The organism is uncultured Halopseudomonas sp., assembly GCF_963977355.1.
Classification (GTDB): Bacteria; Pseudomonadota; Gammaproteobacteria; order Pseudomonadales; family Pseudomonadaceae; genus Halopseudomonas.
Genome location: NZ_CAXBOV010000015.1, coordinates 1 through 55,591, shown reverse-complemented (window position 1 = coordinate 55,591; position 55,591 = coordinate 1). Strand labels below are relative to the sequence as shown.

General features: G+C 56.1%; 58 protein-coding genes, 1 tRNA gene and 1 pseudogene (1 of these 60 cut by a window edge). 38 read left to right on the top strand and 22 right to left on the bottom strand.

Annotated elements, in window-relative coordinates; genetic code table 11:
• Together ntrB and AAC076_RS10060 are read left to right on the top strand one after the other, a co-directional pair.
• A protein-coding gene (gene ntrB, locus AAC076_RS10065) for a nitrate ABC transporter permease (RefSeq protein WP_339845100.1) crosses the window boundary here: on the top strand, positions 1–593 show its 3' portion. 283 nt of this gene lie to the left of the window's left edge; the window shows 593 of its 876 coding nt (coding positions 284–876); its start codon lies beyond the left edge, outside the window; it ends in the stop codon at positions 591–593.
• A 13-nt stretch (positions 594–606) separates the two neighbouring features.
• Complete coding sequence (locus tag AAC076_RS10060; protein ID WP_339845099.1) at positions 607–1,404, top strand: ABC transporter ATP-binding protein; 798 nt, start codon at positions 607–609, stop codon at positions 1,402–1,404.
• A gap of 69 nt (positions 1,405–1,473) precedes the next feature.
• On the opposite strand, the gene AAC076_RS10055 is transcribed toward AAC076_RS10060, so the two are convergent.
• Positions 1,474–2,370 carry a LysR substrate-binding domain-containing protein gene (locus AAC076_RS10055; protein ID WP_339845097.1) on the bottom strand — a complete coding sequence of 299 codons (897 nt, stop codon included), beginning with the start codon at positions 2,368–2,370 and terminating at the stop codon, positions 1,474–1,476.
• Positions 2,371–2,483: 113 nt separating this feature from the next.
• Here AAC076_RS10055 and AAC076_RS10050 point away from each other — a divergent pair, with 113 nt between their 5' ends.
• From AAC076_RS10050 to AAC076_RS10000, 11 genes are all read left to right on the top strand, one after another.
• Positions 2,484–3,596, top strand: a complete 1,113-nt coding sequence (locus tag AAC076_RS10050; RefSeq protein ID WP_339845095.1) for an S-(hydroxymethyl)glutathione dehydrogenase/class III alcohol dehydrogenase — start codon at positions 2,484–2,486, stop codon at positions 3,594–3,596.
• A gap of 30 nt (positions 3,597–3,626) precedes the next feature.
• Positions 3,627–4,475, top strand: a complete 849-nt coding sequence (gene fghA, locus AAC076_RS10045) for an S-formylglutathione hydrolase (protein ID WP_339845093.1) — start codon at positions 3,627–3,629, stop codon at positions 4,473–4,475.
• 59 nt (positions 4,476–4,534) lie between these two features.
• Positions 4,535–5,008, top strand: a complete 474-nt coding sequence (gene ispF, locus AAC076_RS10040; RefSeq protein WP_339845091.1) for a 2-C-methyl-D-erythritol 2,4-cyclodiphosphate synthase — start codon at positions 4,535–4,537, stop codon at positions 5,006–5,008.
• Positions 5,009–5,022: 14 nt separating this feature from the next.
• The gene (truD, locus tag AAC076_RS10035) at positions 5,023–6,081 is read left to right on the top strand and encodes a tRNA pseudouridine(13) synthase TruD (protein WP_339845199.1); all 1,059 of its coding nucleotides are present in this window, start codon (positions 5,023–5,025) and stop codon (positions 6,079–6,081) included.
• Positions 6,081–6,830 carry a 5'/3'-nucleotidase SurE gene (surE, locus tag AAC076_RS10030; protein ID WP_339845089.1) on the top strand — a complete coding sequence of 250 codons (750 nt, stop codon included), beginning with the start codon at positions 6,081–6,083 and terminating at the stop codon, positions 6,828–6,830. The genes truD and surE overlap by 1 nt, the downstream gene beginning before the upstream one ends.
• Positions 6,831–7,505 carry a protein-L-isoaspartate(D-aspartate) O-methyltransferase gene (locus AAC076_RS10025; RefSeq protein WP_339845087.1) on the top strand — a complete coding sequence of 225 codons (675 nt, stop codon included), beginning with the start codon at positions 6,831–6,833 and terminating at the stop codon, positions 7,503–7,505.
• Between the two features lie 53 nt (positions 7,506–7,558).
• Positions 7,559–8,440 carry a DUF368 domain-containing protein gene (locus AAC076_RS10020; RefSeq protein WP_339845196.1) on the top strand — a complete coding sequence of 294 codons (882 nt, stop codon included), beginning with the start codon at positions 7,559–7,561 and terminating at the stop codon, positions 8,438–8,440.
• Between the two features lie 94 nt (positions 8,441–8,534).
• Positions 8,535–9,305 carry a peptidoglycan DD-metalloendopeptidase family protein gene (locus tag AAC076_RS10015; RefSeq protein ID WP_339845084.1) on the top strand — a complete coding sequence of 257 codons (771 nt, stop codon included), beginning with the start codon at positions 8,535–8,537 and terminating at the stop codon, positions 9,303–9,305.
• Between the two features lie 127 nt (positions 9,306–9,432).
• Positions 9,433–10,488 carry an RNA polymerase sigma factor RpoS gene (rpoS, locus tag AAC076_RS10010; protein WP_339845193.1) on the top strand — a complete coding sequence of 352 codons (1,056 nt, stop codon included), beginning with the start codon at positions 9,433–9,435 and terminating at the stop codon, positions 10,486–10,488.
• A 172-nt stretch (positions 10,489–10,660) separates the two neighbouring features.
• Positions 10,661–11,242, top strand: a complete 582-nt coding sequence (locus tag AAC076_RS10005; protein ID WP_339845080.1) for a LemA family protein — start codon at positions 10,661–10,663, stop codon at positions 11,240–11,242.
• Positions 11,239–12,165: a GIDE domain-containing protein gene (locus tag AAC076_RS10000; RefSeq protein ID WP_339845078.1), complete on the top strand. Its 927-nt coding sequence runs from the start codon at positions 11,239–11,241 to the stop codon at positions 12,163–12,165. Before AAC076_RS10005 ends, AAC076_RS10000 begins: the two co-directional genes overlap by 4 nt.
• 8 nt (positions 12,166–12,173) lie before the next feature.
• On the opposite strand, the gene AAC076_RS09995 is transcribed toward AAC076_RS10000, so the two are convergent.
• From AAC076_RS09995 to AAC076_RS09985, 3 genes are all read right to left on the bottom strand, one after another.
• Entirely contained in the window at positions 12,174–14,240 is a 2,067-nt protein-coding gene (locus AAC076_RS09995; protein WP_339845075.1) for an EAL domain-containing protein, read from the bottom strand.
• 208 nt (positions 14,241–14,448) lie between these two features.
• Positions 14,449–15,030 carry a superoxide dismutase [Fe] gene (gene sodB / locus AAC076_RS09990; RefSeq protein WP_339845072.1) on the bottom strand — a complete coding sequence of 194 codons (582 nt, stop codon included), beginning with the start codon at positions 15,028–15,030 and terminating at the stop codon, positions 14,449–14,451.
• A 219-nt stretch (positions 15,031–15,249) separates the two neighbouring features.
• Positions 15,250–15,852, bottom strand: a complete 603-nt coding sequence (locus AAC076_RS09985) for a LysE/ArgO family amino acid transporter (RefSeq protein WP_339845069.1) — start codon at positions 15,850–15,852, stop codon at positions 15,250–15,252.
• 89 nt (positions 15,853–15,941) lie between these two features.
• Here AAC076_RS09985 and AAC076_RS09980 point away from each other — a divergent pair, with 89 nt between their 5' ends.
• Complete coding sequence (locus AAC076_RS09980) at positions 15,942–16,844, top strand: LysR family transcriptional regulator ArgP (protein WP_339845067.1); 903 nt, start codon at positions 15,942–15,944, stop codon at positions 16,842–16,844.
• Here AAC076_RS09980 and AAC076_RS09975 read toward each other — a convergent pair.
• Positions 16,815–17,873, bottom strand: coding sequence for a saccharopine dehydrogenase NADP-binding domain-containing protein (locus tag AAC076_RS09975; RefSeq protein WP_339845065.1), 1,059 nt, complete (start codon positions 17,871–17,873; stop codon positions 16,815–16,817). The two genes, AAC076_RS09980 and AAC076_RS09975, sit on opposite strands and share 30 nt — an antisense overlap.
• 135 nt (positions 17,874–18,008) lie before the next feature.
• Between AAC076_RS09975 and AAC076_RS09970 the strand changes: the two genes are divergently transcribed.
• A complete protein-coding gene (locus AAC076_RS09970; protein ID WP_339845064.1) occupies positions 18,009–19,037 on the top strand; it encodes an NAD(P)-dependent oxidoreductase in 1,029 nt (342 codons plus the stop codon).
• Here the strand turns inward: AAC076_RS09970 and AAC076_RS09965 are convergent.
• Positions 18,996–19,352, bottom strand: a complete 357-nt coding sequence (locus AAC076_RS09965; RefSeq protein WP_339845061.1) for a hypothetical protein — start codon at positions 19,350–19,352, stop codon at positions 18,996–18,998. The genes AAC076_RS09970 and AAC076_RS09965 overlap by 42 nt on opposite strands.
• A gap of 229 nt (positions 19,353–19,581) precedes the next feature.
• Between AAC076_RS09965 and AAC076_RS09960 the strand changes: the two genes are divergently transcribed.
• On the top strand, positions 19,582–20,478 hold the full coding sequence (locus AAC076_RS09960; protein ID WP_339845059.1) for an ATPase: 897 nt from the start codon (positions 19,582–19,584) through the stop codon (positions 20,476–20,478).
• Positions 20,478–20,972 (top strand): annotated as a pseudogene (locus AAC076_RS09955) (ACP phosphodiesterase); the annotation flags it as partial. The gene AAC076_RS09960 and the pseudogene AAC076_RS09955, both read left to right, overlap by 1 nt.
• Positions 20,973–20,983: 11 nt before the next feature.
• Here AAC076_RS09955 and AAC076_RS09950 read toward each other — a convergent pair.
• The gene (locus AAC076_RS09950) at positions 20,984–21,844 is read right to left on the bottom strand and encodes a lysophospholipid acyltransferase family protein (RefSeq protein ID WP_339845057.1); all 861 of its coding nucleotides are present in this window, start codon (positions 21,842–21,844) and stop codon (positions 20,984–20,986) included.
• The gene (locus AAC076_RS09945; RefSeq protein ID WP_339845055.1) at positions 21,841–22,614 is read right to left on the bottom strand and encodes a GNAT family N-acyltransferase; all 774 of its coding nucleotides are present in this window, start codon (positions 22,612–22,614) and stop codon (positions 21,841–21,843) included. Before AAC076_RS09945 ends, AAC076_RS09950 begins: the two co-directional genes overlap by 4 nt.
• 184 nt (positions 22,615–22,798) lie before the next feature.
• Between AAC076_RS09945 and AAC076_RS09940 the strand changes: the two genes are divergently transcribed.
• Together AAC076_RS09940 and AAC076_RS09935 are read left to right on the top strand one after the other, a co-directional pair.
• Positions 22,799–23,581, top strand: coding sequence for an MBL fold metallo-hydrolase (locus AAC076_RS09940; RefSeq protein ID WP_339845052.1), 783 nt, complete (start codon positions 22,799–22,801; stop codon positions 23,579–23,581).
• A gap of 13 nt (positions 23,582–23,594) precedes the next feature.
• Entirely contained in the window at positions 23,595–24,755 is a 1,161-nt protein-coding gene (locus tag AAC076_RS09935; RefSeq protein ID WP_339845050.1) for a phosphatidylserine/phosphatidylglycerophosphate/cardiolipin synthase family protein, read from the top strand.
• Positions 24,756–24,818: 63 nt separating this feature from the next.
• On the opposite strand, the gene AAC076_RS09930 is transcribed toward AAC076_RS09935, so the two are convergent.
• From AAC076_RS09930 to AAC076_RS09920, 3 genes are read right to left on the bottom strand one after another with little or no spacing between them, the layout of a single operon-like run.
• On the bottom strand, positions 24,819–25,583 hold the full coding sequence (locus tag AAC076_RS09930; RefSeq protein ID WP_339845049.1) for an enoyl-CoA hydratase: 765 nt from the start codon (positions 25,581–25,583) through the stop codon (positions 24,819–24,821).
• Positions 25,584–25,617: 34 nt separating this feature from the next.
• A complete protein-coding gene (locus tag AAC076_RS09925; protein ID WP_339845047.1) occupies positions 25,618–26,550 on the bottom strand; it encodes a 2Fe-2S iron-sulfur cluster-binding protein in 933 nt (310 codons plus the stop codon).
• Positions 26,543–27,658 carry a GGDEF domain-containing protein gene (locus tag AAC076_RS09920; RefSeq protein WP_339845045.1) on the bottom strand — a complete coding sequence of 372 codons (1,116 nt, stop codon included), beginning with the start codon at positions 27,656–27,658 and terminating at the stop codon, positions 26,543–26,545. Before AAC076_RS09920 ends, AAC076_RS09925 begins: the two co-directional genes overlap by 8 nt.
• A 301-nt stretch (positions 27,659–27,959) precedes the next feature.
• On the opposite strand from AAC076_RS09920, the gene AAC076_RS09915 reads away from it, so the two are divergent.
• Positions 27,960–29,480 carry a fumarate hydratase gene (locus tag AAC076_RS09915; protein WP_339845042.1) on the top strand — a complete coding sequence of 507 codons (1,521 nt, stop codon included), beginning with the start codon at positions 27,960–27,962 and terminating at the stop codon, positions 29,478–29,480.
• 524 nt (positions 29,481–30,004) lie between these two features.
• On the opposite strand, the gene pyk is transcribed toward AAC076_RS09915, so the two are convergent.
• The gene (gene pyk, locus AAC076_RS09910) at positions 30,005–31,456 is read right to left on the bottom strand and encodes a pyruvate kinase (RefSeq protein WP_339845041.1); all 1,452 of its coding nucleotides are present in this window, start codon (positions 31,454–31,456) and stop codon (positions 30,005–30,007) included.
• Positions 31,457–31,584: 128 nt separating this feature from the next.
• Here pyk and edd point away from each other — a divergent pair, with 128 nt between their 5' ends.
• Genes edd through AAC076_RS09895 form a run of 3 tightly spaced genes read left to right on the top strand, consistent with a single transcriptional unit; the run spans position 31,585 to position 34,790 of the window.
• The gene (gene edd / locus AAC076_RS09905) at positions 31,585–33,420 is read left to right on the top strand and encodes a phosphogluconate dehydratase (RefSeq protein ID WP_339845040.1); all 1,836 of its coding nucleotides are present in this window, start codon (positions 31,585–31,587) and stop codon (positions 33,418–33,420) included.
• Positions 33,417–34,124, top strand: a complete 708-nt coding sequence (gene pgl, locus AAC076_RS09900; RefSeq protein WP_339845038.1) for a 6-phosphogluconolactonase — start codon at positions 33,417–33,419, stop codon at positions 34,122–34,124. The genes edd and pgl overlap by 4 nt, the downstream gene beginning before the upstream one ends.
• Before the next feature lie 24 nt (positions 34,125–34,148).
• A complete protein-coding gene (locus tag AAC076_RS09895) occupies positions 34,149–34,790 on the top strand; it encodes a bifunctional 4-hydroxy-2-oxoglutarate aldolase/2-dehydro-3-deoxy-phosphogluconate aldolase (protein WP_339845037.1) in 642 nt (213 codons plus the stop codon).
• A gap of 32 nt (positions 34,791–34,822) precedes the next feature.
• On the opposite strand, the gene AAC076_RS09890 is transcribed toward AAC076_RS09895, so the two are convergent.
• A complete protein-coding gene (locus AAC076_RS09890) occupies positions 34,823–35,761 on the bottom strand; it encodes a universal stress protein (protein ID WP_339845035.1) in 939 nt (312 codons plus the stop codon).
• 223 nt (positions 35,762–35,984) lie between these two features.
• Between AAC076_RS09890 and AAC076_RS09885 the strand changes: the two genes are divergently transcribed.
• The 4 genes from AAC076_RS09885 (at position 35,985) to sbcB (ending at position 38,757) form a co-directional block, all read left to right on the top strand.
• On the top strand, positions 35,985–36,347 hold the full coding sequence (locus AAC076_RS09885) for a hypothetical protein (protein WP_339845032.1): 363 nt from the start codon (positions 35,985–35,987) through the stop codon (positions 36,345–36,347).
• 97 nt (positions 36,348–36,444) lie between these two features.
• Positions 36,445–36,870 (top strand): DUF4124 domain-containing protein, encoded by a 426-nt coding sequence (locus AAC076_RS09880; RefSeq protein ID WP_339845029.1) that lies wholly within the window; start codon positions 36,445–36,447, stop codon positions 36,868–36,870.
• Positions 36,871–36,872: 2 nt separating this feature from the next.
• Complete coding sequence (locus tag AAC076_RS09875; protein ID WP_339845026.1) at positions 36,873–37,259, top strand: PilZ domain-containing protein; 387 nt, start codon at positions 36,873–36,875, stop codon at positions 37,257–37,259.
• A 49-nt stretch (positions 37,260–37,308) separates the two neighbouring features.
• Complete coding sequence (sbcB, locus tag AAC076_RS09870; RefSeq protein ID WP_339845024.1) at positions 37,309–38,757, top strand: exodeoxyribonuclease I; 1,449 nt, start codon at positions 37,309–37,311, stop codon at positions 38,755–38,757.
• A 99-nt stretch (positions 38,758–38,856) separates the two neighbouring features.
• On the opposite strand, the gene mvaT is transcribed toward sbcB, so the two are convergent.
• A complete protein-coding gene (gene mvaT, locus AAC076_RS09865) occupies positions 38,857–39,228 on the bottom strand; it encodes a histone-like nucleoid-structuring protein MvaT (RefSeq protein ID WP_339845022.1) in 372 nt (123 codons plus the stop codon).
• A gap of 229 nt (positions 39,229–39,457) precedes the next feature.
• Here mvaT and purU point away from each other — a divergent pair, with 229 nt between their 5' ends.
• From purU to AAC076_RS09840, 5 genes are all read left to right on the top strand, one after another.
• Entirely contained in the window at positions 39,458–40,309 is an 852-nt protein-coding gene (gene purU, locus AAC076_RS09860; RefSeq protein WP_339845020.1) for a formyltetrahydrofolate deformylase, read from the top strand.
• A gap of 56 nt (positions 40,310–40,365) precedes the next feature.
• Positions 40,366–40,782: a CBS domain-containing protein gene (locus AAC076_RS09855; protein ID WP_339845018.1), complete on the top strand. Its 417-nt coding sequence runs from the start codon at positions 40,366–40,368 to the stop codon at positions 40,780–40,782.
• Positions 40,779–40,955 (top strand): hypothetical protein, encoded by a 177-nt coding sequence (locus AAC076_RS09850; RefSeq protein ID WP_339845015.1) that lies wholly within the window; start codon positions 40,779–40,781, stop codon positions 40,953–40,955. Before AAC076_RS09855 ends, AAC076_RS09850 begins: the two co-directional genes overlap by 4 nt.
• Before the next feature lie 97 nt (positions 40,956–41,052).
• Positions 41,053–42,345, top strand: coding sequence for an HD-GYP domain-containing protein (locus tag AAC076_RS09845; RefSeq protein WP_339845013.1), 1,293 nt, complete (start codon positions 41,053–41,055; stop codon positions 42,343–42,345).
• 99 nt (positions 42,346–42,444) lie between these two features.
• Positions 42,445–44,070, top strand: a complete 1,626-nt coding sequence (locus AAC076_RS09840) for a methyl-accepting chemotaxis protein (protein ID WP_339845011.1) — start codon at positions 42,445–42,447, stop codon at positions 44,068–44,070.
• Between the two features lie 66 nt (positions 44,071–44,136).
• Here AAC076_RS09840 and ahpF read toward each other — a convergent pair whose 3' ends face one another.
• Entirely contained in the window at positions 44,137–45,732 is a 1,596-nt protein-coding gene (gene ahpF, locus AAC076_RS09835; protein WP_339845010.1) for an alkyl hydroperoxide reductase subunit F, read from the bottom strand.
• 101 nt (positions 45,733–45,833) lie between these two features.
• Positions 45,834–46,397, bottom strand: coding sequence for an alkyl hydroperoxide reductase subunit C (ahpC, locus tag AAC076_RS09830; protein ID WP_339845007.1), 564 nt, complete (start codon positions 46,395–46,397; stop codon positions 45,834–45,836).
• Positions 46,398–46,716: 319 nt separating this feature from the next.
• Here ahpC and moaC point away from each other — a divergent pair, with 319 nt between their 5' ends.
• The 4 genes from moaC (at position 46,717) to moaA (ending at position 49,064) form a co-directional block, all read left to right on the top strand.
• Complete coding sequence (gene moaC / locus AAC076_RS09825) at positions 46,717–47,205, top strand: cyclic pyranopterin monophosphate synthase MoaC (protein ID WP_339845005.1); 489 nt, start codon at positions 46,717–46,719, stop codon at positions 47,203–47,205.
• Positions 47,202–47,450 carry a MoaD/ThiS family protein gene (locus AAC076_RS09820; RefSeq protein WP_339845002.1) on the top strand — a complete coding sequence of 83 codons (249 nt, stop codon included), beginning with the start codon at positions 47,202–47,204 and terminating at the stop codon, positions 47,448–47,450. Before moaC ends, AAC076_RS09820 begins: the two co-directional genes overlap by 4 nt.
• Position 47,451: 1 nt before the next feature.
• Entirely contained in the window at positions 47,452–47,901 is a 450-nt protein-coding gene (gene moaE, locus AAC076_RS09815) for a molybdopterin synthase catalytic subunit MoaE (RefSeq protein ID WP_339844999.1), read from the top strand.
• A 167-nt stretch (positions 47,902–48,068) separates the two neighbouring features.
• Positions 48,069–49,064 (top strand): GTP 3',8-cyclase MoaA, encoded by a 996-nt coding sequence (moaA, locus tag AAC076_RS09810; RefSeq protein ID WP_339844996.1) that lies wholly within the window; start codon positions 48,069–48,071, stop codon positions 49,062–49,064.
• Positions 49,065–49,121: 57 nt separating this feature from the next.
• Here moaA and AAC076_RS09805 read toward each other — a convergent pair whose 3' ends face one another.
• Positions 49,122–49,436: a cytochrome c gene (locus AAC076_RS09805; protein ID WP_339844994.1), complete on the bottom strand. Its 315-nt coding sequence runs from the start codon at positions 49,434–49,436 to the stop codon at positions 49,122–49,124.
• Positions 49,437–49,787: 351 nt separating this feature from the next.
• On the opposite strand from AAC076_RS09805, the gene hemN reads away from it, so the two are divergent.
• Both hemN and AAC076_RS09795 read left to right on the top strand, forming a co-directional pair.
• Entirely contained in the window at positions 49,788–51,170 is a 1,383-nt protein-coding gene (hemN, locus tag AAC076_RS09800) for an oxygen-independent coproporphyrinogen III oxidase (protein ID WP_339844992.1), read from the top strand.
• Positions 51,171–51,245: 75 nt separating this feature from the next.
• Positions 51,246–51,650 carry a GFA family protein gene (locus AAC076_RS09795; RefSeq protein ID WP_339844990.1) on the top strand — a complete coding sequence of 135 codons (405 nt, stop codon included), beginning with the start codon at positions 51,246–51,248 and terminating at the stop codon, positions 51,648–51,650.
• A 28-nt stretch (positions 51,651–51,678) separates the two neighbouring features.
• Here AAC076_RS09795 and AAC076_RS09790 read toward each other — a convergent pair whose 3' ends face one another.
• The 5 genes from AAC076_RS09790 to AAC076_RS09770 all read right to left on the bottom strand — a co-directional run.
• On the bottom strand, positions 51,679–52,368 hold the full coding sequence (locus AAC076_RS09790) for a hypothetical protein (RefSeq protein ID WP_339844988.1): 690 nt from the start codon (positions 52,366–52,368) through the stop codon (positions 51,679–51,681).
• Positions 52,369–52,415: 47 nt separating this feature from the next.
• Positions 52,416–53,237: a transporter substrate-binding domain-containing protein gene (locus AAC076_RS09785; protein WP_339844987.1), complete on the bottom strand. Its 822-nt coding sequence runs from the start codon at positions 53,235–53,237 to the stop codon at positions 52,416–52,418.
• Positions 53,218–54,501 (bottom strand): diguanylate cyclase, encoded by a 1,284-nt coding sequence (locus AAC076_RS09780; RefSeq protein WP_339844986.1) that lies wholly within the window; start codon positions 54,499–54,501, stop codon positions 53,218–53,220. Before AAC076_RS09780 ends, AAC076_RS09785 begins: the two co-directional genes overlap by 20 nt.
• Before the next feature lie 187 nt (positions 54,502–54,688).
• Positions 54,689–54,762: transfer RNA gene (locus AAC076_RS09775), tRNA-Gly, on the bottom strand.
• A 56-nt stretch (positions 54,763–54,818) separates the two neighbouring features.
• Positions 54,819–55,591, bottom strand: a 773-nt coding sequence (locus AAC076_RS09770; protein ID WP_339844984.1) for an LLM class flavin-dependent oxidoreductase, incomplete at its 5' end; no start/stop codon positions are given.

The following is a 55,591-nucleotide window of genomic DNA, read 5'->3' as shown; positions in this document are numbered from 1 at the left end:
GGCAGATTCTCGCCAGTCTCGAGCGGGTTGCCTATGGTTACACGCTGGCGGTGATAGCGGGCGTGGGGCTGGGTGTGCTGGTGGGTCAGTCGACCTGGGCCTTGCGCGGACTTGACCCGATATTTCAGGTGTTGCGTACGGTTCCGCCGCTGGCCTGGCTGCCCATTTCCCTGGCGGGCTTTCAGGACAGCAACCCGTCAGCGATTTTCGTGATTTTCATTACCGCGATTTGGCCGATCATCATCAATACCTCGGTGGGTATCCGTAACATACCCGAGGACTACCGCAACGTTGCCAGAGTATTGCGGCTGAACGGTGTCGAATACTTCGCCAAGATCATGTTGCCTGCTGCGGCACCCTATATCTTCTCCGGCCTGCGCATCGGTGTTGGTTTGTCCTGGCTGGCGATTGTTGCTGCCGAGATGCTGATCGGAGGGGTGGGCATTGGTTTCTTCATCTGGGATGCCTGGAACGCCTCATTGATAAGCGACATCATCCTGGCCTTGATCTATGTCGGCATAGTTGGCTTCATTCTCGACCGCTTGGTGGCCTGGGTGGGGCAGTTGGTTACCCGCGGCACGTCCGCCAGTTAAAGGAGCAGCAATCATGAGTAATGCTTATCTGACGATAGAAGGCATGTCCAAGACCTTTACCAAGGGCGCCGTATCGACCGAAGTGCTGACGGATATCAATCTGAAAGTGGATCGTGGGGAGTACATCTCTATTATCGGCCACTCCGGCTGCGGCAAATCGACAGTGTTGAATATCGTCGCCGGACTGATTGAATCCAGCGCGGGTGCGGTAATACTTGATGGCAAGGAGGTGCGCGATCCCGGACCGGACCGCAGCATGGTATTTCAGAACCATTCGCTGCTGCCCTGGCTGACGGTTTACCAGAACGTAGCTATCGCGGTGAACAAAGTGGCCAAGAACAAATCATCCAAGGAGAAGGATGAGTGGATCCGGCATAACCTGAACATGGTGCACATGAGCCATGCGCTCGATAAGCTACCAACCGAAATTTCCGGCGGTATGAAGCAACGGGTAGGCATTGCTCGGGCGTTGGCGATTGAGCCCAAGGTGCTTTTGCTGGACGAACCCTTCGGGGCTTTGGATGCACTGACCCGTGCGCACCTGCAGGATGAGGTCATGCGTATCCAGGGAGAACTGAAAAACACGGTGCTGATGATCACCCACGACGTGGATGAAGCCGTGTTGCTATCGGATCGGATTGTTATGATGACGAATGGCCCGCGGGCCACCATTGGAGAGATCCTTGAGATCGACCTGCCCAAGCCTCGTGATCGCATCGAGATGACCGACGACCCAAAGTACAACCAGTACCGACAGGCCGTGTTGCGCTTTTTATACGAGAAGCAGAGGAAGGAGGCAGACGCAGCCTAGGTTTTTCAAGCAGATCCCCTCGATAACCGACGTGACCTTCTGGCTGCGTCGGTTTTCGTTTGTTTGGCATCACACTTCCTCCCGGTATTCGGGCCGCTCTGCCAGCCCTTGCTTGAGTAGCTCTATCAATTGCCGAACCTTGGGCGAAAGATGCCTCTGCTGGGGATACAAGGCCCATACTGCAGTATGCGGAGGTTGATGCTGGTTGAGGAGCGAGCGCAATGCGCCGCTTTGCAGATGCTCGCGTACATAATAATCCGGTAGCTGACATAGACCGAAGCCCAGCAGGGCGGCGTCCAGTACTGCTTTGCCGCTATTACATTTCCAGTTTCCCTGCACCCGGATAGTCAGTTCACGCCCCTTCTGTTGAAAATCCCAGCTGTCGCTGCTGCCCACCAGGCAGTTGTGCCGGGGGAGTTCTGACAGGCTGTGGGGTGCGCCATGGTGTTCAAGATAGCCAGGGGAGGCGCATAGGTACATGCGCCTGGGGGCGATTTTTGTTGCTACCATGCTGGAGTCCGGTAGCCGACCAAGACGAATGGCGAGGTCATAGCTGCCATGCAGCAGATCCAGGGTCTGATTGGTCAAGGTGGTTTCGATCCGCAGTTGCGGGTGGCGTTGCATGAACTGGTTGACCAGCGGCATGATGAAATCTTCCCCGTAGGCAACAGCGCAGGTCATGCGTAACAGTCCCTTGGGCTCACCGCCCATGTCGCCTATGGCCTGTAGCGCTTCCTCGCGGGCATCCTGCAGACGCTGGCAATGCTGCAGAAATGTCTGGCCTGCTTCGGTAAGGCTCACCCTGCGAGTGCTGCGATAGAAAAGCCGTGTTTGTAACCGATCCTCAAGCCTCGCGATCTGCCGACTGATATGGGACGACGACATGCCCAGCTGTCTTGCTGCGCTGCTGAATTGCCCCAGCTCGGCTACGCTTACGAACTCATCCAGACCATCCCAATTGTTCATGACCCTTTGATTATCTCTATTTGGCAATAATGTTTTGTCTTGGGGCCTATTATCCACGTCTGGCGCATCTACTACACTGTTCCCATCGTAATTTCCCTCAGGAGAGAAAACCCATGATCAAATCACGAGCCGCAGTTGCCTTTGAGGCCGGTAAGCCCTTGGAGATCGTCGAAGTTGATGTGGCGCCGCCACAGAAGGGTGAGGTGCTGGTCCGTATCGTCGCCAGCGGTGTTTGCCACACCGACGCCTTTACACTCTCGGGTGAAGACCCGGAGGGCATCTTTCCGGCTATTCTGGGCCATGAGGGCGGCGGGATAGTTGAAGCGGTGGGTGAGGGTGTGACCTCGCTTGAGGTCGGCGATCATGTGATTCCGCTGTATACAGCCGAGTGCCGCGAGTGCAAATTCTGCAAATCAGGCAAGACCAATCTATGCCAGGCCGTTCGCGGTACCCAGGGCAAGGGCGTAATGCCCGATGGCACCTCACGCTTCTCCTACCAGGGCAAACCTATCTATCACTACATGGGCTGCTCGACCTTTTCCGAATACACCGTACTACCTGAGATCTCACTGGCGAAGATTCCCAAGGACGCGCCGCTGGAAAAAGTCTGCTTGCTGGGCTGTGGCGTCACCACCGGAATTGGCGCTGTACTCAATACCGCCAAGGTCGAGGAGGGCGCAACCGTGGCTATCTTCGGCCTGGGCGGCATAGGTCTGGCCGCTATCATCGGTGCGACCATGGCCAAGGCGAGCCGCATTATCGCGGTCGATATCAATCCGGCGAAGTTCGATATTGCCCGTGAGCTGGGCGCCACCGACTTCGTCAATCCAAAGGATCATGACAAGCCGATCCAGGAAGTCATCGTAGAGATGACCGATGGCGGTGTGGACTACTCCTTCGAGTGCGTTGGCAATGTACAGCTGATGCGAGCAGCACTGGAGTGCGCCCACAAAGGCTGGGGCGAATCGACGATTATCGGTGTTGCCGGGGCTGGCCAGGAAATCAGTACGCGCCCATTCCAGCTGGTGACCGGCCGGGTCTGGCGCGGAAGTGCATTCGGCGGCGTCAAGGGCCGTACCGAGCTGCCGGGCTACGTGGCCAAGTCGCAAAGTGGCGAGATTCCGCTGGATACCTTTATCACCCATACCATGGGTCTTGAGGACATCAACAAGGCGTTTGATCTGATGCATGAAGGCAAGAGCATCCGCACAGTCATCCACTTTTAAAGCAAGCGGCAAGCTCAAAGAGGTTTTTACATGTCCACTATCGAACTTATTTCAGCCAACAAGAGTTTTGGCGGCTGGCACAAGCGTTATCGTCATCGCTCTACCGCGACCTCCTGCGATATGACCTTTGCCATTTATCTGCCGCCGCAGGCCGATCAGGGGGCGCCTCTGCCGGTAGCCTACTGGCTGTCGGGGCTGACTTGTACCGACGAGAACTTCATGCAGAAGGCCGGTGCACAGCGGGTCGCGGCCGAACTGGGTATCGTCATTGTCGCTCCGGATACCAGCCCCCGCGGCGAAGGTGTGCCCGATGATCCTGATGGCGCCTACGATTTCGGCATGGGCGCCGGGTTCTATCTCAACGCCACAGAGGAGCCCTGGGCACGCAATTACCGGATGTATGACTACGTGGTGGATGAGCTGCCCAAACTGATTGAAGCGAACTTTCCGGTGTCGGAACATCGCAGCATTTTTGGTCACTCGATGGGTGGCCACGGCGCATTGATCTGTGCTCTGAAAAACCCGGGGCATTATCAGTCGGTATCGGCCCTGGCGCCGATTACCAATCCGAGTCAGGTCCCCTGGGGTCAGAAGGCGCTCGGGCGGTATCTGGGCAGCGATGCTGAGCAATGGAAAAAGTGGGATACCTGCGAGCTCATCGCTGGCGCCAAGGAGCGTTTGCCGCTGCTGGTTGATCAGGGTGAAGGTGACGAGTTTATTCAGCAGTTGAAACCCGAGGCGCTGGAAGCGGCTGCAACCGCCGTGGGGCACCCCCTGACACTTCGTCGCCAGCCGGGCTACGACCACAGCTATTACTTTATTGCCACCTTCATCGAGGATCACCTGCGCTATCACGCCGAGGCACTGGGTCGCGCCTGAGCTTCAAGCTTTGTCCGCCACCCTGTAAGATCTCCACCTTGTAAATACGGGAGATTTTCATGCGTATCGGACACGGTTATGACGTTCATCGTTTCGGCGAAGGCGATTCCATTATCCTTGGTGGAGTGCAGATTGCGCACGACAAGGGCCTGGTCGCGCATTCGGATGGCGATGTTCTGCTGCACGCGCTCACTGACGCCTTGCTTGGCGCTGCGGGCTTGGGTGATATCGGCCAGCACTTCCCGGACACCGACGAGCGGTTTCGGGGCGCAGATAGCCGCGTGTTGCTGCGCCACGCATTCGCTCTGGTGCGGGAGAAGGGCTGGCAGGTTGGAAACATGGACGCGACCATCGTCGCCCAGGCCCCCAAAATGGCACCTCACATTGCCGCAATGTGTGACGTTATCGCTGCCGACCTGCAGGTTGGCCGTGATCAGGTCAACGTCAAGGCTACTACTACCGAAAAGCTTGGCTTTGTAGGGCGCGAGGAAGGCATCGCGGTCCACGCAGTAGCCTTGCTGCTGCCCCTATGAACGACTCCCCGTCAATTGCCAGTGTCGATCTGCTGGGTCCCCTTGCATGGGGTGAGCCTTGTGGTCGAGCTGTATTGAAAGCCTCTCCTGAGGATTTTCGCGTCACTGAAGTCATGGATATCGAACTCAGCGGGGCAGGAGAGCATCTCTGGTTGCTGATCGAAAAGCGCAACCTGAATACCGAAGAAGTGGCCAGGCAGCTTGCCCGCATAGCGGGCGTCAAATTGCGCGATGTCAGCTACGCCGGAATGAAGGATCGACTGGCTGTGACCAGTCAGTGGTTCAGCCTGCAATTGCCCGGTCGCGAGGATCCCGATTTTTCCATTCTGTGGGGCGATAACCTGCGATGTCTGGAAATGCGCAGGCACAGCCGAAAGTTGCAGCGCGGTGCGCACAGCGCGAACGGTTTCGTTATACGTCTTAACCGGCTTGATGCTGATTTACCTGCGTTGGAAGAACGCCTCCAGCAGATTGCCCGACAGGGTGTTCCTAATTATTTTGGGCCCCAGCGCTTTGGGCGTGGTGGCAGTAATGTTTTTGACGCGCAAGGCTGGGCTGCTCGGGAGGCGCTACCGCCGGCTCGGGGCACACGTTCGCGATTGCTGTCCACTGCCCGCAGTCTGTTATTCAATCAACTGCTGGCCAAGCGTGTGGCTGATGGCTCCTGGAATCGCGTGTTGCCTGGTGATTGCCTGGCGTTCACCAACAGTCGCAGTCAATTTGCCGCCGAACGGCTTGAAGTCAACGATTCTCGATTGGCCGCCCTGGATCTGCATCCAACCGGGCCCCTATGGGGCGTAGGCGAGCTCTCGGTTAGCGGGCAGACCCGGGAGATGGAGCAGGAGATGGCTGCAGGCGAGAACGTTTTGACACGGTGGCTGGAAAAAGCCGGGCTCGAACAGGCACGTAGAATCTTGCGCCTCCCCATCGAGGCGTTGGCATGGCATTATCCCTCACCGGACAGCCTTGAACTTGAATTCACCTTGCCGACCGGTTGTTTTGCGACAGCGGTGTTACGTGAGCTGGTCATACTTGATGACGAGCCGGGCGGCGGACTGGAAAGCGAACTCTGATGCGAATTTTGATCACCAACGATGACGGCGTGCTGGCGCCTGGGGTAAAGGCCTTGCATGGTGCCTTGACTGATTACGCCGATTGCGTAGTTGTAGCACCCCACGAGGATCGCAGTGGCGCAAGCAGCTCGTTGAGTCTGGATCGCCCGTTGCGGCCCTTTACCCTGGAGAACGGCTTTGTCGGGCTGAACGGTACGCCCACCGACTGCGTTCATCTGGGGCTAAACGCATTTTACGAAGACAGCATCGATATGGTGGTGGCAGGTATCAATCATGGTGCCAACCTGGGCGACGATGTTCTGTATTCCGGGACGGTGGCTGCGGCACTCGAGGGTCGTTTTCTAGCGCGTACGGCCATGGCGTTTTCCCTGGTAGGTCGTCAGGGAGACAACATGAGTACGGCGGCGAGTATTGCCAGACGCATGGTAGAAACCCACGATCAACTGGATTTACCACCCCGCACCATCCTTAATGTGAATATACCCAATCTGCCTATCGATCAGATCAAGGGCATTCGTCTTACCCGTCTGGGGCATCGCCAGAGAGCTGCCAAGCCGATTCGTTGGGTCGACCCGCGCGGCAAGGAAGGTTACTGGATCTCCGTAGCCGGTGATGCCGAGGACGGCGGTGAAGGTACCGACTTCCATGCGGTCTTGCAGGGTTACGTCTCGGTGACGCCCTTACGAGTGGACAAGACCCATTTCGAGGTGTTCGATCACCTTGGACAATGGCTCAAGGGGCTTGAGTGAATGGCTGCACGTGAAGACATGAATCGTCACGGCATCGGCATGACGTCACAGCGAACCAGGGAGCGTCTGCTCGAGCGCCTTTTCGAAGAAGGTATCCGCAATCTCCATGTGCTGGAAACAATACGCCGTACGCCCCGGCATCTGTTCGTGGATGAGGCGTTATCCCATCGGGCCTACGAAGATACCGCCCTACCTATTGGTCACAATCAGACCTTGTCGCAGCCCTATATCGTAGCGCGCATGACCGAACTGCTGCTGGGTGGCGGGCCGCTGGACAAGGTGCTGGAGGTCGGCACCGGATCCGGTTATCAGACCGCCGTGTTGGCCCAGGTAGTAGAGCGTGTCTTCACCGTTGAACGAATCTACCCCTTGCAGGAAAGGGCCAAGGAAACACTCAAGGCAATTGATGTCCGCAATGTGGTTTTCCGGCATTCAGATGGTAACTGGGGCTGGCCTCAATACGGGCCATACGATGCCATTCTGGTGACCGCGGCGCCTGCTCAAGTACCGGTAGAACTATTGAACCAACTGGCTGACGGTGGTCGCATGGTGATTCCGGTAGGTCAACACGAACAATTTCTTACCCTGGTCATTCGTGACGGCGACGAATTTATCCGCCAGCAGGTTGAGCCAGTGAACTTTGTCCCTCTATTGGCAGGAGCCATACGATCTTGAGCAAGCCGGATAGCTTTCGTTCTCTGTGCATCATCTTTTTCAAAGGCCTGGCCATGGGCGCCGCCGATGTTGTGCCGGGGGTTTCCGGTGGCACCATCGCCTTTATAAGCGGGATTTACGAGCGGCTGTTGGCTGCTATTGCGGCATGCACGCCCGCCAAGCTTGTCTGGCTTTGTCAGGGCCGCTGGCGGGAGACCTGGGCTGCAATCGACGGGATATTTCTGCTTGTTCTGTTCGCTGGCATATTAACCAGTATCGCCAGTCTGGCACGTCTGATCAGTTACTTGCTGGTAGCCTGGCCACAACTGATATGGGCATTCTTCTTTGGTCTGATTCTTGTTTCCATATGGCTGGTAGGAAAACAGATCGGGCGTTGGAACGCTGCAACGTTGGCGGCATTGATTGGCGGAGCGGTGTTCGCCTATCTGATTACGGTGGCGGTTCCGCTGCAGTGGGAAGCAACTCCGTTGATGTTGTTTCTGGCTGGCTCTATTGCTATTTGCGCGATGATTCTCCCGGGTATCTCCGGTAGCTTCATCCTCTTGTTGCTCGGCTTGTATGGCGCAGTGCTCAATGCGGTGAAAGAGTTTGAAGTTGCTATGTTAGGCATCTTCATGCTCGGCTGTGTGACAGGGCTTCTGTGTTTTTCCAGGTTGCTGGGATGGCTGTTGAGTCATGTGCGGTCTGTCACGCTGGCATTTTTGACAGGACTGCTCATCGGATCGCTAAATATGGTGTGGCCATGGAAGCAGACCCTTACCTGGCGGGAAAATAGCAAGGGCGAGTCTGTCGCGCTGCAGCAGGAGAACCTGTGGCCCACGCAGTTTGAATCTATTGTCGGGGAGCCGTCTTACTGGCAAGCCGGGTTGGCGTTGATGCTGTTGGCCGTGGTATTAGTAATGACACTGGAGTGGTTGGGGCGGCAAACAGATTGATGGCCGCCACCTGATGCAGTCCGTTTTTCAAACAGGCCAGGGGCCGTATGTGTCTGACGTGAGAATTGCCGTGTCTGGAGTCAAACAACTGGGTTTGCTGCTGCTCGCGTTTATGCTCACAGCCTGTGCCGGTCCATCGGGCGTTGTGCCTATAGATGATCGTGGTCGCGGCGGTGGCAAGCAGATGCAAACGGTTACCTCCGGTACGCACCGAGTGCAGCGGGGGGAGACCCTCTACCAGATCGCCTTCCGTTATGGCTGGGATTGGAAGGAGCTGGCCAGGGCCAACAATATGCGTGAGCCCTATACTATTTATCCTGGTCAGGAAATCAGCCTGCGTCCGCAAGGCGGCCGCCGCTCAGCGGCACCCTCTGTGGCAACGCCACGCCCCAGCGCGCCGAGAATATTCACACCTCCTGCACCGAATCCGAAGCCTCCTGTGGTCCGAACAGCACCTTCCAAGCCTGTCGCCACTCCCGACCTTCCAGCTAAGGTATCCGGTTGGAGTTGGCCTGCGCAGGGGACGTTGATTTCGCGGTTTCAGTCAAACGGAAGTTTGAATAAAGGCATTGATATTGCGGGTAAACAGGGGCAGCCTGTGAAAGCGGCTGCTAATGGAGCGGTTGTTTATGCAGGTCGTGGTTTGTTGGGTTACGGGGAAATGATCATCGTCAAGCATGACGAGACCTACCTTAGCGCCTACGCCCACAACAGCCGGCTGATGGTCAAGGAAGGAGATAAGGTCCGCTCCGGTCAGACCATCGCAGAAATGGGTAGCACAGGAACTGACCGCGTTAAGTTACATTTTGAAATACGTCGTAAGGGACAACCAGTGGATCCGCTGGTTTATTTACCCAAGCTGTAACTTGAATCGGCAACTATCAGTACTGATGTTGGCTTTCTGGCAGAACCATAGACCGAATAGGTTGTCGGATGTTATGAAAAGCGCATCGGCGGTCTGGAAGCGCATACCGCACGTGATTCGAACCGAAATGGGGCATGCAAGCATGGCGTTGAATGACAAAATGGAATCCGGACAGGTCCTCGATGAGGACGTGGCAACGCTGGAAGGGAAATCTAATAGCAGCAGTGTCGACGAACCGTCAGGCGAGTCCGAGTCATCTGGCTCGGTCCCAGGCGAAAGCGCTACAGTCAGGCGCGCCCCCGTTACACCGCGTACTCATAAACGTGAAAACGCCTTTGAATTTACCAAACAGCTGGATGCGACTCAGCTGTATCTGAACGAAATTGGTTTCTCGCCGTTGCTGACCCCGGAAGAAGAAGTCCATTTTGCCCGCCTGGCGCAAAAGGGCGATCCTGCGGGTCGCAAGCGTATGATCGAGAGTAATCTGCGCCTGGTGGTGAAAATTGCTCGGCGATACGTGAATCGCGGTCTGACTCTGCTGGACCTGATCGAAGAGGGCAATCTTGGCCTGATCAGGGCTGTTGAAAAGTTCGATCCAGAGCGTGGTTTTCGTTTCTCGACCTACGCCACCTGGTGGATCAGGCAGACCATCGAGCGGGCAATCATGAATCAGACCCGCACGATCCGTCTGCCGATTCATGTTGTGAAGGAGCTGAATATCTACCTTCGGGCAGCCCGTGAACTTACTCAGAAGCTCGATCACGAGCCATCTCCGGAAGAGATTTCCCAACTGCTCGACAAGCCCGTCGAAGATGTGAAGCGCATGCTCGGACTTAATGAGCGCGTTGCCTCTATTGATATGTCCTTTGGTCCTGATTCAGACAAGACCCTGCTCGATACTCTGACCGACGATCAAGCTACCGACCCATGTGACCTCTTACAGGATGACGATCTCAATACGAGCATTGATCATTGGTTGTCCGAACTGAGCGAGAAGCAGCGTGAAGTGGTTACTCGTCGATTCGGTTTGCGTGGGCACGAGAGCAGTACGCTGGAAGAAGTGGGTCGCGAGATTGGTCTTACCCGTGAGCGAGTCAGGCAGATACAGGTGGAGGCGCTCAAGCGGTTGCGTGAAATTCTCGAGCATCACGGCCTCAGCGGTGAATCAATTTTCAGTACCTGAAATCGGTCTGACATGATGTCGACCAGAAAGCCGGGCCACAGTGTCCGGTTTTTTTTCGTCTTTGATTATTGCTCGATTGACTGTTTACGGTATTTATAATGAGCCAAGTTGGGTTATAACGAGCGCAGGTGTGCGCTATTGCTAGTTAACGCGATAACAAGGAGATGTATCCATGGATATGACCAGTCCACTTACCCTGGCGTTTCTCGCCGTTTTGATTGTGGCGTTTCTTTATGCAGCTCTGCTCTATAACCAGCTCGTGAGTATCAAGCATGCAGTCAGTAAGGCCTGGGCGAATATCGACGTGCTGATGCGTCAGCGTCACGATGAGCTACCCAAGCTGGTAGAAGCCTGCAGGCGCTATATGCAGCACGAACAAGAGACACTTGAGCAGGTAGTAAAGGCCCGGAATGCGGTTGCCGAGGCGCGTGAGCAATCGGATGTCAAAGGTGTTGGCCGGGCAGAAACGATGCTCAGAACAGGCCTGGGACAGCTGTTCGCGCTAGCCGAGAACTATCCGGACCTTAAGGCGAATGAGTCGTTCATGCATTTGCAGTCGCGGATCACTGGTCTGGAAAGTGGTATCGCCGACCGGCGCGAGCTTTACAACGAGGCGGTGAACATCAATAACGTGCGTATCGAGCAGTTCCCGGATGTGCTTGTGGCGCGGATGTTTGGTTTCCAGTCCGCCGAACTCCTTCAGTTCTCGGAAGCAGACACAGCCGACGTTGACATGCGTGCTCTGTTTTCATGATAGATGTCCATGGTTTCATGGTGCTGTCGGTGGGCTATTACGCACTGATTCTGGCGATCATGACGGGTGTTACCCTGGCAATGCTATATCGCACCTTCACTCGGTTACGGCGAGCTCGCTGGATTGAGGATACCCCGACTTCGCGAATCAGATCAGCTGCTCAGGGGCTGGTAGAGCTCAAGGGTCAATTGGACCCCGGTGGTCATACGCCTCTCATATCTCCACTGGGTGAGGTGGATTGTCTCTGGTACCGGTTTCGCGTTGAGGAATACCGGCGCAGTGGCAAAAGCAGTCAATGGCGGACCGTGGAACAGGGATGCTCCGAGCGTCCATTCGTATTGCGGGATGACACGGGTATCTGCTGGATTGCCCCCGAGGATGCGGAGGTTCATCCGAGCCGCGTTCGTCGTTGGGAAGGGCATCGCCGCTGGCCGGCAGGGCACGCATTACGCACGGGCATTCTTGCAGGGCTGATTGGCAAGCGTTATCGCTATACCGAAGAATGGCTGGAAGAGGGTCAGCTACTCTATGCCCTTGGCTGGTTTCAGAGTCACGGCGGCGGGAGGCAGGCTACCGATCGTCAAGCAGTGGCCCGTCAGGTCATAGGACAATGGAAAGCCGACTATGCGAACCTGCTTGAGCGGTTTGATCGTAACCGCGATGGCGAGCTGGATATGGACGAGTGGGAGAAAGTCAGGCACGCGGCAGATCAGGAAGTCTCAAGACGGATAGACGCCAAGGGCCTTGAGCCCCTGGTGCATCAGTTAGGCAAGGCGCCCCATCGAGGTTTGCCGTTTTTGCTCTCCGACCACCATGAAGACAAGTTGAGCGGAAAATTGCGTAAGCAATCAGCCTGGAGTCTGGCAGGACTGGTGGTAGCGGCAGGAGTAACGGGCTGGCTGTGGTTGGCGCTGGCTATCTGATATGTGCCTCAGATGATACTTGAGGTGCGCTTGCGAGCGTCGCTCACCGAATAGTTTTCCTGCCATTTACGAAACGCTGAGGCGGTCAGTGGCTTGCTGTAGTAATAGCCCTGGCCCTCATTGCAGCCAAGGGCAACGATATATGCCTCCTGTGCGGCGGACTCCACGCCTTCGGCAATAACCTGCATGTTCAGGCTTCGTCCCAGTTGGGCGATGGCCCGCACGATGGTTGCATCGTCCTCGTCTTCAAGTACGTCCAGCACGAAACTCTTGTCGATCTTGATCTTGTCCAAGGGTAGACCGCGCAAATAGCTGAGCGAGGAATATCCAGTACCAAAGTCGTCGATTGCAATCAGCACGCCAGCCTTTTTCAGGCTGTTGAGGTGACCTGCGGCCGCCGATATATCTTCCATCAGGCCCGTTTCAGTCACTTCCAGTTCAAGACTGTAGGCTGGCAGCTGGTAGCGCTGCATCATGTTGCTGACGAGCTTTGACAGTCCGCCCTGGTGCAGCTGTACGGTAGAGAGGTTCACGGCCATGCGCAGGTTGCTCAGGCCGCTATCGTGCCATTCACGCAGCTGACGGCAGGACTGATCAAGCACCCATTCGCCGATGTCGATAATGCATCCGTTCTGTTCGGCCAGGGGAATAAACAGGTCAGGTGGAACCAGTCCGCGCTCGGGATGCTGCCAGCGTATCAACGCTTCAACACCTACGACTTCGTGCGTGCTATAGCTGACCTGGGGCTGATAAACCAGATAGAACTCATTGCGATCCAATGCGCCGCGAAGATCCTTGTCCAGTTCGCGGCGCACCCGCATCTCGCTGTCGAGGCTGGCGATATAGAACTGGTAGCGATTCCGCGAGCGGGCCTTGGCCAGCATCATGGTCTGTTCTGCCTTTTGCAGCAGTTTCTCGGCGTCGTCGCCGTCGTCAGGAAAAAGCGTAATGCCAATGGTCGCGCGCAGACTGATGCTCTGCTCGCCGAGCTGCAACGGCTGCGCAAGGTCATCAAGAATGGTTTGTGCCAGTTCAGCAGCTTCATAGGGTTCATTGATCCCGGTCTGGATCAACGCGAACTGATCACCACCCAGGCGTGCCAGGCTGCCTAGTCGCCCGCTGTTGGCGCGCAGCCTGTCCGCTACGGCAACCAGCAGACTGTCACCTGATTGATAGCTGAACTGTTCGTTCACTTCCTTGAAATCGTCCAGGCCACAGCAAAGAATTGCGACGCCCCGTTGCCGGCGACCGGCATCCGCGAGAATGCGCGTCAGCTGTTCCTGCAGCATGCTTCTGTTGGGCAGACCGGTAAGCGTATCGTGTTGCGACATGTGCAGCAGATTGGCTTCGGCCTCCCTGCGCTGGTGCGTGTTTCGTTCGATGGATTCGAGCAGTTCATTGGCCTTGTAAATCCAGATGCCCAGCTCGTTTTTTTCCTGGCCCGGCAGCATTGGTATATGCATTTTTCCAGGTTGGTCAGGATTGATGTCAGCTATGTAGCCAATGATTTTCGAAAGTGGTCGGGTCAGAAGAATGTGGTAGATCAGAAAGAGCACCAGGGCCATGGCCAGGGCGCGCAGCACACCCGAAATCATGATGATCATGGAGCGATTGAGAAACTCTCTTCCGTAGGGAGCTGTGTCGATGGTCAGACGCAGGTCGCCGTAATACTCGCTATAAGGCTCACGCCCATGCAGTTCACTGCTGTAATTCTGATCGGTACCAAAGAGCCAGTCGGTCACGGGCCGGTAGGCGTAGTCGATCAGAGGACGCTCGCGGCTGGCCAGCGGAGTCTCATCGGGGTGGCCTATGGACGCAAATCGAACAGCGTCATGTTCGAACAAGCCCTCGACAACCTGCAGCGCCATCTCGCGGTCCAGGCTATATACCGCCTGGGTAGCCGGGTCACGTGACATGGCCAGAATTTGCTTGGCGGTCGAATCAATCTGGCTGCGCTCTTTAACCAGCTCGTAGAAAATCTGACCCAGACTCAATACCAGGCCGACGAGCAGCGCCCACATCAATACCAAGCGCAAAAGCTTTATCGAGAGACTGTGTCTACGCTCCAGTTTCAACGTTTTTATTCCAGACTTATTGGTCGACGGGAGAATCCAGGGATCAAAATATTCCTTGCCACTAACTTAATACCGCGCTTGAAGCTGCATTTCAAGCAAGGAGTATCCACATTGTAAGCAATTGCGTCAAAGCCTGGGCGCCATTTTTCAGGCCACAAACAAAACACCCCGCACAGGGCGGGGTGTAGGGCTGCAGCTAAGGGATGCTTCAGGCAGCGAGGTTCTTCGCTACGAAGTCCCAATTGACCAGATTCCAGAACGCTTCAAGGTACTTGGGGCGTGCGTTGCGGTAGTCAATGTAGTAGGCGTGTTCCCATACGTCACAGGTCAGCAGGGGGTGTTCGCCAGCGGTGATCGGGTTGCCTGCACCGATGGTGCTGGCCAGGCCAAGAGAGCCGTCTGGCTTTTTAACCAGCCAGGCCCAGCCGGAACCGAAGGTACCGATGGCCGTGTTGGTAAACTCTTCCTTGAACTTGTCGAAGGAACCGAATGCCTTGTTGATGGCCTCGGCGAGCTCGCCACTTGGCTCTCCACCGCCGTTGGGGCTCAGGCAGTTCCAGTAGAAAGTGTGGTTCCACACCTGTGCAGCGTTGTTGAAAACGCCGCCGGAGGAGGTCTTGACGATTTCTACCAGATCCTTGTCTGCAAACTCGGTGCCCTGGATCAGGTCATTCAGTTTGCCGACATAGGTGTTGTGATGCTTGCCATAGTGAAACTCGAGCGTCTCTGCGGAAATATGGGGTTCCAGAGCAGATTTCTCGTAGGGCAGAGCTGGTAATTCAAAAGCCATGTTTTATCTCCATTTCAGGTATCAGGGTTTGGAAAAAGATCCCCTAGAATACGAATCCAGTGTGTTGCCGACAGGCTGTCATTGCATTGCCTGCTCGGTGACGTCTCTTTTTCAGCGGACGTTGCCCGTCTGTTAATGCACGGTTAAGAAGATGATAGCACCTGAAACCAGTGCTATCTACGCATCTTCCGTGTGGGTATCGCGGTTGCGCCGCACTATTCAGGGCCTGGCGATGCCCCAGGCAACAATCAGCATCATAATGGCAACAGCGCCGTCAATGACTCGCCAGGTGATGGGTCTGGAAAGCCAAGGGGCTAGTCGTGCGCCCGCCAGTGCGAGGCTGGTGAACCAGAGCGCCGAGGCGCTCACTGCGCCTGCCGCGAAGAGCACGGGTGAGTGCTGTTGGGCGCCAATAGCCCCAATCAATACGACAGTATCCAGATATACGTGGGGGTTGAGCAGGGTGACTGCCAGGGTACTGAGCAGCACCGATTGACGGGACTGGATAGGTTGTTGATCTGCGCGCAGAACCTGCGGCGAAAAAGCGCGTCGCAATGCCAGGAGCGCATAGCCGACCAGAAAAGCCACGCCGCCCCAGCGGGCCAGTTGAATGCCTAGCGTCGAGTGCTCCAGTAAAGTGGCTAAGCCGAAAATGCCGGCAACGATCAATACTGCATCGCAGACCATGCATACCAGTGCGGCGCTGTAGTGATGTTCCCGTTTTAGGCTCTGACCAAGCACATAGGCGTTCTGGGCGCCGATCGCGATTATCAGTCCCGCGGCGACGAACAAGCCATGTAGGTATCCTTCAAGGTCAGGCATTGGTGCTCTCCACAAAAGTAAAAGCTGATTTTGCAGTCTGAATTGTGATAAGAAAAACAAATAATGCTAATCCTGCATAAGGAAAATCAATGTTTGATTACAAGTTGCTTGAGGCGCTAGCCGCGGTAGTGGAGCAGGGCGGATTCGAGCGAGCGGCACAGGTGCTTGGTTTGTCCCAGTCGGCAGTTTCCCAGCGGGTCAAGTTGCTTGAGTCCAGGGTCGGTGCGCCGGTTCTGCTACGGATATCACCCCCTCTGGCCACGCCTGCGGGGCAACGTTTGCTCAATCATGCCCAGCAAGTGAAATTGCTCGAGCGGGACCTCCATCAGGATCTGCCTATGGTGGGCGGTGAGCAGGGGCCTACGCGCCTGCGCATCGCGCTCAACGCTGACAGTCTGGCGACATGGTGGGCACCCGCGGTGGCGGATTTCTGTGCTCGTGAGCAGATGCTGGTGGATATGGTGACGGATGACCAGGAGGTCGTGCTGCGCCGCATGCGAGCTGGAGATGTCGCGGCATGCGTGTGCGCCACGTCAGAACCGGTGGCGGGTGCCAGATCTATGGCGCTGGGTAGTATGCGCTATCTCGCGGTCGCCAGCCCTGCTGTCCTGTTCAGGGAGCCTCCGGCCCCGACAGACCCCGCCGCCGTTCTTCGGAGTCTGCCTGCTGTGGTATTTGGCCCTGATGATCAGCTTCAGCATAGGTTCCTGCGCGAAGTTGGCCACATAGGCGATTTTCAACATCACCTGTGTCCCTCGTCCGAGGGCTTTGTGCGCATGCTCTGTGCAGGCATGGGCTGGGGGATGGTGCCAGCCTTGCAGATTCAGTCACAATTACGCAGCGGAGCCCTACGCGAAGTGTTGCCTGGCCGGCACGTGGACGTGCCGCTGTTCTGGCATTACTGGCGTAATGGAGGACGACTGCTAGAAGCGCTGACCCGCTGCCTGGCCATTCAGGGCCCCCTACTGCTGGCTGACGGTCATACTGCCTGAGCCCGGAAGGCGTTCGACGCAGCGCGCGCCCATCAGCCTTGACGGTGTGAAATAACCTGGCGCGTTTTCCGCCTCGAGAACGTGTTTCACTGCCATCAGAACACCGTGAACGGTAACGTCATAGCCGTTGGCGGTTTCGATCCGCGCAGTAATTTTCTTGCCAGCGCGGTTTTGCGCTTCCCCCCATACAAAGGTTCGGGCGTTTTCCCGTTGCTGCAAATCGGGACCCTTGACGCGTTTGCCCGCCATACGTTTAAGCAGTGCCTGCACAGGTGCGAGGCCAAGCAAGGGGCGCAGTTTATCGAGCTTGCGCAGCCGTGCTGCAGCGCTCGGTGCCATAGGTATAAATACTTCAATATTGTCGATGCCTGTGGTGTACCAGGCTGTTGCGATGTCACCCCAGGGAATGGTCACAGCAAACTTGCTGCCATTACCGAAATCGATTTCCCGACTCTGCCAGGCCAGGGGTACGCTGCGAATCTCGTCCTTTTCACGTATCTTGCCGCCCATCTTGAGACCTTCGACCGAGGTTTTAGCCGTGCCGGGGGAGAAACCACTGCGTGTGTCAAAGCCCAGTGCCAGTCTATCTGCGTCGGGCAGTTCGGCTTTGAGTGTGGCCGCCACGCAATCGGTTGGAATAACATCGAAACCCACGCCGGGGCATATGACAATATCCGCTGCGACTGCATCGGCATGCCTTCCCTGGGCATCGACGAATACATCGATCTCGCCGGTGATATCCAGGTAATGACAGTGGCTTGCAATACAGGCATCGATCATCGGTTGGCTGGTCGCAGAGAAGGGGCCAGCGCAGTGGGCGACGGCTCTCATGCCCTCCAGGCCTTCCTGGGCGGCTGTAGCGTTACGCAAATCAAATATGCGGTATTCGAAGCCCAGTTCCTCTGCGAGTTTACTCACTGCGGTGCGATTGCGTCCGGCCAGGATAGGGTTGAGGCCTTGTTTTTTTGCCTCACGCGCAACCAGCATGCCGGTGTAGCCGTTGGCGCCATATATCATCCATTGCTGCATTGTCGGTTCCTGTCTTGAAAGCCATGGCCCGGGTTGGGCTTCTTGCACCAAAGGGTAACGGCTGAGGTCTGCCCGCGCCAGTGGCGCACGCGGGTGTATGATACGTTGACAACAGCAAATGATAGGGATTGCATCATGCGCATTCTGATTACGGGCGCGAGTGGGTTTATTGGTGGTCGTTTTGCCGCGGATGCACTGTCACTGGGATTGGAGGTGCGCTGCACTGGACGTAACTCAGCTGCCCTGCAGTGGCTCGGCGCCCGCGGTGCCGAATGCCTGGCGGGAGACCTGCTCGATGCGGATTTTACCCAGCGGGCAAGCCGTGGTTGCGAAGCAATTATGCATTGTGCTGGCGCGGTGGGCACCTGGGGCAGTTATCAGCATTTCCATGATGCCAATGTGCGGGCTACTGAACATGTATTGGCCAGTGCAGTCAGTCAGGGCGTGCGGCGACTGGTACACCTGTCATCCCCTTCCATTTATTTTGATGGAAAAAGCCACCGGGATGTGACCGAGGATTTTCTGCCTCCGCGTTTTTTCGATCATTACGGCGCAACCAAGCACCTGGCAGACCAGAAGGTATTTGCTGCGGGTCGGGCGGGCCTGGAGGTGATCGCGCTACGTCCACGGTTTGTTATAGGTGCGGGCGACACGTCGATCTTTCCGCGACTGCTGCGAGCTCATCAGAGCGGGCGTCTACGGATCATCGGGAATGGGAACAACCATGTAGACCTGACGCCGGTCGAGAACCTCAATCTGGCCATGCACGCTGCTCTCGAGGCACCCGCGCAGGCTCTGGGGCGAGCCTACAATATTAGTAATGGCCAGCCGGTGGCCTTCTGGCCGCAGTTCAACGCATTGCTTGCGCGCCTGGGTATGCCAGAGTTGGACAGACACATCCCCTTTCCGGTTGCCTATGCCATGGCTGCGGTGGCAGAGGCCAAGGCGCGCTTGACTTCAGGTCAGCCGGAGCCTGCTATTCTGCGCCTGGGAATGGCCGTCATGGCCCGTGATTTCAACCTGGATATCAGCGCAGCTCGGACGCTGCTGGGTTATCAGCCGCGTATCTCTATAGATCAGGGCATTGAAAACTTCGCAGCCTGGTGGCAGGCAGGTATGCCGTTACTGGCGGACTACCTGCCCTCGGTAGATACGCACCGCTGACGGCGTTTGGGCCAGGTTGGCCGGCGCGGTCTCAACTGTGTTCATGCCCTGCATCAGTCGCTGCCTGGAAGCAATAGCTCCCTGCCCAAAAGCAGCTGGCTGCGGCGCTTCAGGATCGGTCCTGATCATGTCTGTCAGACGCTGGCCTAGCTCCCGAATATCGTTCTGTTGGCTTGACGTGCTGAGTCGAATCATGGATTCGGCCGCGCCTTCTTCGCTGAGCCGGATGGTTACTCCCAGTTCTTGCTTAAGGCGGCGACGCAGGATAGTCATGCATTCCAGCGTCGACCGATTGAATTGCGCTTCAGTAAACATGCTGCTCCCCCCACGGATGATCCCGGCAAATACCGGGATTCTAGCCAAGCAGGCACTAAACAAGCAGAATACGTACCAATACGACCGGTGGCCGGAATCCGCGGCCCTGCAGCCGATATAATGCGCTGAAAACAGGTCTTGAGTCTTTGCAATGCATTACTGTGGGGCATGCTGCACCGCTCTAGCGCAGGGCTTTGGCGCCGTCGATCCATTTCAAGCGAGGTGTGAGATGAAACAACGCAATCCGGATGAGGGGTTGACCAGCTTCCGGGCGACCGACGATGCGGATCTCCTGGAGACGCGGCGTGGCGAGACAATTCATACGCCGGTTCGTATGGACTCGCGTGAGTCCGGAAATGGCGCATTATGGGCTCTGTGTGGTGCCTTGACCCTGGCTTTGGTGGGATTCGGCTACTGGAGTCAGCAGCAGCAAACCCAATTACAACAGCAGTTGGTTGCCACGCAGAACAGCTTTGCCCGTATCAGCGAGGAGGCGGCCGGTCGCATTCAGGATGTGACCGGCAAGCTCAGCGCGACAGAATCGTCCCTGACGGTGGCCGAGGAGTCCCGTGAGGAGCGCCTGGCTGGAATGCAGGAGCAGTTGACCGAGCTCGCCGAGCGAGTTGCAGCGCAGGACCGCTCTATTGACGCGGCCAATGCCAGAGATGCAGACCTTGCGAACCGGCTGGAAACACAGCGTGAGAGTCAGCAGACGCTGGTTACTCAAACCGGTGAACTGGCCGAACTGGTTGGCGCTCAGGCGGACAGGATAGCAACGGCGGAGAGCCAGGCGGCCGAAAATGCCGCTCAACTGGCAGGTCTTGCGGGCCAGATAACCAGTTTGAATGCGACTCTCGCACAGTTGAAGGACCTTGAAAGTCGTTTGGCGTCTCAGTCCCAGGCTACTTCAGCACTGGCGCAGCGTGTTGATGCCTTGGCCGAGGAAGGCGCTGGAGCGAACATTGAGCGAGAACTGCTGGTGCTGCGCACTGAAATGGAAGAGAGGCAGAATTACAACCAGGAGGCGTTGCAGTCGATTGATGCCTTCCGCAGGCAAATCAATCGCTCCATCGTGACGCTCAAGGAACAGATAGCCAACCTCCAGCAACAGCTAGCCCGTTCCTGATGAATTATCTGGCCCATCTGTTTCTCGGGCCGCAGGATCCCGAACAGGCCCTGGGCAGCCTGCTTGGCGATTTTGTGCGCGGCCCGGTAGACAAACTCGAGTTGCCCGACGGGGTACGTCATGGAATATGGCTGCATCGGCGCATCGACAGCTTTACCGATGCCCATGAGGTGGTAGCCGCCAGTAGAGCCAGGGTTACCCCCGAACGCCGGCGGTACGCTGGCATCATGATCGATATGTTCTATGATCATCTGCTGGCCCGGCACTGGGATCGCTTCGCCGATCAATCAATTGGCGATTTCACCCGGCAAATGTATTCCCACCTGCTGGCCCAGCGCGACGTGATACCTGCCAATGCCTGGCCTGTCATAGAGCGTATGGCTGAGCAGGACTGGTTGAGCAGCTATGCCCGAATCGGGTCATTGCACAGGGCGCTGGACAATATTTCCCTGCGTTTGCGCAGGACCAATACGCTACCTGGATCGGCCGATGAGCTGGAGCGTGACTATGCGGGATTTGAAGCGGACTTTCTTGCGTTCATGCCGCAGGTTATCGCCTTCGCAGACTCGCAGGCTCTGACCACCGGTGAAGCGGCAGCGTTACCTGTTTCGACTAGCCCCAAGGCCTGAACCACAGCGCCCTGGACCGTGCGAGCCAGTTGATTGCGATTATGGGTCTGGCAGTGCACTATCGGCAGAAAATGCAGCTCTACGTCGATCGGCGCACTGCCCAACAAGCGCAGCAGATGCCGCGAGAATTCATCATCGTCGATGAAAGGAGCCATCAGGTCCCGTTGTCCTTCGCGACGGTAGGCAATCGCCACGGGCTGAACCGGTGTTTGCGACTCAATAGCACAGCTCATCAGCCGCCCGTGGAAAGCTCTCACCCGGTCACCCGCAGTAGTGGTGCCTTCGGCAAAGATGACCAGACTATCGCCCTGTTGTAAGGCGTCACGCAACTGTGCATGCAGCGTCTGGCCGCCAGCCTGGCCGCGCTGAATAAATTGAGTGCCAGCAGCGTTGGCCAGCCAGCCGATAACAGGCCAGTGACGAACCTCTGCCTTGGAAAGAAAGTGCACCGGTGACTGCGCGCCGATGGCGACAATATCCAGCCAGGAAACGTGATTGCTGACCAGTAGTGCGGTCTCTTTCGAGGGCATGCCATGACGGTGTATGCGCAGCGGCAAAAGCCCAATCAGGCCCCGCATCCACAAGCTGGCAAGCCTGTTGCGATAATGCCGGGTCAGCTTGCTGGCAAATCTGTCGCCGAGCGCAACGCAGGCAGCCAGTAACAATCCTAGCAGAAGCCAGACACTCACCAGCGGAATACGCCATAGCCGACGCAGAACGCTCATCGGTCCCGTCATCGACTGATTCCCGCCTGTTCTTCCGCCTTGAAGTGCCGTGCATAGCGAGGGCATAACTGCTCGCGCCGCAGCAAAATAAACACATCAGCTACGTTGAATTCGGGATCCCAGCAGGGCTCGCCACAGATTTTTGCCCCGAGCCGCATGTAGGCCTTGAGCAGGGGTGGCATCTGAGCTGTCACGTTCTCCGGCAAGTCCATTTCTGGCAGGGGTAAACGCGGGATCGCATTCAACCACTGGCGGCAAAGATAGCGACCCCTGAGCCGCTGCATGACAGCTTGTGCCTGAATACCTCCGTCGGCCATGCTCACGCTGGCGCAACCCATAAGGTATTCATAGCGACGTTCGTTCATTATTTGCGCCAGGCCTGACCACAGTACTGAAATGGTTGCACCGTTACGGTAGCGTGCGTGCACACAGGTGCGGCCGATCTCCAGAACGCCCCCACGTAGTTGTGGCAAGCCAACGAGTTGGAACTCGCTCTCGCTATAAAAGCCACCCGCTTTTTGCGCACCCTTGCTGTCCAGTAACCGGGTAGTGGCGACCACTTCACCGCTGTGCAGGTCACGAACGACCAGGTGTTCACAGTGCAGATCAAATGCATCCTGATCCAGGCGGCTACCGGCATCTGCCAGGGTTGCCCCGCATTCTTCGCTGAAAACCTGGTAGCGAAGCGCTTGCGCGGCTTGGAGCATTTTCGGATCCTGCACCAGCTCAACACTCAGGTGTTGTGCAGGGGATACTTCGTTGGCGTACGCGGTATTGGACATCAGGCACCTCCGTCGGGACAGCCTCTGGTTGTTTCCAGATCGAGGCTATGGCAATGGCGTGTCAGAGATGTGAATGCCTTGTTGCGATTGGATGACAGCGTTTCGACCGATTGATGCAGGTCAGTACCCTGTTGCACTGCCTCATTTATAAAGGCGGCACTTTCTCAGCTCTAAGGTACAAGACATGAACAGTTCAGCCAGGGTGCTATTTGATAATGGCCCACACAAGGTACTGTGCTTTGATCAACTGGTGACCGGCGACGGCGTACAGTCCAACCAGTTTCTGATCATCGATCACGATGAGCACGCGTTGCTCGACCCAGGTGGTGATCTGACCTACATGCCCCTGTCCATGGCCGTGAGTCGGCATATTCCCCTGCGTGATCTGACCTATGTGTTTGCCTCCCACCAGGACCCCGACATCATCGCGTCTTTGGATAAATGGTTTCTGCATACACGTTGCCGTGTGGTCTGTTCCAAGCTCTGGGCCCGTTTTCTACCTCACCTATCTGCGGGTTTTCTGACGCGTAACGAGGGCACAAGCACCACCGAGCGGATGATCGCCGTACCTGACAGGGGCCAGAACATTCCCCTGGGGCAGACGGTTATCAAGGCATTGCCTGCACATTTTCTGCACTCGGTGGGCAATCTGCAGTTCTTTGATCCTATCAGCGGGATTCTCTTTTCCGGTGATATGGGCGCTTCAATGGTGGATGACGCCGAACCAGTGGAGGATTTCAGTGTCCATTTAACCACCATGGAGGGCTTTCATCGGCGCTATATGGCGGGCAATAAAGCCTGTCGCCTCTGGGCTAACATGGTTCGTACGCTCAAGCCCGCCATGATAGTGCCCCAGCACGGCCGGCCATTCGTAGGCCCTGTTATGATTGCGGCCTTTCTTGACTGGATCAGCCAGCTGCAGTGTGGGCTTGACCTGCTGGACCAGGACGATTACCGAATTCCCTGACAAGAGGCGGGACATGACTGCACCCATCTACCCCTGGCGACAAGACAACCAGTTCGAGCTGGCGGTAGATGGGGAGAACTTTTTCCCGAAAATACTTGAGGCTATAGAGCAGTCCAACAAGACCATCGACATAGAGCTGTACCTTGTAGAGTCGGGAGAAGCGACAGCGACAACCATAAAGGCGCTGCTGGCAGCTGTGCGACGGGGCGTCAGCGTGCGTTGTCTGTTCGATGATCTGGGCAGCAGTGAGTTCTCCGAAGTCGAACGCAACGCGTTACGTGACGGCGGGGTAGAACTGCGGATCTATAATCCTCTGCGCTGGAAGCGTGGGTTGGGTAACCTGCATCGTGACCATCGAAAGATTCTGGTGTTCGATAATCAACTGGCGATGGTTGGTGGATTCGGGCTGTCGGACGAGTTCTGCCTGCCCAGTGTGCACGGCCGCACGTGCTGGCATGATCAGATGCTGGCGATAACGGGACCGGTAGTGGCGGATTGGCGCGCGCTGTTCGAGCGCGCTTGGCAGCAAGTTGATGGCCCGCGCATAACCGCTTCGAGGCTGGTTAATAGCCGGGACAAACGGCCGCCAGCGCCACCGGGGAACCACGGCTGGGCCCGTGTTGCCCATCTCGACTCACGCCTCAATAACGAGGTACTTCAAGCACTGCTGGAGAGTGTGCGCAAGGCCGAGAAGCGGGTCTGGCTGGCGACACCTTATTTTTTGCCCGCCTGGAGAGTGCGCAGAGCATTGCAGAAGGCTGCGCTGCGTGGGGTGGATGTACGTTTGCTGCTGTGCGGTCAGATTATGGACCACCCACCGGTGCGTTATGCCGGGCAGCGCTATTACAGTCGACTGCTAAGGGCCGGAATTCGTATCTTCGAATACAAGCCGCGCTTCCTGCATCTAAAGTCGGCGCTGGTTGATGATTGGGTGTCTCTAGGCTCATGCAATTTCGACCACTGGTCTCTTCATTGGAATCTGGAGGCTAATCTTCACGCCCGCGATCAGCACCTGAGTGCACAGGTGCAGAACACTTTCGAGAAGGATTTCTCCGACAGTCACGAGTGGACGCTGGAGGCATGGCATGATCTGCCCTTGAGTCACCGATTGAAGATTCGGGTCTGGGGGCAGATCAATCGCTGGGTAACCATGTGGTTCAATATCAAGCGTTAATGACGGCCCGGCCTACATCGGTTTTTGCAGGAACGCCCATGGCTCGCGGTTAAAAGTGCGAGTTCAGGCAAATACGGGCTTGCGCTTCTGAATGAACGCGCTCAGTGCCTCTTTTGCCTCGGGGCCCTTGAGCAGTTCGGCGAAATAATCTCCCTCACGGTCCATTACTTCCTCTGCCACTTGCGTTACGCCCTGTTTCAAGAGTTGCTTGCTCAGCCTGATGGAGCTTGGAGGCAGTTGGGCAATACGCAATGCTGCAGCGCGCGCAGCTTCGTGAACCGGCGAGCCGGAGGGTAGGGCGTGATTGGCCAGGCCTATATCTGCGGCGCGTTGACCACTTATGGTCTCACCTAGCAGCAGCAACTCAGCAGCACGCAGGTGACCTAGCAAGCGCGGCAACAGGAAGCTGGAGCCAGCCTCGGGGCACAGGCCGAGGTTGACGAAGGGCATCTTCAATTTCGCATCTTCAGAAACATAGACAAGATCGCAATGCAGCAGCATCGTTGTGCCCACTCCAACGGCCGGTCCATTGACGGCCGCAATCAGAGGCTTGGGCGCGTGACAGATGGCCTTTAGAAATTCGTACACGGGGCTGTTGGGGCCGGCTGGAGGTACGTTGATAAAGTCGGCAACATCGTTTCCGCTGGTAAAGCAGTTTTCATCACCCTGGATAATCACCGCGCGCAGGCTGTCGTCGGACTGCGCGGCGTTGATCGCTTCAGCCATCGCGCTATACATATCGCGTGTCAGAGCGTTCTTCTTGTCAGGCCGATGCATGCTCAACGTCAATACGGCTTCACTACGGTCGATTAACAGATGTTCGCTCATTTCAGGCTCCTGGCGTGCTATGCCGCCAGGACTGTCATGCCTGGCGACTAAGAAAGGCTTCGTCGATAATCTGCCGGCCTGGCAGGCCAGCCATAAACAGCGGTTTGCGAATCTGTTCGACAAATGCGGGTGGACCGCAGACTAGCGCCAGTGTGGATCGTGAGGCAAGTCGCAGTTGTGTCAAATCCGCCGCCAGTTCGGCCCTGGGTCGCAGGTGCAGGATCAGCGTTGCATGCGCAGCAGCCAGATCCCGCAGCTCCTGATCCAGGTAGCATTCGTCGCCGTCATACCAGTGGCGCAGCTCAATCCGGGCCTGGTGTCCGGATGCCAGGGCGTGCCGTGCTATGGCCTGCAGCGGCGCCAGACCAGTGCCTGCAGCCAGCAGGAGTAACGGCTTGTCCTGCCAGTCGGGATCGTAGTGGAAATGGCCGCCGGGGGCCCCCAGGTATACCCGGTGCCCTGGCTCCATTGTCTGAATCTTTTCCGAGAACGCGCCACCTGCATGAATTCTCAGATGGAACCTCAGGTCGGTATCGCTTGCCTGGCTGGCAATGGAGTAGGGGCGGCCGAGCTCGGAGTCCAGCCAGACCACCATGTGTTGGCCTGGCTGAAAGCGTATCGGACGATCCGGTTTGAGTTGTAATAGCAGTACGTTCTTACCGGTGACCTGCATATCTACAATCCGGGCACCGAGGCCGTCATGGGCTGGATCATGCAGCTTGAGGCGCATATCCCCTGCCAGCGGGCACTGACAGGCCAATAGCCAGCCTGCCTGGCGCTGTTCCGGAGCCAGTCCGGTGATCGCTTGCGCCGGCACCGGACCATCCAGCGCCTGCACCAGGCACGTCTGGCACTGTCCGGCACGGCAGGACCATGGCACCCGTTGACCCGCCGCCAACAAGGTGTCGAGCATATTGTCGCCGACCTCAGCCTGTATGCAGACCTCTCCAACTCGTATCTCAGGCATAAGCCTCGTCATATACCTCGCAGCGATCGCGTCCGTTGTGCTTGGCCCGATAAAGGGCCAGGTCAGCCTGGTTCAGTACTTTCTCCAGGCTGTCCCCCGGGCCCAGCAGGTTCAGGCCTGCTGATAAGGTACAGTAAACCTCATTGCCGGTACTTTTGAAGCAGGTTTGCGCGAAGCAGATGCGTATGCGCTCGACGCATTGGTGCAAAGCGGCCAGATCGGAATTGTCGAGCAAAAGGACAAACTCCTCGCCGCCGAAGCGGGCAACCATGTCTTCATCGCGCAGATTATTCAAGGCTACCCGGGCGAATCCCTGGAGTACCTCATCGCCAGCCGCATGTCCGTTCAGATCGTTGATTTTTTTGAAATTGTCCAGATCAATGAGGGCAATGCCCAGATGCTGACCCGGAGTCAACAGAGTGATACGTCGCTCCGCTTCACTGAGGAAATATCGACGATTGACCAGACCGGTCAGACTGTCTGTATCGGCAAGACTTTGTAGCTGGCCCATCATGCCGCGCAATGTGGTTTGATGCGTCTTCAAGACGTTGTGCCGGCGCTGTAGTCGTTCGCGCAATTCGCGAATATAGCTACAGAAAAAGCTGAGCCAACCCATGAAACAGGCGAGCACGAACCATTCAAGCAAGTGAGCCGATAGCGCTTCTGTGCTCGTGTCGTGGAATATGTTGAACAGGATCAGCAGCCCGTAAAGTATCAGAGCTAGTCCGGCGTGACTCAGAAAGGCCCGACGTGAAAGCTGGAATACGCCGAACATCAATATGATCGGATAGACCATGATCAGGCTGCCGCGAAACTCTCCGCTGAATCCAAGCAGGTAGGTGAGCAGCAGCATGGCGATCACGATCTGCGGACTGGTCAGGCTCGGATCCTTGAATCGCAAATTGAAGCCGCTTTTGAAGATGCCAAACAGAGCCCCTTGCAGACCCACGCCAAGCAGCACATGACTGGCTGCCATCGTTGCGCTGGCGTTGTACTGGCCAGCAAGCCACGCCGCGCCAATGACCACGTAGGTGATTGCGTAGTTGAGTTGTGCGAGATAAAACCGCTGTAGACGCAGGGCCTGGAATTTGGCGACAGTGTTTTCCATGTCCTAGATACTATTCCTTATTTATTGTCTTTAGCATGATGGCACTTTGATGCTAAACACCACTGTAAACCTGCTTTTGTCCTTTGAACAGACCGATTATGGGCATTGCCGTTCACGGGAGATTACGCCTTGGTTCTTGCTCGGTTATAATTCGCCATCTGATTAGTCACAAGAGCCAGGATCTGCCCGTTTATCGGACTCTCCGGCGCTTATCCGTGAAATTGGCAGCGACGTCTCTGTGCATCATGCTTCACATGATGTTGGCGCACTGCCCTTCGCCCAGAAGAGGAGCCACTCCAGCATGGCCGCAATCAAGCAGAATGACCTGATCCAGAGCGTAGCTGATGCGCTGCAGTACATCTCCTATTATCACCCGGTAGATTTTATACAGGCCGTGCATGAGGCTTACCTCAGGGAGGAGTCTCCTGCCGCCCGTGATGCCATGGCGCAGATTTTGATCAACTCACGGATGTGTGCCACCGGTCACCGTCCTATCTGTCAGGACACTGGTATTGTCACCGTGTTCGTCAAGGTTGGCATGAATGTGCGCTGGGATGACGCCACCATGGGGCTGGACGATATGATCAATGAGGGCGTACGCCGCGCCTACAATTTGCCAGAAAACGTACTGCGTGCGTCGATTCTGGCTGATCCGGCTGGTAAGCGCACCAATACCAAGGACAATACGCCGGCGGTCATTCATTACCAGATGGTCCCGGGCGATACCGTGGAGTTTCATGTGGCGGCCAAGGGCGGCGGTTCTGAGAACAAGTCCAAAATGGTCATGCTCAATCCTTCCGACTCCATCGTTGACTGGGTCGTCAAGACCGTTCCGACAATGGGTGCGGGCTGGTGCCCACCCGGTATGCTGGGTATCGGCATTGGTGGCACTGCCGAGAAAGCCGCGGTGCTGGCCAAGGAGTCCCTGATGGATTCCATTGATATCCACGAACTACGCAAGCGCGGTCCCCAGAACCGGGTTGAAGAGCTGCGTCTGGAAATAATGGACAAGGTCAATGCGTTGGGCATAGGTGCCCAGGGTCTGGGGGGGCTGACTACAGTCCTGGACATCAAGATCAAGGATTACCCGACCCACGCGGCCAGCCTGCCGGTCTGTATGATCCCCAACTGCGCTGCTACCCGTCATGCGCACTTCGTGCTCGACGGAACCGGTCCTGCGGTACTCGAGGCGCCGCCGATGGATGCCTATCCTGATATCACCTGGGAAGTCGGCACCGGAGTGCGTCGGGTCAATCTGGATACGTTGACGCCTGCCGATGTGCTGGAGTGGAAGACGGGTGAGACGGTTCTGCTCTCCGGCAAGATGTTGACCGGCCGTGATGCGGCGCACAAGCGTATGGTTGAGATGCTGAATAACGGTGAGGAGCTGCCGGTCGATCTGAAGGGACGCTTCATTTACTACGTTGGGCCAGTAGATCCGGTCCGCGAGGAGGTAGTTGGTCCAGCTGGCCCTACAACGGCGACCCGTATGGACAAGTTTACCCGCCAGATTCTGGATCAGACCGGCCTGCTGGGTATGATCGGCAAGTCAGAGCGCGGACCGATTGCGATTGAGGCGATCAAGGACTACAAGGCGGTTTACCTCATGGCAGTTGGCGGTGCGGCTTATCTGGTTGCCCAGGCAATCAAAAAGGCGGAGGTGCTGGCTTTCCCTGAGATGGGCATGGAGGCTATTTACGAGTTCGAGGTCAAGGATATGCCGGTGACCGTGGCGGTCGATACCAAAGGCGAGTCCGTGCATATCACCGGGCCGGCTATCTGGCAGAAGAAGATTGCGGATAGCTTGGCGGTTGAGATCTGATACTGCAGTTGCTGATTGTTTGAAAGGCCCCGGTTCTGGATTGGAATCGGGGCTTTTTTGTGGATGATTGGTTCGGGATGCGTCCGTAGGTTATCGCTCCCAGCCTGGCAGGGTTCCGAAAGCCGCCGTAGATCCGTCCCTGGAGGCTTGGCTAAAACGTCCCTGTTTTAGACACTTTCTCCACCCCGCCAGGCTGTGCGCTCAAGTGGCATCGGCGCGATGCGTGGTTTGCTGTCCAAGGTCAAAAGCAACACCCCTCTAATGATCTTGTTGAGGGTTTTCTCGCTGGCAACTGAGTAGCTGGTAGCAGACGCAGGCCGAGAGGACTAAGCCGACCGTCGATGGCAGGGATGCCATCGTCGAGCCTACAGGGATGTATTTACGGCGTGTCGGCGTGGACTCACGGCATGGGGATGCCTTGCTCTAGCGTTCAGAACCATCTGCGGGATGCTCGGAATAATCGAGCTACTAGCCTGTCGGGATTCCGAAAGCCGCCGTGAATCCTTCCCTGAACGATTCTTTGCTTACACGAGCTGCTCGCCTACTTTTAACAGTTTCATCGAGTTGGTGCCGCCGCGGGAGTTGTAGGCGTCACCTTTGGTAAGTATGACCCAGTCGCCGGGGGCGACGTGGCCGAGATCCAGTAGCCGGCTGACGGCGCGCTCATTGACTTCGCTGAATGGCATGTCGGCGGGGTTGAAGGTAATACCCTGAACGCCGCGCAGCATGGCCACTCGTCCAAGCGTGTCGGAATTGGGTGAGAGTGCGAAAATGGGCAGATGCGAGCGGATGCGGGACATGATCAACGGCGTGTAACCGCTTTCGGTCAGCGTAATCACCGCGGTTACGCCGGGGAAATGATTGCCGGCGTACATAGCGGCGAGGGCAATAGTCTCGTCGCAGCGTTCGAACTCCTGGCCGATGCGATGTCCTGATTGCTTGCTGATAGTTTGCCTTTCTGCACCCAGGCAGATGCGGTCCATCGCTTTTACGGCCTCTACGGGGTAGGCGCCGGCAGCGGTTTCGGCCGAGAGCATCACCGCGTCGGTATAGTCGAGCGCCGCATTGGCAACGTCAGATACCTCTGCGCGGGTAGGCATCGGGCTGCTGATCATCGATTCCATCATCTGGGTAGCGGTAATCACAGCCTTGTTCTGCTTGCGAGCGCGGCTGATGATAAGCTTCTGAATACCCACCAGCTCGGCATCGCCTATCTCCACGCCAAGATCACCCCGGGCTACCATGACGGCGTCGCTGGCGGTGATCAGGCCATCCAGGGCCGCTTCATCGGCAACGGCTTCGGCCCGTTCGATCTTGGCTATCAGCCAGGCCTGGGATTCGGAATCCTTGAGCAGTTTGCGGGCAAGATGCATGTCGGCTGCATCACGGGGAAATGAGACGGCGACATATTCCATTTCCAGTTCGGCGGCGAGGGTGATGTCTATCCGGTCCTTGTCAGTGAGTGCTGCCGCAGACAAGCCACCGCCTCGACGGTTGATGCCCTTATGATTGGAAAGAGGCCCGCCAACGGTGACGGTGCAGCGCACTTCATCCTTGCCAACGCTGTCCACACGCAGCACAACGCGCCCATCATCAAGCAGAAGTTCGTCGCCAGCGCGACAATCCTTGATCAGGTCCGGGTAATCGATGCCGACTACATCCGCATCGCCTTCGTCCAGGGGGTGGCTGATCGAGAGCCGGAAATGGTCTCCTGCTTCAAGGGCAATCTTGCCATCGGTAAAGCGTGCAATCCGTATCTTGGGACCCTGCAGATCGCCTAGCAGCGCAACATGAACATCCTTTTCCCGGGCGACTTCCCGGACCAGTCGGGCACGCTGACGATGCTCGTCCGCGGTTCCGTGGGAGAAGTTCATGCGGGCCACGTTCATGCCCGCATCTATGAGCGCTGCGATACATTCGCGGCTGCTGCTGGCGGGGCCCAGGGTGGCGACGATCTTGGTGCGACGCAGGGTCATGGTATTTCCCTATTCAAAACGGTGGTCTATGGTCACTATCAGGGCACTACAATAGAACATATGCAGTTACCATGACAGGCTGAAGTCGCTGTCCTGCGGCTCTGCAATGCTCGATTGAAGGAGATGTGATGCACCCGCGCGTGCTTGAAGTGACAGAACGGCTGGGTCAGCGCAGCCAATCTACTCGCCAGGCTTATCTAAGACAGATGGCAGAAGCTGCGGCGTTACCGCGTGGTCGGCGTAAATTATCCTGCGGCAACCTCGCTCACGGTATGGCAGCCTGCGGTCCAACCGACAAGGACCGGCTGCGCCTGATGGATGAGGTCAATGTGGCGGTTGTGACCGCTTACAACGATATGCTTTCAGCCCACCAACCTTACGAAAGATTCCCTGAGCAGATCCGCCAGGCATTGCGTGCCTACGGGGCCACGGGTCAGGTGGCCGGGGGAGTGCCGGCAATGTGTGATGGTGTGACCCAGGGTGAGCCGGGCATGGAGCTGTCGCTGGCCAGTCGGGACGTGATTGCAATGGGTACGGCCATTGCTTTATCACACAATATGTTTGATGCAGCCCTGTGCCTGGGTGTGTGCGACAAGATTGTACCGGGCTTGTTGATGGGCGCGCTGCGCTTCGGTCATCTACCTGTGGTGTTCGTGCCCGCAGGACCTATGACGTCGGGTATTCCCAATTCAGAAAAAGCGGCCGTACGTCAGAAATTTGCCGAGGGCAAGGCAACTCGCGAGGAGCTTCTGGAAGTTGAAAGTGGCTCCTACCATGGACCGGGTACCTGCACTTTCTATGGAACGGCCAATACCAATCAGATTTTACTGGAGGCCATGGGGTTGCAGTTGCCTGGGGCTTCCTTTGTGCATCCTGGTACGCCGCTGCGTGATGCTCTGACAGTGCATGCAGCAGAGCGTGCAGCGAAACTTGCCCGCGAAGGGCAGGGTGGTCTGGCGTCGATTCTGGACGAAAAAGCATTGATCAATGCGCTGGTTCTGCTGCTGGCGACGGGCGGTTCAACCAATCTGACGCTGCATCTGGTGGCTATTGGACAGTGCGCTGGCCTGCAATTGCGCTGGGAAGATATGTCAGCTCTATCCGAGATTGTGCCGACACTGGCGCGCATCTATCCCAACGGCAAGGCGGACATCAACCAGTTTCAGGCTGCTGGAGGCACCGCTTTTTTGTTCGGCCAACTGCTGGATGCGGGCCTGCTCCATGGTGACGTCGAGACCGTCGCCGGACACGGCTTGCAGCTTTATACCCGTGAGCCGTTACTCGAACATGGCCAGCTGGTATGGCGGGAGGGGCCCACGGATAGCCTGGATACCGAGATTCTAAGGGGTGCTTCCGAGCCGTTTCTTGTCGATGGTGGGTTGCGGTTGATCGACGGTGGTCTGGGTCGCGGGGTTATAAAGGTCTCAGCGGTAGCGCCGGAACACCGCAAGGTAAGTGCTCCCTGCCGGATATTTCATAGCCAGGAGGCCTTGATGGAGGCGTTCGAAGCCGGTGAGATGGAGAGGGACGTGGTGGCAGTGGTGCGATTTCAGGGGCCGGCTGCCAATGGAATGCCGGAGTTACACAAACTGACCCCCTATCTTGGCGTGCTTCAGGACCGTGGTTTCAAGGTGGCGTTGGTGACCGATGGGCGTATGTCGGGAGCGTCCGGCAAGGTGCCCGCAGCTATCCACGTATGTCCCGAAGCGGCAGCAGGCGGACCCTTGGCGCGGCTGCGTGATGGTGACATTGTTAGCCTTGATGCGGACCTCGGTCGTCTCGAGGTTGCAGTTGCGCCCAGCGCATGGCTGGCCCGTGAACCGGCAGTGCATGATGAGCCGGTACGACGTGGATGGGGTCGGGAGCTCTTTGCCTTCATGCGAGGTGCTGCGAGCCCGGCTGAGCAGGGAGGAAGTTGTTTTACTGCGAGCCTTAGTGAAGCTGACGGAGTGCCTGAACGTTGAATTTGCAGAAGCTCAGTGACGAGCGAGGGCTTGGCCTGACTATCGCCAATAGTCCGCAAGACCTGGCTGTGATGCTCGCTCATCGTGTTGCAGACGCTTTAAGCGATGCGATTCGTCAGCGCGGCACAGCGCGTCTGGCTGTATCAGGAGGACGCAGTCCGGAGGCTTTTTTGCGCTGTCTGGACGAGCAGCCCGTTGATTGGGCCCGGATAGCCATTACGCTGGTGGACGAACGTTGGGTGCCTGATAGCGACCTGGCCAGTAACGCAGGGATGCTGCAACGATGCTTGCCCCGCGCTTTGCGCGAAGCCACATGGTTACCCTTGTTTGAGGGCGACTCGCCAGAACGGGATGCATTGCATGTCGAGCAGGCTATTGCTGCCTGGCTTCCGCTGGATGTTGTGGTGCTGGGCATGGGTAGCGACGGGCATTGTGCTTCTTTATTTCCGAAGCAGGATAATCTTGCAACGTTCCTGCGCTCCGATGGTGAGGTCTTGTGCGCTGCTACGTGCGCACCGGATCGTTCTCCACGTATTACACTGACAGGAACGGTGCTGCGGTCTGCGCGCTTGCAACTACTGGCAATCGCCGGCGAGGATAAATACGCTACGGTTCTTAAAGCGTTCTCGGCGCCCAGTGACCTGATGCCGGTAGCGGCATTTCTCACTCCGCCGCTACACATTTTTTACAGCAGCGATTCTTGAGACTATTCGGCTGAAGGGAAGCATATGAGCCTGCTCGAAAACACACATACCCTGGATGCCTTGTTCGCGCACTCGCGCTTGTTGCCGGTTATCACAATCGAAAGCATGCATGACGTGCTGCCCCTGATCGATGCCCTTGCAGCTGGGGGTATCAATAACGTCGAAATTACCTTGAGAACTCCCTTGGGACTTTCGGCCATCGAACTGTTGCGTCTTGAGCGGCCTGCGATAGGCGTCGGGGCTGGCACAGTGATGGACTCCATGCAGTTTCAGGCGGTAGTGGATGCGGGGGCCCAGTTTATCGTCACCCCAGGCTGCACAGATGAACTACTGCAGTTGGGTGTAGACAGTCCAGTGCCTTTACTACCGGGCGTGGCCACAGCTTCCGAGGTACTCGCGGGTTATCGGTTGGGTTATCGACGCTTCAAGCTATTTCCAGCACAGGCGAGCGGCGGAGTGCCTCTGCTGGAGGCCTTTGCCGGTCCTTTCGGCGATGTGCGTTTCTGTCCGACGGGCGGTATCACCCTTGATAGCGCGCCTGCCTATCTTGCGCTGAACAATGTCTTGTGTGTCGGCGGCACCTGGATGGCGCCGCGCAGCTTGATTCGTGAGGGTAACTGGGCCGCGATTCAGAGACTTGGCGAAGAATCTGCCGCACTGTTCTGATTGCCCCGGAGTGGGCCAGGGCAATCATCCAATTATTCGGAAGGCTTGCTCGGGTCAACAAAACCCTCCGGCTTGACTATCAAGACGTCGCAGGGACAATCGTCGAGAAGCCGTTCTGCAGTGTGCCCAATCAGCGCTGACTCCAACCGCGAGCGCGAGACCGCGCCCATGATCAACAGGTTGATTCCCTGTTTTTCGACAAATTCGGGGATGGCTTCCTCGGGATAACCTGACAGCAAATGCCGCGACGTTTCGGCAACGTCATTTTTGTCGGCGAGTTGGTCGAAGGCTTCGGCATGGCGCTTGCGCACATCATCAGCATAAGAGTCGTAGTCAACCACGATGCTAGCATCAAAGGCCATTGTGCGTGGCAGCGGGTTGAAACAGTGAACCAGATGCATCCGACCTTTCACGCTTTCTGAAAGGGAGCGAGCAGATGCTATGAGTTTCAGGTCCAGTACGGCAGGCTTGTCGGCCTCGTGCAAGGGATCGACGCTGGCACATATGTTATCCAGGGGTGCCTCGGAGCGCTTCACCAGCCAAAGGGGGACTTCGCAATGGCGAATCAGTTGCCAGTCGGTATTGGTCAGCAGGAGCCGCTTCAATGGGTTGTGATGGTGCGTGGTTTTCAGCACCAGATCCGGCTTGAGATCCTGAACAGCGCGTAAAATGTGGCGGTCCAGCCGCTTACCCCATACGGCCAGCACATCCACGCTATGGCCTGCCTGACGCAGCGGGCGGGCGAGCTTCTCCAGACGCTCTTCGTGATGGCCGAGCAGCGATTCACGCGCCTGCTCCAGTCCGCGGGTGTCGAACATGATCCCGCCGTCCAGTGCCGCATTGTAGTCACAGAGAAACAGGGTGATCCGTGCCCGTGGAAAATGGCTAGCCAGTTTTTCAGCCCGATCCAGGTCTGGTTGTTTGTTTTCGCTCGTGGGATCTATTACCACCAACATATGCCCGATGTTCATCTATCTGCTCCTCTGTTGTTCGGAGATCCGGTAGCGGAAATTCGTTAACTAAAGGCTAGATCAAATAAGCAGGTGGTGACAGTGATGCAGATCAACATGGCGAGCGATGAGATCACCAGGCTGCGGCTTGATCCGTTTCGGTTTTTTCTCTCCAGGCCCATCGCAGGGTCAAGTAATTCATTCCCTTGCCGATAGCGGAATAACTGAACTTATTGGCATAGATATGAAACTTCTCCTACCCATGGTCCTTTCCTTGACTCTGTTTGGCTGTGCCTCACAGGGCCACGACGCAGACATTGATAATGCCTATCGTGCCTACCAGCAGGATGACTGTGGCGCGGTAATGCTTCATCTCTCCAGCGCTGAGCGCCGCAGCCGATTCCGTCCCCATCAGGACCAGCCAGAGGTTTCCCTGTTGCGCGGCTTGTGCCTTGAGCGGCAGGCGCTGTATCTGGATGCGGCGCAGATATACCGCTACCTTCAACGTCATTATCCGCACAGTGAGTACAGCTATCGCGCTGGCGCCCGGCTGGAAACCCTGCGTCTGCTGGGACATTACGACGCCGAATTGAAACTGACACCCTGATTGACGGACGCCTGCAACCGGTTTTCCCACCTGTGGAACTGGGATATTCTTGATTTCCCGCGGCCACGGCGTCGCTTCCCCTGATCATGGATGAAATATGCGGACTCTTACCCTGGTAGCCATACTCTTGCTAGCTTCCACGGCCGCGCAGGCTGAGATATACCGCTGGACTGACGCCCAGGGCCGGGTCCATTTCGGTGAGCGTCCCAAGCAGGGGGCCCAGCGGGTGGAGGTCAAGCCGCAGGTAATAGAGCGCGATGAGCAGGTTCGCGAGCGCGAGGCAAACATGCAGCGGTTGCAGGAGGTGCGCGGCGAGGAGCGGGCTATCGAGCAACAGCAGCAAGCTGAGCAGCGGGCTCGGCAACAGGCCTACTGTGACCGGCTGAACAACGAATTGGCACGTTACGACAAGCGTATCTACTGGTATGAAGAGGACAGCACCGGTAAAAAGGTGGAAGTAAGTCCCCAGCGTGTCGAGGAACAGAAAATGCAGCTGCAGGCATTGATAAGAGAGCGGTGCTAATAATGGCGTACCCCGCGCCCGGCGCCAACGCTAGACAGGATCAGCGCTGCATTGAACGGCAGCACCTGGGCAGTTATCTGCAGGTCTTCAATCGCCATTCCGGCAGGCCCATGGGCTCTTTGGGCAATATCTCCCGTGAGGGCATGATGTTGATCAGCGACCTGCCGATCATGCTGGGTAGTTTTTATGAGCTCCAGCTCAGGCTCCCGGGCGCTGATGGCAAGCCCGATCTTCTCGACTTTACCGCAATGAGCCACTGGTGCCGCCCGGATGATACCCCGGGGCACTATGACAGCGGTTTCAGCATAGTACACAACCAGAAGGCATTCGCCAGTCTGGCCAGCTCGCTTGAACGATATTTCCGCTTCCAGCACCCTGTGGATGCCTGAATCAAGGCATTGGGGTACGCTGCCCCTTTGAAACAGACGGGGCAGCGGTATGAGCAAGACATTCTATTGGTACGACTTTGAAGCCACAGGCATAGATCCCCGGCGAGACCGACCTCTCCAGGTTGCCGGTGTGCGCACCGATGAAGCCTTGAACGAGATCGGTGAGCCGCTCTGCATTGACTGCCGCCTTACTGCCGATGTGCTCCCCCATCCCATGGCCTGCCTTATCACCGGAATCGGTCCCGAGCGTGCCCTTGCGGGTTTGCCCGAGCCCGAGTTCATTCACCTCCTGCATGAACAGATGATGGTACCGGGCACCTGCAGCGTGGGTTATAACAACCTGCGATATGACGATGAAATGACCCGTTTTACACTCTTTCGCAATTTCCATGATCCCTACGCGCGCGAGTGGCAAGGTGGCAACAGTCGTTGGGATTTGCTGGATGCATTGCGAGCAGCACATGCCTTACGCCCGGAAGGCATTGTCTGGCCACAGCAGGAGGGCTTTACCAGCCTGCGCCTGGAGCTGCTGACTGAGGCTAATGGAATAGATCACGGTCAGGCCCACGATGCGCTGGCTGATGTGCGGGCAACGATCGCGATGGCAAGATTACTGCGGGCCGCGCAGCCGCGGTTGTTCGATTATCTGCTGGGTCTGCGCAGCAAGCATCAGGTAACGGCTTTGGTCGACCTGCAACAAACGCGGCCTTTAGTGCATGTTTCAGGTCGTTTTGGGCGTGAGAGGCAGGGCCTGGGGCTGATATTACCGCTGGCCTGGCATCCTCAGAACAAGAATGCATTGATCGTTTACGACCTGGCAAGTGATCCTGATCTGCTTCTTGATCTGCCCGCTGACCAGCTACGCGAGCGCCTCTATCAGCGCAGGGAAGATCTGGCCGAAGGCGAGTCGCGCCCCGGGCTGAAGCTGGTACATATCAACAAATGCCCCTTTCTGGCGGACCTCAAGGTATTGCGTGAACAGGATATCGACAGGCTTGACCTGGACATGCCAAATCTATTGAAAAACGCCGAGCGTCTAGCCCAGTGGCGAAGCAGTGGTCAGGAAAAACTGCATGAGGTGTATCAGCCACAGTCCTCTGCCAGTGCTGTTAGCGATGATGCCGAGGCGCAGCTATATGATGGATTCATCAGCGATGCCGACCGGCGTCTGCTGGCAATGATTCGAGAGGCGGATGGCGCTATGTTGGCCGCCACTCAGTGGCCCCTGCGCGACCAGCGTCTGGCCGATATGCTACCTCGCTATCGCGCGCGCAACTTTCCCGAAAGCCTTGGGCCTGATGAGCAAAGGCAATGGGACGATTACTGTCGTACACGCCTGGGTGGCGAGTCTCCCGGTGCCTCACTGACACTGCCTGATTTCATGCAGGCAATTGACGAAGCTTTGATGGGGCGTGAGGGCTCGGAAGCACAGCTTTTACAGCGTTGGCGGGACTATGCGCTGCATCAGGGAAGCCTGTTGGGCCTGGTTCCGTATTGAACAGACCACAAAAAACCCCGCATCTCTGCGGGGTTTTTACGACACGCGGTTTGATGCGCGTTACGTATCGAACAATCCTGGTGGGGATTCTCCGGGCTATCAGCCCAGAATGGTAACCCAGGACTCAACAGTGTCACCGCCGTACTTTTCTTTCCACTCTTTCAGAACCTTGTGATTGCCGCCTTTGGTTTCAATCACTTCACCTGTGTGCGGGTTCTTGTACTGCTTGACCTTGCGTGCCCGTTTGGTGCCGCCAGCCTTGCTGGTTTTGCCGCTGGCGAGCTTGCTGTCCGGATCAAGAATAACCACCACGTCCTTCAATGACTTGTTATATTCAGCCATCAATGTACGCAACTTTTCTTCAAACTCGATTTCCTGCTTGAGCTTCTTGTCGTTGGACAAGGAGTTCATGCGCTCGGTAAGTTCACGGATGGTTTGCTGAAGACTACGAAATTCCTGTAAAGCCGACATAATATGATCTCCGGTCTGGGTTGAAAATTTAACAGATGGATAATAGGCCAGCCTTGTAATTTATACAATCATCTCATCCAGAGAAGCCACTTTATATTACGTAAATATAAACTTCTGTTAGGCCGGTTATTGTAACTTGGACATGTTGCGCCGCTATTATTCTGCGGGGGAACGGGTAGAATAGTCGCTTTTAATCGCGAGCCATTGGGCGCGCCGTCGGAGTTGGGTTATGCGCACTTATCGTTTGGTCATTGCCTGTCCTGATCGGGTCGGAATCGTTGCAAAGGTCAGTAATGTTCTGGCCGCTTACAACGGCTGGATTACCGAAGCCAACCATCATTCGGATAATCTGTCCGGCTGGTTTTTCATGCGGCATGAAATCAGGGCCGATTCTTTGCCTTTCGATCTTGATGGTCTGCGTACCGCGTTTGCTCCGATTGCCAAAGAGTTTGCCATGGACTGGCACGTTAGCGATTCCGGAGTGCGCAAGAAAGTTGTGCTGATGGCCAGTCGTGAATCCCACTGTCTGGCGGATTTGTTACATCGCTGGCACAGCGATGAACTCGACTGCGACATTACCAGCGTTATTTCCAATCACGACGATTTACGCAGTATGGTGGAATGGCATGGAATTCCTTTTCATCATGTGCCGGTCGATAGCCAGAACAAGACCCCTGCCTTTGAACGGGTTGCTGCTCTGGTGGAGGAACAGCAGGCCGATTGCATTGTACTCGCCCGTTACATGCAGATACTTCCGCCACAACTTTGCCAGCAATATGCAAACCGCGTCATCAATATACATCATAGTTTTCTGCCATCGTTTGTCGGAGCCAGGCCTTATCATCAGGCGGCACAGCGCGGTGTAAAACTGATCGGCGCAACCTGTCACTATGTGACCGATGAACTCGACGCAGGACCGATCATTGAGCAGGATGTGGTGCGCATCACCCACCGGCATAACGCGGATGACATGGTTCGGTTAGGAAAAGATGTGGAAAAAATGGTGCTTTCCCGCGGTTTGCGCTATCACTTGGAGGATAGGGTGCTGGTGCATGACAACAAGACCGTAGTATTTGGCTAGCACGGAAAGATCCAGCGAATGGCGTTGTCGAGCCTGATGCACAACAAGGAGGAATTATGCTGAAGATCGTCAAGGTACATCAATACATGACCGCGGACCTCGTTTGTTTTACTCCCGAGACCGATCTGGCCAAGGCCATTGACCAGTTGCTGCAGCATCGTATATCCGGCGCGCCGGTGATCAACGAACGCAAGCAGCTTGTCGGTATCCTGTCCGAAGGTGATTGCCTCAAAGGCGCATTGACCGGCAGCTACTTTGAAGAGGCTGCGGTCAAGGTGAGCGATGTGATGTCGCTTTCGGTAGATACTGTGGATGTGGACGCGGACATCGTTACAGTTGCAGAACGCTTCGTGCAATCCGGACGCCGGCGTTTTCCGGTCGTCGATGGCGGAAAGCTGGTCGGACAGATCAGCCGCCGGGATATCCTGCGCGCGGTAAAACAGTTCAATGATAACGGCGCACCGAAAGCATGATGATGCCTCGCTCCATTGCAGATGAGGATGAGTCCGAGGCGTTTGACCCACTCGCGCGGGGTGCTGCCGCGCCGCCCCCTGTTATCGGAGGGGGGTGTCTGGCTCGCTTTGATCCGCAGAGCCTGAATGAGGAAAGCGGGGCAGATTATGCTCCCGATAGCGATACTGTTTGATGGCGTTTTGATATATTGTCTTTAGGTACCCACCCTATTTGGGTACCCGCGCCGATCGGCGCAAAAGTGTTCTTTGCCGGGGAGACCCGCTTTGCCCATGCTAAAAAAAATAGCTGCCAATCAGGCAGCAATTGGAATGTTTGTACATCAGTTTTGCGGTTCCTGGATTGATCATCCATTCTGGAGCAGGCAGTTTCTTATTGCTGACGAAGCCACCCTGCGCAAAATCCGCGAAAGCGGCATCCGTGAAATCATCATTAACACCGAACGCGGTCTAGATTCAGTTGCCGAGAAACCGGTCGCCGGGAAGCCGGTCGCCGTGAACTCGGTCGCCGGGACGCCGGTCGCCGTGATCACCGATATCAACGAACCTGTGGTCAGCCCACCAGAAGACTTGCCCGTCAGCGACGAGGCGCCTGCCCCCGAGCTCCGCCCGACGTACTCCGTGTTAGAGGAGGTTGAACGGGCTCGGGAGCTGGTAGCGCGAGGCAAGCGTGATGTCATTCGCATGTTTGCCGATGCGCGCATGGGCAAGGTTATCGAGAGCGAAGGATTGCAGTCGCTGGTTGCGGATATGTCCGATTCCCTGATGCGCAATTCCCATGCGCTCCTTGGGTTGGTGCGGATAAAGCGCAGCGACGAATATACCTATTTGCACTCCGTCGCTGCGGCAGCGTTGATGATGGCCTTGTCGCGCAGCTATGGATGTGACGAGCAGACAATCAAGATGGCAGGTATGGCCGGTTTGCTGCACGACCTGGGCAAGGTGGAAATGCCTGAGCACATACTCAACAAACCAGGCAAGCTGACAGAGACCGAGTTTGACGTCATGCGCGGACATCCCCAGGCAGGAGAAAAGCTTTTACGGGCCTTAGCTGATGTGCCGCCTGAGGTGATGGACGCTTGCCTGCATCACCATGAAAAGATGGACGGTAGCGGTTATCCGGGCAAGCTTGCCGGCGACGAGATCAGCCTCATGGCCCGTATGGCAGCTATCTGCGATGTATACGATGCCATTACCTCGAACCGCCCCTACCATAGTGGCGATGACCCCTCCATCGCGCTCAGCCGAATGGCCAAATGGCCAGGTCATTTTGACACTAAACTCTTTCAGTTGTTTGTCAGAACACTGGGTATCTATCCCATTGGCTCGCTTGTGCGGCTTTCCTCTGATCGGCTTGCAGTGGTTATCGAGCAGAATGCCGGTGCTCTGTTGCGCCCCCGGTTGCGGGTCTTTTACAGCGTACCTCAGCGACGGTGGATTACTCCGGAAATACTCGATCTGGATACCGATGACAGCCAGGATGTCATTGTCGGGCGAGAAGAGCCCGAATCATGGGGGCTGACGGGGCTGGATCGTCTTTGGCTCAATTCGAATATCGGAATATGAGCAAATATTTCTGATTTTTGGATCAAGATTTTTCGCCACCAGCCGTTAGAGCTTTTAGCCCCTCCTCGGGCATATTCCTATAATTACGGATGAATTCGCATGAATCTTAGAAACTTCTCGATTGCTGCCAGACTTGCCGGTGGTTTTGCCTTGATAGCGCTTCTTGTATTGCTTCTGGGCATGCTGGCAATGCGTGAAATGAGCGACATGCGTGAAAAGGCGAGCGAGGTCGAGGAAGTCTGGATGCCAAGTATCGAGCTGGTCGCCGACTTCAGCCAGGACATCATGCGTATCCGCGTTTTTACCCTGCGTATGTTGCTCGAAGATAACCTCGCTGACCGTCAGCAATTGGAAAGCCGTATCGTCCAGCTGATAGGTGAGATGAAAGCGTCCGAGGCCGAGTTCGCCGCGTTGATGACTGACCCCGACAAGCGACGAGCCTTTGATGCGTACCTGTCCCAGCGCGAAGAATTCATGGGCGCACAAAAACAGGTGGCGGTGCTTGCGCTGGCCGATGATGTCGCACAGGGGGTCGTGTTAGTCGATACGCGTCTGAGTCCGATGGCCGACGCCATGGTCAGAACCTTGCTAGATCTGGAATCTACCTTGAAAGCGGGCGCTGCACAGGCGCAGGCTGAGTCTGGCACCAGCTACGCCAGTGCGCGGCAGACCGTGGTGATATTCATTGCTGTTGCTGCATTGCTGACTGTATTACTGGCCTGGATCCTGACCAGCAGTATTGTTGTGCCGATCCGTCAGGCAGTGGAGGTCAGCGAAGTGATTGCGGGTGGGGATTTGACTCGCACTTTCACTGTCACCGGAAAGGATGAACCCGCTCGCCTGCTGCGCGTACTCAGTGGCATGCAGGCGCAACTGCGCGAAACCATCCAGGGTATCGGCAACTCATCCACACAGTTGGCATCGGCAGCCGAAGAGCTGAATGCGGTGACCGAGGATGCTACACGGGGTCTGCAGCGCCAGAACGATGAAATCCAGCAGGCAGCGACCGCAGTCAACGAAATGAGCACGGCGGTGGATGAGGTGGCCAGTAACGCGGTTTCCACCTCCGAACAGTCCAAAGCGACCAGCACTACTGCAGCAGAGGGTCAGCAGCAGGTTGCCCGCACAGTTACCAGCATCGATAAGCTGACCTCAACCATCGAGTCGACTTCTACAGAGGTGCAGGAGCTGGCCGACAAGGCGCAGAATATCAGCCGTGTGCTGGATGTTATTCGCGCTATTGCCGAACAGACCAACCTGCTGGCATTGAACGCGGCGATCGAAGCGGCGCGAGCTGGAGAGCAGGGCAGAGGTTTCGCCGTGGTCGCGGATGAGGTTCGCGCCTTGGCCCACCGTACCCAGCAATCGACCACTGAAATCGAGGAAATGATCGCTACCATGCAACAGGGTACCGAGAAGTCGGTGGAGGCGATGGGAATCAGTCGCACCATGGCCAACTCGACCCTCGAGCAAGCCAACGCCGCTGGTGAGGCACTCAAGCAAATTACCGCGGCCATTTCCCAGATCAACGAGCGCAACATGGTTATTGCCAGTGCTGCCGAGGAACAGGCACAAGTATCACGGGAGGTAGACCGCAACCTGGTCAATATCCGCGACCTCTCTACTCAGTCGGCTGCGGGTGCGGAGCAAACCAGTAGTTCCAGCCGCGAACTCTCAAGACTGGCTGTTGCGATGAATGAGTTGGTTAATCGCTTCAAGGTCTGACCGTTACGCTGACACAAAAAAGCCATACCCCTGCGGGTATGGCTTTTTCATTTTCAGACTGGCCTGTCAGGCTGTTTCAGTCTGTCGCTCACTCTGTTGGACCTGTGCCTTGGCCGGCGCCGGTGTGCGGATCAGATGATCGAAGGCACCCAATGCTGCTGTCGACCCTGCACCCATTGCAATGATGATCTGCTTGAAGGGGACAGTAGTGACGTCACCGGCAGCGAAGACATTGGGCAGAGATGTGGTTCCACGACTGTCGATCTCGACTTCACCGTGCTTGCTCAACGCCACTGGACCACCTTTGAGCCAGTCGGTGTTGGGGATCAGGCCAATCTGAACAAATATGCCTGCAACGTCCAGCTGCTTGCTTTCCTGGGTCTGGCGGTCGGTGTAGTTCAGACCGACTGTTTTCTTGCCATCGCCGAGCACTTCGGTTGTCTGCGCACTCTTGATGATGTCTATGTTCGACATTGAACGTGCCTTGCGCTGCAGCACTTCATCAGCACGCAATGTGTCGGCAAATTCCAGTACGGTTACGTGCTCAACGATGCCGGCCAGATCGATGGCCGCCTCAATACCCGAGTTGCCACCGCCAATCACTGCTACACGCTTACCCTTGAACAAGGGGCCATCGCAATGCGGGCAATAGGCTACGCCTTTGCCGCGGTATTCCTGCTCGCCAGGAACATTCATTTCCCTCCAGCGTGCGCCGGTAGCCAGGATAACCGAGCGGCCGGAGAGGCTTGCACCATTTTCCAGGCCGATTTTGACGTAGTCACCTTCTGTCAGGCTGATAGCCTGCTGTTCGGTGAACACATCTACATCGTATTCCTTGACGTGCTCTTCCAGACTGGCGACAAGCTTGGGCCCTTCGGTGTAATTCACCGAAATGAAGTTTTCAATACCCATTGTGTCCATTACCTGGCCGCCGAATCGCTCCGCAACCAGCGCGGTACGGATGCCTTTACGCGCAGCGTAGATTGCCGCCGCTGCACCGGCAGGTCCGCCACCCACAATCAGAACCTCATAGGGTTCTTGCTTGCTCAATTCTGCTGCCTTGCGCTTGCTCGCGTTGGCGTCGACCTTGTTGATGATCTCGGGGAGCGTCATGCGGCCCTGGCCGAAGAGTTGACCGTTCAGATAAACCGAAGGCACAGACATGATCTGACGCTCTTCAACTTCATCCTGGAACAGCCCGCCATCGATCATCACGTGGGTAATGTTCGGATTGACGGTCGCCATCAGGTTCAGTGCCTGGACTACGTCCGGGCAGTTCTGGCAAGAAAGTGAAATATAGGTCTCAAAGTGGTACTCACCATCCAGATGACGGATCTGCTCAAGCAGGGCCGGATCGGTTTTGGACGGGTGGCCGCCGCTGTGCAGCAGAGCCAGTACCAGCGAAGTAAATTCGTGACCCATGGGCAGCCCGGCAAAGCTGATGCGCGGTGGCACACCAGTTTGGGCAATACTCATGCTGGGAGTGCGTTGAGCATCGTTCCAGTTCAAGCTGATATGGGGTGACATTTCAGCAATTTCAGTTGCCAGCTCGTTGAGCTCCTGGCTCTTGGGGCTGTCATCCACGGACACGCTGAGCTCGATCGGGGTGATGATATTCTGCAGGTACGTGTCCAGCTGTTTCTTCAGATTGGCGTCCAACATAAGCGTGTCCGTCCTCGGTAATTACAAATTCAAGTCGAAAAAAAACCCGGCCCGCCAACCAGGAGCGATGCTCCGTAGCGGGCCAGGTTATATGGCAGTACTTAGATCTTGCCTACCAGATCGAGGGAAGGAGCTAGTGTAGCTTCGCCTTCTTTCCATTTGGCTGGGCAGACTTCACCTGGGTGTGCAGCAATGTATTGGGCAGCCTTGACCTTACGGACCAGGTCCTCAGCATTACGGCCAATACCTTCGGAAGTCACTTCAACTGCCTGAATAATGCCTTCAGGGTCGATAATGAAGGTGCCACGGTCGGCCAGACCCATATCTTCACGCATGTTGTCGAAGTTACGAGTGATTGCGCCGGTTGGATCACCAATCATGGTGTACTGAATCTTGCCGATAGTCTCGGAGCTGTCGTGCCATGCTTTGTGGGTAAAGTGGGTATCGGTGGAAACCGAGTACACTTCAACACCCATCTTTTGCAGCTCGTCATAATAGTCGGCTACGTCACCAAGCTCGGTTGGGCAGACAAAGGTGAAGTCGGCGGGATAGAAGAAAAATATCGCCCACTTGCCCTGAACGTCAGCTTCGGTAACTTCGATGAACTTGCCCTGCTTGAACGCTTGGGCCTTGAAAGGTTTGATCTGAGTGTTGATGACGGACATCGATAGCTCCTCGTTGATTAATCGGTTGGTGATGAATACAAAAATGATAATAGGCCCTTGGCCCGGATATCTAAAATAAATTTCAGCTAACTCACGGATAGCTTTTAACTATGTGGGGCTGAACCCCGGTATTTCAAGGCAGACCAGACCTGCTGGACATTGCTGACAGGGTTTTTCCGGCCTGAATCAAGGGCCATTGGCGTAAGGTTCGCGACGGTCAGCCGCATCAAGCTTTGCCGTTGCAATCCCCCTCTGGAGATAATGCCCCAAGATCCAAGCTGAGTTAAAGTAGGCGCACCCGGATTCACAGGAGCGCACAATGCTGACCCATCTCGATGCCCAGGGCCATGCGAACATGGTCGACGTTACCGACAAGCACACGACCTTTCGCGAGGCAGTGGCCGAGACGCGCGTGCGCATGCGTAGCGAAACCCTGGCATTGATCCAGAGCGGTGGCCATCCCAAGGGGGACGTGTTCGCTGTGGCCCGTATCGCAGGCATCATGGCCGCCAAGCGCACCCATGAACTGATTCCGTTATGTCACCCCTTGCTCCTTACCGGCATTCGTTTGGAGCTGACAGCGCAGGCACCGGATCTTGTATTGATCCAGGCGCGTTGCAAGCTGGCCGGGCAGACCGGGGTGGAAATGGAAGCGCTCACGGCAGCGAGCATTGCCGCATTGACCCTGTATGACATGTGCAAGGCTGTCGACAAGGCCATGGTGATCGAGTCGACCCGTCTGCTGGAAAAGACGGGCGGTAAGAGCGGCCACTACCTGGCTGAGACGTCAGCGGGAGGGCAGGAATGATCACCTTGCAACTTTTCGCACGTTACCGCGAATTACTCGATACAGATTACGAAGAGATCCCGTGGGATTCAGGATTAAGCTCGGTCGGCGATTTACGTGACCGCCTGCTGGCGCGCGGTGCTGCCTGGGAGGTGCTCGGCGAGCAGCGGGTGATGTGTGCCCGTAATCAGGAAATGTGCGGCCTTGACGCGCCTCTGGCGGACGGGGACGAGATTGCCTTTTTCCCGCCAGTCACCGGGGGCTGATGTGGGCATACGTGTACAGACAGACACCTTCGATCCCGGTGAGTTGCTCAATCGCCTGCATGCAGCTCAGACAGGTGTGGGTGCCGTGGTGAGCTTTGTTGGCTATGTCCGTGACTTTAATGAGGGGGAAGAGGTTGCCGGCATGTTGCTCGAGCATTATCCCGGCATGACGGAAAAAGCGCTGCAGCTGATTGTCGATGAGGCCAGGCAACGCTGGGCGCTGCTGAGCTTGGAAGTATTGCATCGGGTCGGTCGTCTGGAGCCAGGTGAACCCATCGTGTTTGTGGGGGTCAGTTCGGCTCACCGCGCGGCGGCCTTCGAAGCCAGTCACTTCATAATTGATTATCTGAAGACCCGGGCTCCGTTCTGGAAAAAAGAGGACACCCGCTCCGGGCCGCGGTGGGTTGATGCCCGCGATCTGGATACCTTGGCAATGGGCAAGTGGCAATAATCAGAAATCAACGGCTGTGATACAGTACGCGCAATTGATCGGATAGGCAGACAATTTAAATCAATTGCGCCAGGCGCATCTGCTCCGGTCGAATCCTAACAGTTAATGCTCTAAAAACTGCATGGAATGAATTGATGCAACAGGATTTTCGCAGCAGAGAGAGAACAATGTCCGACACACAGTTGATGGATGGATTGGGCCGCCGCATAGACTATCTGCGTATGTCAGTGACCGATCGCTGCGACTTCCGCTGTGTCTACTGCATGGCCGAGGACATGACATTTTTACCTCGCCAGCAGGTACTAAGCCTTGAAGAAATGCAGCGCCTGGTCGCGCTGTTCGTCGCCCAGGGGGTGAAGAAGATTCGCCTGACAGGCGGCGAGCCCTTGGTGCGGCGTGGCATCGTCGAGCTTTGCTCTGCTATCAGTGCCTTGCCTGGTCTCAGAGAGTTGGTGATGACCACCAATGGATCACAGTTGGTCAAATTTGCTCGGCCGCTGGCAGAGGCTGGTGTCAAACGCCTGAATATCAGTCTCGACAGTCTGGACCCCGTCAGATTCAAGACCATTACCCGCACAGGCGAGCTGCAGCAGGTGTTGGATGGCATTGATGCCGCATGCACTGCCGGGTTTGAGCGCATCAAGCTAAATGTGGTGGTGATGAAAGGCCGTAATCTCGATGAGGTTCCCGGGCTTTTGGATTATGCGGTGTCCCGTGGCCTGGACATAACCTTCATTGAAGAGATGCCGCTGGGCGATGTCGGCCGATCTCGTGGCGAGACCTTCTGCTCCAGCGAAGAGGTACGCGATCTTATCAGTCAGCGTTATCGCCTGATGGACAGTGCAGAAAACTCCGGTGGACCGGCGCGTTATGTCCGTGTGGAAGGCCATCCGGAAACGCGTATTGGTTTTATATCCCCGCATTCCAACAATTTTTGCGCTACCTGTAATCGCGTTCGCATGACCGCCGAGGGTCGATTGTTGTTGTGCCTGGGGCAGGAGAACTCCATGGATCTGCGCGCTTTGGTGCGTCGTCATCCAACCACAGATGCGCCTTTGCTCGAAGCCTTGCGCAAGTCATTAATGGGGAAGCCGGCTCACCACGATTTTACGGTAGATGGGGATGTGCAGATTGTCCGGTTCATGAATGCCACCGGGGGATAGTGCCGTCAGGCCACTGCGCTAGCAACAGCCTGAGGACTTGCTAAGAGTACCGCCCGCTTACTCCATAGAGCTGTAATAGGCCGCGAGATCGGCGATATCCTGATCGCTCAGATTCTTGGCCATTGGGCTCATGATGGCAGCATTTCCGCCTGTGCGCTGACCCTCTCTGTAGGCTTTCAATGCGCCCTCAAGATAAGCCGCGTTCTGGTTGCGCAGGTTGGGGTAGATCGGTACCAGCGCTATCCCATCCTTGCCATGACATGCAGCGCATACCGCTGATTTTGCTTCGCCGGCAGCGGCATCACCGGCGGCTTGAGCCATACCAGCCATGCTCATGGTCAGGACCGTCGAAGCTAATAAGACTTTCAACATGGTTTCTTCCTCATCATTTCTTTATAGGGTGTTCACCCGACCAGTAATACCCACCAGCCGCGCATTTGGGAAGGCTAAAGTCCCCGCATCGCACTTCCTTGTATAACCAGACGTTACCGCGTCCGTCGTTTCAGGAAAAGGATCATTATGTTGCGGGTTTAATCTTTGCCCCTAACTACGGTTATGTCCGGCACCGACATCCCTGTTCCGAAGCGTTGCAATGACATCGGCCGCTGAACGGGAACGACCGCCTGGCACCGGAGTTGAGCAACAATTGACCTGCATCAAAGTGAGCGGAGTTAACAGGGTTTAGCCTGCACAGCATTGAAGATACATCTGCGGAGTCTATCCATGTTCAACCCTGTTTGCTGGAACGCGGATCTGATTCGCCGTTACGACCACGCCGGTCCGCGTTACACATCCTATCCGACGGCAGTTCAGTTTCACGATGGCGTCGAGCCATCGGACCTTACCGGCGCACTAGACGTCAGCCGCAAGGAACAGCGACCGATATCGCTCTACATACACATCCCGTTCTGCGCCAACATCTGCTATTACTGCGCGTGCAACAAGGTTATTACCAAGGACCGCAGCCGTGCCGAGCCTTACTTGCAGAGTCTGTTTCGTGAAATTGAGCTTGTCAGCCAGCATGTGGGCGCCGAACAACAGGTCCAGCAGCTGCATTTAGGTGGCGGCACTCCAACCTTTCTGTCGCATCACCAGTTGCGCGCCTTGATGGACAAGCTGCGCGCGCACTTCAATCTGCGTGATGACGACCTGGGCGACTACAGTATCGAGATCGATCCCCGTGAGGCGGACTGGTCGACTATGGGGCTGTTACGCGAGATTGGCTTCAACCGAGTCAGTTACGGGGTGCAGGATCTCGATCTGGACGTGCAGCGTGCCGTGAACCGCCTGCAGACTCCCGAGCAGACCCAGACTGTCATGGATGCCGCAAGGGCGCTGCAGTTCCGTTCAATCAATATTGACCTTATTTACGGTCTGCCCAAGCAGACACCGCAGGGCTTTGCCAAAACGGTTGATGCGATCATCGCGATGAAACCCGACCGCCTTTCAGTGTTCAATTACGCTCACTTGCCAGAGCGGTTCCTGCCTCAGCGGCGCATTGAGGCAGAGGATCTGCCGAGCCCGCAGGACAAGCTTACAATGCTGGAAACCACCATCAATCAGCTAGTGAGCGCTGGATATCGTTACATCGGTATGGATCATTTTGCACTGCCCGACGACAGCCTCAGCACAGCCCAGGAGAGCGGCGAGCTGCAACGCAACTTTCAGGGTTACACTACCCATGGTCATTGCGACCTGATCGGGCTCGGGGTGTCGTCAATCAGTCAGATCGGAGATCTGTTCAGTCAGAACAGTAGCGATATCAAGGTCTACCAGCACAATCTCGACAATAACAAGCTGGCAACGCGTCGCGGCTTGCAATGTCATGCAGATGATCGGATCCGCCGCGCGGTCATAGGGCAGCTGATCTGCCACTTCACCCTTGAGTTTGCTGACGTCGAAAGCCGTTTTGATATCGTCTTCCGAGACTATTTCGCCGACTGCTGGCCGGTTCTCAAACAGATGAGCCGTGACGGTCTGATTCAACTCACCGAGCGCGGCATTCGTATTCTTCCAGCAGGCAGATTGCTGGTCCGTTCGGTTTGCATGGTGTTTGATGCGTATCAGGTTCAGGATAATAACCAGCGCTACTCTCGCATCATCTAAGCGGGTTACGTAGCACTCAACGGTCAATCAACAACTGCTATGCTCAGGCCTCGAACAACAATAGAGGTCTGAGACATGCAAGGCAGTTGTCTGTGCGGCTCCATCATTTACCAGGCAGACAGCCTGGATACCCCCATTCGCCATTGCTCCTGTAAAACCTGTCGCAAGGCGCATGCGGCCGCGTTCAATACCGGCTGTGGTGTCAAGAAAGAGCATTTTCGTTGGATAAAAGGTGAGGATATGCTGGCTCGCTATGAGTCTTCCCCTGGCAAGGTGCGGCACTTTTGCAGCAACTGTGGCACCCAGTTGGTTGCAGAAAAGGCAGGTGTGCCATACATGGTACTGCGCGTTGCAACATTGGATGAGGACCCTGGCATAGGGCCCTCAGCTCATATCTGGACCAGTCATGAAGTACCCTGGCTCAGTTACGGGGGTGATCTTCCGAAGTGCGAAGAATGGCCGCCAGGCTATCCAGGCTGAGGTTGCGGACTATGGTGGAAGAGGCGGGCTAGTTTTTGCCAGATGCCAGTTGTGCCATCCAGATGGTATGCCGTGTACCCCGATTACCATGGGCATAGACTTTCACTTCCTCGGCATTGAAACCGGCCTTGCGTAAATCACTGGTAAAACGTTGGTCGGCGCTGGCGGACCAGACAGCCAGGGTGCCTCCGGGACGCAGGGCGCGGCCACAGCTGACCAGTCCTGTAACACTGTAAAGCCAGCTGTTGGCTGACTGAGTCAGACCCTCCGGGCCATTATCGATATCCAGCATGATCGCATCGAACCCGCCGGGCTCCGCCTTCAGTAGCTCTGCTACATCCCGGTTAACCACCTGTGTGCGTGGATCCTGCAGCGGGTTGCCTGCTTTTGCCCCCAGAGGACCACGGTTCCACTCGATCACCCCCGGTAGCAGTTCCGCAACGACCACCTCTGCAGTTTCGCCCAGGTTTTCAAGCGCTGCGGCCAGCGTGAAGCCCATCCCCAGGCCGCCGATCAACACACGAGGTCTGGGCCTCGCAGCGACTCGCTGGCAGGGTATCCGGCCCAGTGCATCCTCCGAGCCGTGGGTGCGGGTATTCATTAATTGCCCACCTTTGCCGCCCTCGAGCTTTATGACGAAGTCCTCACCGTATTCGAAAAGGCAAAGCGCGCCACCGTCGGGAAGGGGAGTGGTGTCCAGCAGAACAAAGCGTTTCATTGATCATCCGAGCCGTTTTATCGGCAGGCAGGATACCGGTAAGATGGTTATTGCGCGAATGTCACCTGGTACTTTTGCAGGAGTCTTTTTTCCTTTTCACCCGTCATGGATAACCGACCTTCATCCCAGATACGAATCAGCTCTTGTCTTTTGGTTGTCGGAATCTTTTTTGAAAAGATCGGTATCTCAACCAGTTTTTTGTCCAGGCCAGGACGCACAATCCTAAGGGTGTCATGCAGATTTGTCCGATTTAGGGCATGCTGTAGAACGAGCTCGTTATCGGCGTATAAATCGATCCTCTTATCGCTGATCATCTGAAAGATGCGTTCCACCACATCGTCATAGCCTGCGATAACTTCCACCTGGCCAGCGTTTTTCGGGTCATCAATATAGGTTTGGTAATCAGGGCTCGCCGCGCTGTAATCCCAGCCTGGCCCAGTTGCTACGAGTTTGCCCTCAAGTGATTCGATGCCGCTATAGCGCCACGGGTCATCTTTTCTGATAACGAATGCGGTTGTGTATGCAAAGGTTTTTTCACTTGCATAGACGAAGTCATTTTCCGCGCTCTCGGAAACGATATATTCCGGCAACATGTCGCACACGCCGTCTGCCACCATGTCCAAGCCTCTAGCGAGGGGCACTTCGTAATATTTCAGTTCGTAGCCCTGAGAGGTGTATATCTCATCGAGCATATCTATGATCACACCGCGTTCGGCGGACTGTTCTGATGGAAATATCGTCATCGGGGCCCACTGGTCGTAGCATACCTTCAGTTGTTCAGCGTAACTTGGATTGGCCAGGCTTACGCCCGCCAAGATAAGCATGACAAGTAGCGAGTGATGCATGGTTTTATTTTTCAACACGATCACGACCCTTATCTTTCGCACCGTAGAGTTTGGAATCTGCACGCTTGAAAAGTGCATCAATTGAGTCGTCACCTGAGCGAGATGATTCAATGCCCGCACTCACCGTGTAGGTAATGATCCTGCCATCAACATTCAGTGCGGCGTTACTTATAGTCATTCTTATTCTTTCTGCCAGTTGGAAAGCATCGTCGGGGGCTGTGTCAGGAAGAAAGAGAGCGAATTCTTCCCCGCCTACTCGGCCGATGAGATCAGACTGTCTAAGTAAGCTCTGAATAGTTTGCGTGAAGTGAATCAGTACCTTGTCGCCGGCGAAGTGACCGTAAGTGTCGTTAATGACCTTGAAATGGTCCAGATCCATCAGAACAAAGGATGCTGTTGATTGCTGTCGCTGCGACAGAGCTAGCAGATGCTGAGATCTTTCGAAAAAGCTCCCGCGATTCAAGATGCCTGTCAATGAGTCTCGCGTGGCAAGATCCTCAAGCTTTTCGTTCAGGATCTGTAGTGCTTCCGTGCGCTTTGCAACAGCATCTTCAAGGGAGCTTCGTTTGGTTTGTTCATCTTCCAATAATTGCTGCCGATCTGCCTGCATTACCGAAAGCATTGTATTCATATGGTCTTGAAGCTGGCCGAGCTCGTTGTGCTGGATATTCTCGAGGCTGATTCGCTTGCTGATCGTTGGACTTGATTGCACCTCATTAACTTGCGTCATCAATTCCTTCAAGGGGCTTGCCAAATAGCGATCAAAAGCCCATGCGGACAGCCAGAATAAAATGGACAGCTTTATAATTGCTGTGATGGCAATCAAGAAAAACCCAAACAGTACGCGGTCTAAAACGACCTCTGATGAGGAATACAGTTTGATGGTGCCAAGGGCTACTTTTTCCCCATTGAGCGTCCAGTATGCATCAGACTCTGCGTAAAACAGCGACAAGGGTTTTGAATCGGGGTTATAGGATTGCTTTGACATCAGAGTGTTGGCATCTGTGTCGATGACATCAATACCCTCAATGATAGTCATTTTTACCAGCCCGGTGAGCAGGGCATCCAACTGATTGTAATTATATTGCCATAGACTGGTAGATATGGGCTCGCGTACGGTTTCTTCAAGTTGTTTTAGTTCGTTTAAGATCGAGTCCTGGGTCCTATAGTATTCGGTCAGGAATTGCAGGCTCGTGATCAGGCAGGTAACAAAGAGATAGATAGAAAAGATGACGAGCATCATTTTTCTGGAAAGATTGTCAGGTCGAAGAAAACTTGGAAAAATCATGCAGTCTCTTCTCAATAGGCTTTAAGTTATAGCCTGGCTGGTATTGGCTCCGAGCTTGAGAGTATAGACTTTTTAATCCGTTATTTAGCCTGCTCACGATAATAGACCTCCCCGAACACAAGACGCAAGGCAAGGCTTTATACGCAGAGGATTAGGTTCAATATTAGTAGCGCGAGGGGCATTGAATTGGAGCGGGTGAAGGGAATCGAACCCTCGTCGTAAGCTTGGGAAGCTTCTGCTCTACCATTGAGCTACACCCGCGTGCTGCGCATTCTAGGCGGTTGCCGATTATTCGGCAAACAACTTCAGCAGTTATTTCATACCTTGCCCGCTACTTCCATCATCCGCCTGTAGCTGTCCTTGCGCAGAGCCTGATCATAGATCGAACTGCTTACAATCAGCTCGTTAGCACCGGTGCGCTCGAGTAGATCGGCCAGTTGCTGACTCACGGTTTCCTTGTCGCCAATCAGGGTGCCAGCCAGGGTCGATAGAACACTGTGCTTCTCGTGCGGCTGCCACAAGGGTTCCATATCATCGACTGGCGGCGGCAAGGGGCCGGGGCGGCCACGTATCAGGTTGAGAAATGCCTGTTGGTGTGAGGTTGCGAGCATGGCCGCGTGCTCCCGACTTTCGCCGACGTAGGCATTGATGCCCAGCATTACGTGGGGCTGCTGTAAATCCTCCGACGGCTGAAAATGCTCCCGGTAGGTGCGCAAAGCGCTGAACATGAAGTCAGGTGAGAACTGGCCGGCGAATGCAAAGGGCAGGCCAAGTTCGGCAGACAGTTGGGCGCTGAAAGTACTCGACCCGAGTAGCCAGATCGGCACCTTGAGCCCTGCACCGGGTACTGCTCGTAAACGCTGCCCAGGTAGGGGGTCGGCAAATAGCCGACGCAACTCATCGAGCATCTGGGGAAAGTCGGAACCGTCGCCTCGGCCATGGCGCAAGGCCTGTGCGGTAGCCTGATCAGTGCCTGGTGCGCGTCCCAATCCCAGATCGATTCGGCCGGGGTAGAGAGATTCCAGGGTGCCAAACTGTTCGGCGATCTGCAGTGGCGCATGATTGGGTAGCATTATGCCGCCCGAGCCGA

Excerpts from the sequence above, each read along its gene's own strand:
- AAC076_RS09930 (WP_339845049.1), bottom strand. The coding sequence starts at position 25,583 with ATGAGCGAACATCTGTTAATCGACCGTAGTGAAGCCGTATTGACGTTG.
- AAC076_RS10005 (WP_339845080.1), top strand. The coding sequence starts at position 10,661 with ATGGATATGACCAGTCCACTTACCCTGGCGTTTCTCGCCGTTTTGATT.
- AAC076_RS09950 (WP_339845057.1), bottom strand. The coding sequence starts at position 21,844 with ATGACGGGACCGATGAGCGTTCTGCGTCGGCTATGGCGTATTCCGCTG.
- AAC076_RS09790 (WP_339844988.1), bottom strand. The coding sequence starts at position 52,368 with ATGAAACGCTTTGTTCTGCTGGACACCACTCCCCTTCCCGACGGTGGC.
- ispF (WP_339845091.1), top strand. The coding sequence starts at position 4,535 with ATGCGTATCGGACACGGTTATGACGTTCATCGTTTCGGCGAAGGCGAT.
- mvaT (WP_339845022.1), bottom strand. The coding sequence starts at position 39,228 with ATGTCGGCTTTACAGGAATTTCGTAGTCTTCAGCAAACCATCCGTGAA.
- AAC076_RS09915 (WP_339845042.1), top strand. The coding sequence starts at position 27,960 with ATGGCCGCAATCAAGCAGAATGACCTGATCCAGAGCGTAGCTGATGCG.
- moaA (WP_339844996.1), top strand. The coding sequence starts at position 48,069 with ATGTCCGACACACAGTTGATGGATGGATTGGGCCGCCGCATAGACTAT.
- AAC076_RS10060 (WP_339845099.1), top strand. The coding sequence starts at position 607 with ATGAGTAATGCTTATCTGACGATAGAAGGCATGTCCAAGACCTTTACC.
- ahpF (WP_339845010.1), bottom strand. The coding sequence starts at position 45,732 with ATGTTGGACGCCAATCTGAAGAAACAGCTGGACACGTACCTGCAGAAT.
- AAC076_RS09925 (WP_339845047.1), bottom strand. The coding sequence starts at position 26,550 with ATGCCTGAGATACGAGTTGGAGAGGTCTGCATACAGGCTGAGGTCGGC.
- AAC076_RS09920 (WP_339845045.1), bottom strand. The coding sequence starts at position 27,658 with ATGGAAAACACTGTCGCCAAATTCCAGGCCCTGCGTCTACAGCGGTTT.
- AAC076_RS09855 (WP_339845018.1), top strand. The coding sequence starts at position 40,366 with ATGCTGAAGATCGTCAAGGTACATCAATACATGACCGCGGACCTCGTT.
- AAC076_RS09885 (WP_339845032.1), top strand. The coding sequence starts at position 35,985 with ATGAAACTTCTCCTACCCATGGTCCTTTCCTTGACTCTGTTTGGCTGT.
- sodB (WP_339845072.1), bottom strand. The coding sequence starts at position 15,030 with ATGGCTTTTGAATTACCAGCTCTGCCCTACGAGAAATCTGCTCTGGAA.
- AAC076_RS09940 (WP_339845052.1), top strand. The coding sequence starts at position 22,799 with ATGAACAGTTCAGCCAGGGTGCTATTTGATAATGGCCCACACAAGGTA.
- ahpC (WP_339845007.1), bottom strand. The coding sequence starts at position 46,397 with ATGTCCGTCATCAACACTCAGATCAAACCTTTCAAGGCCCAAGCGTTC.
- AAC076_RS09880 (WP_339845029.1), top strand. The coding sequence starts at position 36,445 with ATGCGGACTCTTACCCTGGTAGCCATACTCTTGCTAGCTTCCACGGCC.
- edd (WP_339845040.1), top strand. The coding sequence starts at position 31,585 with ATGCACCCGCGCGTGCTTGAAGTGACAGAACGGCTGGGTCAGCGCAGC.
- hemN (WP_339844992.1), top strand. The coding sequence starts at position 49,788 with ATGTTCAACCCTGTTTGCTGGAACGCGGATCTGATTCGCCGTTACGAC.
- AAC076_RS09890 (WP_339845035.1), bottom strand. The coding sequence starts at position 35,761 with ATGAACATCGGGCATATGTTGGTGGTAATAGATCCCACGAGCGAAAAC.
- AAC076_RS09970 (WP_339845064.1), top strand. The coding sequence starts at position 18,009 with ATGCGCATTCTGATTACGGGCGCGAGTGGGTTTATTGGTGGTCGTTTT.
- sbcB (WP_339845024.1), top strand. The coding sequence starts at position 37,309 with ATGAGCAAGACATTCTATTGGTACGACTTTGAAGCCACAGGCATAGAT.
- AAC076_RS09975 (WP_339845065.1), bottom strand. The coding sequence starts at position 17,873 with ATGCAGCAATGGATGATATATGGCGCCAACGGCTACACCGGCATGCTG.
- AAC076_RS09960 (WP_339845059.1), top strand. The coding sequence starts at position 19,582 with ATGAAACAACGCAATCCGGATGAGGGGTTGACCAGCTTCCGGGCGACC.
- rpoS (WP_339845193.1), top strand. The coding sequence starts at position 9,433 with ATGGGGCATGCAAGCATGGCGTTGAATGACAAAATGGAATCCGGACAG.
- AAC076_RS09850 (WP_339845015.1), top strand. The coding sequence starts at position 40,779 with ATGATGATGCCTCGCTCCATTGCAGATGAGGATGAGTCCGAGGCGTTT.
- AAC076_RS10050 (WP_339845095.1), top strand. The coding sequence starts at position 2,484 with ATGATCAAATCACGAGCCGCAGTTGCCTTTGAGGCCGGTAAGCCCTTG.
- purU (WP_339845020.1), top strand. The coding sequence starts at position 39,458 with ATGCGCACTTATCGTTTGGTCATTGCCTGTCCTGATCGGGTCGGAATC.
- surE (WP_339845089.1), top strand. The coding sequence starts at position 6,081 with ATGCGAATTTTGATCACCAACGATGACGGCGTGCTGGCGCCTGGGGTA.
- moaC (WP_339845005.1), top strand. The coding sequence starts at position 46,717 with ATGCTGACCCATCTCGATGCCCAGGGCCATGCGAACATGGTCGACGTT.
- AAC076_RS09980 (WP_339845067.1), top strand. The coding sequence starts at position 15,942 with ATGTTTGATTACAAGTTGCTTGAGGCGCTAGCCGCGGTAGTGGAGCAG.
- AAC076_RS09875 (WP_339845026.1), top strand. The coding sequence starts at position 36,873 with ATGGCGTACCCCGCGCCCGGCGCCAACGCTAGACAGGATCAGCGCTGC.
- AAC076_RS09805 (WP_339844994.1), bottom strand. The coding sequence starts at position 49,436 with ATGTTGAAAGTCTTATTAGCTTCGACGGTCCTGACCATGAGCATGGCT.
- AAC076_RS09895 (WP_339845037.1), top strand. The coding sequence starts at position 34,149 with ATGAGCCTGCTCGAAAACACACATACCCTGGATGCCTTGTTCGCGCAC.
- AAC076_RS09935 (WP_339845050.1), top strand. The coding sequence starts at position 23,595 with ATGACTGCACCCATCTACCCCTGGCGACAAGACAACCAGTTCGAGCTG.
- pyk (WP_339845041.1), bottom strand. The coding sequence starts at position 31,456 with ATGACCCTGCGTCGCACCAAGATCGTCGCCACCCTGGGCCCCGCCAGC.
- AAC076_RS09840 (WP_339845011.1), top strand. The coding sequence starts at position 42,445 with ATGAATCTTAGAAACTTCTCGATTGCTGCCAGACTTGCCGGTGGTTTT.
- AAC076_RS10055 (WP_339845097.1), bottom strand. The coding sequence starts at position 2,370 with ATGAACAATTGGGATGGTCTGGATGAGTTCGTAAGCGTAGCCGAGCTG.
- AAC076_RS10025 (WP_339845087.1), top strand. The coding sequence starts at position 6,831 with ATGGCTGCACGTGAAGACATGAATCGTCACGGCATCGGCATGACGTCA.
- AAC076_RS09965 (WP_339845061.1), bottom strand. The coding sequence starts at position 19,352 with ATGTTTACTGAAGCGCAATTCAATCGGTCGACGCTGGAATGCATGACT.
- fghA (WP_339845093.1), top strand. The coding sequence starts at position 3,627 with ATGTCCACTATCGAACTTATTTCAGCCAACAAGAGTTTTGGCGGCTGG.
- AAC076_RS09780 (WP_339844986.1), bottom strand. The coding sequence starts at position 54,501 with ATGATTTTTCCAAGTTTTCTTCGACCTGACAATCTTTCCAGAAAAATG.
- AAC076_RS09795 (WP_339844990.1), top strand. The coding sequence starts at position 51,246 with ATGCAAGGCAGTTGTCTGTGCGGCTCCATCATTTACCAGGCAGACAGC.
- AAC076_RS09985 (WP_339845069.1), bottom strand. The coding sequence starts at position 15,852 with ATGCCTGACCTTGAAGGATACCTACATGGCTTGTTCGTCGCCGCGGGA.
- AAC076_RS10000 (WP_339845078.1), top strand. The coding sequence starts at position 11,239 with ATGATAGATGTCCATGGTTTCATGGTGCTGTCGGTGGGCTATTACGCA.
- AAC076_RS09945 (WP_339845055.1), bottom strand. The coding sequence starts at position 22,614 with ATGTCCAATACCGCGTACGCCAACGAAGTATCCCCTGCACAACACCTG.
- AAC076_RS10020 (WP_339845196.1), top strand. The coding sequence starts at position 7,559 with ATGGGCGCCGCCGATGTTGTGCCGGGGGTTTCCGGTGGCACCATCGCC.
- AAC076_RS09845 (WP_339845013.1), top strand. The coding sequence starts at position 41,053 with ATGCTAAAAAAAATAGCTGCCAATCAGGCAGCAATTGGAATGTTTGTA.
- AAC076_RS09820 (WP_339845002.1), top strand. The coding sequence starts at position 47,202 with ATGATCACCTTGCAACTTTTCGCACGTTACCGCGAATTACTCGATACA.